The organism is Enterobacter cloacae (assembly GCF_013375935.1).
GTDB classification, from domain to species: Bacteria; Pseudomonadota; Gammaproteobacteria; order Enterobacterales; family Enterobacteriaceae; genus Enterobacter; species Enterobacter pasteurii.
In genome coordinates, this window is sequence record NZ_CP056117.1 from 4,758,935 (window position 1) to 4,816,078 (window position 57,144).

The 57,144-nt window shown below is 57.6% G+C and carries 54 protein-coding genes (1 of these 54 running past the window's edge); 15 read left to right on the top strand and 39 right to left on the bottom strand.

Annotated elements, in window-relative coordinates:
* Positions 1 to 374, top strand: partial view of a 1-deoxy-D-xylulose-5-phosphate synthase gene (gene dxs / locus HWQ14_RS22380; RefSeq protein WP_176611056.1) — the 3' portion only. 1,489 nt of this gene lie to the left of the window's left edge; 374 of the gene's 1,863 nt are visible here — the last part of the coding sequence; its start codon lies beyond the left edge, outside the window; its stop codon occupies positions 372 to 374.
* A 62-nt stretch (positions 375 to 436) separates the two neighbouring features.
* Entirely contained in the window at positions 437 to 1,411 is a 975-nt protein-coding gene (locus HWQ14_RS22385; protein ID WP_148420270.1) for an aldo/keto reductase, read from the top strand.
* Positions 1,412 to 1,454: 43 nt separating this feature from the next.
* Here the strand turns inward: HWQ14_RS22385 and thiL are convergent, their stop codons facing one another.
* The 5 genes from thiL to nrdR form a co-directional block, all read right to left on the bottom strand.
* On the bottom strand, positions 1,455 to 2,426 hold the full coding sequence (thiL, locus tag HWQ14_RS22390; protein WP_176611057.1) for a thiamine-phosphate kinase: 972 nt from the start codon (positions 2,424 to 2,426) through the stop codon (positions 1,455 to 1,457).
* A 77-nt stretch (positions 2,427 to 2,503) separates the two neighbouring features.
* Positions 2,504 to 2,923 (bottom strand): transcription antitermination factor NusB, encoded by a 420-nt coding sequence (gene nusB, locus HWQ14_RS22395; RefSeq protein WP_006809908.1) that lies wholly within the window; start codon positions 2,921 to 2,923, stop codon positions 2,504 to 2,506.
* Between the two features lie 20 nt (positions 2,924 to 2,943).
* Positions 2,944 to 3,414: a 6,7-dimethyl-8-ribityllumazine synthase gene (ribH, locus tag HWQ14_RS22400; protein ID WP_003859098.1), complete on the bottom strand. Its 471-nt coding sequence runs from the start codon at positions 3,412 to 3,414 to the stop codon at positions 2,944 to 2,946.
* Positions 3,415 to 3,501: 87 nt separating this feature from the next.
* Positions 3,502 to 4,605: a bifunctional diaminohydroxyphosphoribosylaminopyrimidine deaminase/5-amino-6-(5-phosphoribosylamino)uracil reductase RibD gene (ribD, locus tag HWQ14_RS22405; RefSeq protein ID WP_176611058.1), complete on the bottom strand. Its 1,104-nt coding sequence runs from the start codon at positions 4,603 to 4,605 to the stop codon at positions 3,502 to 3,504.
* A 4-nt stretch (positions 4,606 to 4,609) separates the two neighbouring features.
* On the bottom strand, positions 4,610 to 5,059 hold the full coding sequence (nrdR, locus tag HWQ14_RS22410; RefSeq protein WP_003859099.1) for a transcriptional regulator NrdR: 450 nt from the start codon (positions 5,057 to 5,059) through the stop codon (positions 4,610 to 4,612).
* Between the two features lie 152 nt (positions 5,060 to 5,211).
* On the opposite strand from nrdR, the gene HWQ14_RS22415 reads away from it, so the two are divergent.
* Both HWQ14_RS22415 and HWQ14_RS22420 read left to right on the top strand, forming a co-directional pair.
* Positions 5,212 to 5,751, top strand: coding sequence for a DUF3251 domain-containing protein (locus tag HWQ14_RS22415; RefSeq protein WP_176611059.1), 540 nt, complete (start codon positions 5,212 to 5,214; stop codon positions 5,749 to 5,751).
* A gap of 269 nt (positions 5,752 to 6,020) precedes the next feature.
* A complete protein-coding gene (locus HWQ14_RS22420) occupies positions 6,021 to 6,905 on the top strand; it encodes a nucleoside-specific channel-forming protein Tsx (RefSeq protein WP_148420266.1) in 885 nt (294 codons plus the stop codon).
* 101 nt (positions 6,906 to 7,006) lie between these two features.
* On the opposite strand, the gene HWQ14_RS22425 is transcribed toward HWQ14_RS22420, so the two are convergent.
* The 7 genes from HWQ14_RS22425 to queA form a co-directional block, all read right to left on the bottom strand.
* Positions 7,007 to 7,687 (bottom strand): helix-turn-helix transcriptional regulator, encoded by a 681-nt coding sequence (locus HWQ14_RS22425; RefSeq protein WP_148420265.1) that lies wholly within the window; start codon positions 7,685 to 7,687, stop codon positions 7,007 to 7,009.
* A 14-nt stretch (positions 7,688 to 7,701) separates the two neighbouring features.
* A complete protein-coding gene (locus HWQ14_RS22430; RefSeq protein ID WP_176611060.1) occupies positions 7,702 to 8,067 on the bottom strand; it encodes a VOC family protein in 366 nt (121 codons plus the stop codon).
* 142 nt (positions 8,068 to 8,209) lie between these two features.
* Positions 8,210 to 9,181 carry a protein translocase subunit SecF gene (gene secF / locus HWQ14_RS22435; protein WP_003859105.1) on the bottom strand — a complete coding sequence of 324 codons (972 nt, stop codon included), beginning with the start codon at positions 9,179 to 9,181 and terminating at the stop codon, positions 8,210 to 8,212.
* Positions 9,182 to 9,191: 10 nt separating this feature from the next.
* Positions 9,192 to 11,039, bottom strand: a complete 1,848-nt coding sequence (gene secD / locus HWQ14_RS22440; protein WP_148420262.1) for a protein translocase subunit SecD — start codon at positions 11,037 to 11,039, stop codon at positions 9,192 to 9,194.
* 27 nt (positions 11,040 to 11,066) lie between these two features.
* The gene (gene yajC / locus HWQ14_RS22445; RefSeq protein WP_003859109.1) at positions 11,067 to 11,399 is read right to left on the bottom strand and encodes a preprotein translocase subunit YajC; all 333 of its coding nucleotides are present in this window, start codon (positions 11,397 to 11,399) and stop codon (positions 11,067 to 11,069) included.
* A gap of 22 nt (positions 11,400 to 11,421) precedes the next feature.
* A complete protein-coding gene (gene tgt, locus HWQ14_RS22450) occupies positions 11,422 to 12,549 on the bottom strand; it encodes a tRNA guanosine(34) transglycosylase Tgt (RefSeq protein WP_003859110.1) in 1,128 nt (375 codons plus the stop codon).
* A gap of 54 nt (positions 12,550 to 12,603) precedes the next feature.
* Positions 12,604 to 13,674 carry a tRNA preQ1(34) S-adenosylmethionine ribosyltransferase-isomerase QueA gene (gene queA, locus HWQ14_RS22455; protein WP_148420260.1) on the bottom strand — a complete coding sequence of 357 codons (1,071 nt, stop codon included), beginning with the start codon at positions 13,672 to 13,674 and terminating at the stop codon, positions 12,604 to 12,606.
* A gap of 92 nt (positions 13,675 to 13,766) precedes the next feature.
* On the opposite strand from queA, the gene acpH reads away from it, so the two are divergent.
* Positions 13,767 to 14,348: an ACP phosphodiesterase gene (acpH, locus tag HWQ14_RS22460; protein ID WP_176611061.1), complete on the top strand. Its 582-nt coding sequence runs from the start codon at positions 13,767 to 13,769 to the stop codon at positions 14,346 to 14,348.
* Positions 14,349 to 14,475: 127 nt separating this feature from the next.
* A complete protein-coding gene (locus HWQ14_RS22465; RefSeq protein WP_148420258.1) occupies positions 14,476 to 15,078 on the top strand; it encodes a peroxiredoxin C in 603 nt (200 codons plus the stop codon).
* Positions 15,079 to 15,121: 43 nt separating this feature from the next.
* Here the strand turns inward: HWQ14_RS22465 and HWQ14_RS22470 are convergent, their stop codons facing one another.
* From HWQ14_RS22470 to phoB, 7 genes are all read right to left on the bottom strand, one after another.
* Positions 15,122 to 16,507 carry a DUF3999 family protein gene (locus tag HWQ14_RS22470; RefSeq protein WP_176611062.1) on the bottom strand — a complete coding sequence of 462 codons (1,386 nt, stop codon included), beginning with the start codon at positions 16,505 to 16,507 and terminating at the stop codon, positions 15,122 to 15,124.
* On the bottom strand, positions 16,504 to 19,113 hold the full coding sequence (locus tag HWQ14_RS22475) for a DUF2339 domain-containing protein (protein ID WP_176611063.1): 2,610 nt from the start codon (positions 19,111 to 19,113) through the stop codon (positions 16,504 to 16,506). The genes HWQ14_RS22470 and HWQ14_RS22475 overlap by 4 nt, the downstream gene beginning before the upstream one ends.
* Before the next feature lie 90 nt (positions 19,114 to 19,203).
* Positions 19,204 to 21,021: a maltodextrin glucosidase gene (gene malZ, locus HWQ14_RS22480; RefSeq protein ID WP_176611064.1), complete on the bottom strand. Its 1,818-nt coding sequence runs from the start codon at positions 21,019 to 21,021 to the stop codon at positions 19,204 to 19,206.
* Positions 21,022 to 21,184: 163 nt separating this feature from the next.
* Positions 21,185 to 22,558 (bottom strand): proline-specific permease ProY, encoded by a 1,374-nt coding sequence (proY, locus tag HWQ14_RS22485; RefSeq protein WP_176611065.1) that lies wholly within the window; start codon positions 22,556 to 22,558, stop codon positions 21,185 to 21,187.
* Between the two features lie 81 nt (positions 22,559 to 22,639).
* On the bottom strand, positions 22,640 to 23,959 hold the full coding sequence (brnQ, locus tag HWQ14_RS22490; RefSeq protein ID WP_148420253.1) for a branched-chain amino acid transporter carrier protein BrnQ: 1,320 nt from the start codon (positions 23,957 to 23,959) through the stop codon (positions 22,640 to 22,642).
* Positions 23,960 to 24,368: 409 nt separating this feature from the next.
* The gene (gene phoR / locus HWQ14_RS22495; RefSeq protein WP_176611066.1) at positions 24,369 to 25,664 is read right to left on the bottom strand and encodes a phosphate regulon sensor histidine kinase PhoR; all 1,296 of its coding nucleotides are present in this window, start codon (positions 25,662 to 25,664) and stop codon (positions 24,369 to 24,371) included.
* A gap of 21 nt (positions 25,665 to 25,685) precedes the next feature.
* Complete coding sequence (phoB, locus tag HWQ14_RS22500; RefSeq protein ID WP_176611067.1) at positions 25,686 to 26,375, bottom strand: phosphate response regulator transcription factor PhoB; 690 nt, start codon at positions 26,373 to 26,375, stop codon at positions 25,686 to 25,688.
* Positions 26,376 to 26,562: 187 nt separating this feature from the next.
* Here phoB and sbcD point away from each other — a divergent pair, with 187 nt between their 5' ends.
* Entirely contained in the window at positions 26,563 to 27,768 is a 1,206-nt protein-coding gene (gene sbcD, locus HWQ14_RS22505; protein ID WP_176611068.1) for an exonuclease subunit SbcD, read from the top strand.
* The gene (gene sbcC / locus HWQ14_RS22510) at positions 27,765 to 30,896 is read left to right on the top strand and encodes an exonuclease subunit SbcC (protein WP_176611069.1); all 3,132 of its coding nucleotides are present in this window, start codon (positions 27,765 to 27,767) and stop codon (positions 30,894 to 30,896) included. The genes sbcD and sbcC overlap by 4 nt, the downstream gene beginning before the upstream one ends.
* 169 nt (positions 30,897 to 31,065) lie before the next feature.
* Here the strand turns inward: sbcC and mak are convergent, their stop codons facing one another.
* Positions 31,066 to 31,971: a fructokinase gene (gene mak / locus HWQ14_RS22515; protein ID WP_176611070.1), complete on the bottom strand. Its 906-nt coding sequence runs from the start codon at positions 31,969 to 31,971 to the stop codon at positions 31,066 to 31,068.
* A gap of 123 nt (positions 31,972 to 32,094) precedes the next feature.
* Between mak and rdgC the strand changes: the two genes are divergently transcribed.
* Positions 32,095 to 33,009 carry a recombination-associated protein RdgC gene (gene rdgC / locus HWQ14_RS22520; protein WP_148420247.1) on the top strand — a complete coding sequence of 305 codons (915 nt, stop codon included), beginning with the start codon at positions 32,095 to 32,097 and terminating at the stop codon, positions 33,007 to 33,009.
* 45 nt (positions 33,010 to 33,054) lie between these two features.
* Here rdgC and ppnP read toward each other — a convergent pair whose 3' ends face one another.
* From ppnP to HWQ14_RS22545, 5 genes are all read right to left on the bottom strand, one after another.
* Complete coding sequence (gene ppnP / locus HWQ14_RS22525) at positions 33,055 to 33,342, bottom strand: pyrimidine/purine nucleoside phosphorylase (protein ID WP_003859131.1); 288 nt, start codon at positions 33,340 to 33,342, stop codon at positions 33,055 to 33,057.
* A 71-nt stretch (positions 33,343 to 33,413) separates the two neighbouring features.
* On the bottom strand, positions 33,414 to 34,091 hold the full coding sequence (locus tag HWQ14_RS22530; protein ID WP_148420246.1) for an AroM family protein: 678 nt from the start codon (positions 34,089 to 34,091) through the stop codon (positions 33,414 to 33,416).
* Positions 34,092 to 34,327: 236 nt separating this feature from the next.
* Positions 34,328 to 34,519, bottom strand: a complete 192-nt coding sequence (gene yaiA, locus HWQ14_RS22535; protein WP_148420245.1) for a protein YaiA — start codon at positions 34,517 to 34,519, stop codon at positions 34,328 to 34,330.
* A gap of 44 nt (positions 34,520 to 34,563) precedes the next feature.
* Complete coding sequence (aroL, locus tag HWQ14_RS22540; RefSeq protein WP_176611071.1) at positions 34,564 to 35,088, bottom strand: shikimate kinase AroL; 525 nt, start codon at positions 35,086 to 35,088, stop codon at positions 34,564 to 34,566.
* Positions 35,089 to 35,232: 144 nt separating this feature from the next.
* Complete coding sequence (locus HWQ14_RS22545; RefSeq protein WP_148420243.1) at positions 35,233 to 35,691, bottom strand: YaiI/YqxD family protein; 459 nt, start codon at positions 35,689 to 35,691, stop codon at positions 35,233 to 35,235.
* A gap of 97 nt (positions 35,692 to 35,788) precedes the next feature.
* On the opposite strand from HWQ14_RS22545, the gene proC reads away from it, so the two are divergent.
* Complete coding sequence (gene proC / locus HWQ14_RS22550) at positions 35,789 to 36,598, top strand: pyrroline-5-carboxylate reductase (protein ID WP_045334495.1); 810 nt, start codon at positions 35,789 to 35,791, stop codon at positions 36,596 to 36,598.
* Positions 36,599 to 36,614: 16 nt separating this feature from the next.
* On the opposite strand, the gene adrA is transcribed toward proC, so the two are convergent.
* From adrA to HWQ14_RS22575, 5 genes are all read right to left on the bottom strand, one after another.
* A complete protein-coding gene (gene adrA, locus HWQ14_RS22555) occupies positions 36,615 to 37,718 on the bottom strand; it encodes a diguanylate cyclase AdrA (RefSeq protein ID WP_176611072.1) in 1,104 nt (367 codons plus the stop codon).
* Positions 37,719 to 37,820: 102 nt separating this feature from the next.
* Complete coding sequence (psiF, locus tag HWQ14_RS22560) at positions 37,821 to 38,141, bottom strand: phosphate starvation-inducible protein PsiF (RefSeq protein ID WP_148420241.1); 321 nt, start codon at positions 38,139 to 38,141, stop codon at positions 37,821 to 37,823.
* A 282-nt stretch (positions 38,142 to 38,423) separates the two neighbouring features.
* A complete protein-coding gene (gene iraP, locus HWQ14_RS22565; RefSeq protein ID WP_148420240.1) occupies positions 38,424 to 38,684 on the bottom strand; it encodes an anti-adapter protein IraP in 261 nt (86 codons plus the stop codon).
* Positions 38,685 to 38,892: 208 nt separating this feature from the next.
* Positions 38,893 to 40,107: a multidrug efflux MFS transporter gene (locus tag HWQ14_RS22570; protein WP_176611073.1), complete on the bottom strand. Its 1,215-nt coding sequence runs from the start codon at positions 40,105 to 40,107 to the stop codon at positions 38,893 to 38,895.
* A 169-nt stretch (positions 40,108 to 40,276) separates the two neighbouring features.
* Complete coding sequence (locus HWQ14_RS22575; RefSeq protein ID WP_176611074.1) at positions 40,277 to 40,960, bottom strand: extensin-like domain-containing protein; 684 nt, start codon at positions 40,958 to 40,960, stop codon at positions 40,277 to 40,279.
* Positions 40,961 to 41,064: 104 nt separating this feature from the next.
* Between HWQ14_RS22575 and ddlA the strand changes: the two genes are divergently transcribed.
* Positions 41,065 to 42,165 (top strand): D-alanine--D-alanine ligase, encoded by a 1,101-nt coding sequence (ddlA, locus tag HWQ14_RS22580; RefSeq protein WP_176611075.1) that lies wholly within the window; start codon positions 41,065 to 41,067, stop codon positions 42,163 to 42,165.
* Here ddlA and HWQ14_RS22585 read toward each other — a convergent pair.
* Positions 42,162 to 42,398: a DUF2754 domain-containing protein gene (locus HWQ14_RS22585; RefSeq protein WP_148420236.1), complete on the bottom strand. Its 237-nt coding sequence runs from the start codon at positions 42,396 to 42,398 to the stop codon at positions 42,162 to 42,164. The genes ddlA and HWQ14_RS22585 overlap by 4 nt on opposite strands.
* Positions 42,399 to 42,645: 247 nt before the next feature.
* Between HWQ14_RS22585 and HWQ14_RS22590 the strand changes: the two genes are divergently transcribed.
* Entirely contained in the window at positions 42,646 to 42,948 is a 303-nt protein-coding gene (locus HWQ14_RS22590; protein ID WP_148420235.1) for a DUF2755 family protein, read from the top strand.
* Here HWQ14_RS22590 and HWQ14_RS22595 read toward each other — a convergent pair whose 3' ends face one another.
* Both HWQ14_RS22595 and sbmA read right to left on the bottom strand, forming a co-directional pair.
* The gene (locus HWQ14_RS22595; RefSeq protein ID WP_148420234.1) at positions 42,949 to 44,046 is read right to left on the bottom strand and encodes a DUF1615 domain-containing protein; all 1,098 of its coding nucleotides are present in this window, start codon (positions 44,044 to 44,046) and stop codon (positions 42,949 to 42,951) included.
* Between the two features lie 14 nt (positions 44,047 to 44,060).
* Positions 44,061 to 45,281: a peptide antibiotic transporter SbmA gene (gene sbmA, locus HWQ14_RS22600; protein WP_148420233.1), complete on the bottom strand. Its 1,221-nt coding sequence runs from the start codon at positions 45,279 to 45,281 to the stop codon at positions 44,061 to 44,063.
* A gap of 351 nt (positions 45,282 to 45,632) precedes the next feature.
* On the opposite strand from sbmA, the gene ampH reads away from it, so the two are divergent.
* Positions 45,633 to 46,793, top strand: a complete 1,161-nt coding sequence (gene ampH, locus HWQ14_RS22605) for a D-alanyl-D-alanine-carboxypeptidase/endopeptidase AmpH (RefSeq protein ID WP_148420232.1) — start codon at positions 45,633 to 45,635, stop codon at positions 46,791 to 46,793.
* A 2-nt stretch (positions 46,794 to 46,795) separates the two neighbouring features.
* On the opposite strand, the gene HWQ14_RS22610 is transcribed toward ampH, so the two are convergent.
* Both HWQ14_RS22610 and HWQ14_RS22615 read right to left on the bottom strand, forming a co-directional pair.
* A complete protein-coding gene (locus HWQ14_RS22610; protein WP_176611076.1) occupies positions 46,796 to 47,422 on the bottom strand; it encodes a helix-turn-helix domain-containing protein in 627 nt (208 codons plus the stop codon).
* Positions 47,423 to 47,508: 86 nt separating this feature from the next.
* Entirely contained in the window at positions 47,509 to 50,283 is a 2,775-nt protein-coding gene (locus HWQ14_RS22615; RefSeq protein WP_176611077.1) for an autotransporter outer membrane beta-barrel domain-containing protein, read from the bottom strand.
* A gap of 451 nt (positions 50,284 to 50,734) precedes the next feature.
* Here HWQ14_RS22615 and hemB point away from each other — a divergent pair, with 451 nt between their 5' ends.
* The gene (hemB, locus tag HWQ14_RS22620; protein ID WP_176611078.1) at positions 50,735 to 51,709 is read left to right on the top strand and encodes a porphobilinogen synthase; all 975 of its coding nucleotides are present in this window, start codon (positions 50,735 to 50,737) and stop codon (positions 51,707 to 51,709) included.
* Positions 51,710 to 51,781: 72 nt separating this feature from the next.
* A complete protein-coding gene (locus HWQ14_RS22625) occupies positions 51,782 to 53,494 on the top strand; it encodes a lysophospholipid acyltransferase family protein (protein WP_176611079.1) in 1,713 nt (570 codons plus the stop codon).
* 69 nt (positions 53,495 to 53,563) lie between these two features.
* On the opposite strand, the gene tauD is transcribed toward HWQ14_RS22625, so the two are convergent.
* The 4 genes from tauD to tauA are packed head-to-tail and all read right to left on the bottom strand — an operon-like array spanning position 53,564 to position 56,976.
* On the bottom strand, positions 53,564 to 54,415 hold the full coding sequence (gene tauD, locus HWQ14_RS22630; protein ID WP_148420228.1) for a taurine dioxygenase: 852 nt from the start codon (positions 54,413 to 54,415) through the stop codon (positions 53,564 to 53,566).
* Positions 54,412 to 55,239: a taurine ABC transporter permease TauC gene (tauC, locus tag HWQ14_RS22635; RefSeq protein WP_176611080.1), complete on the bottom strand. Its 828-nt coding sequence runs from the start codon at positions 55,237 to 55,239 to the stop codon at positions 54,412 to 54,414. Before tauC ends, tauD begins: the two co-directional genes overlap by 4 nt.
* A complete protein-coding gene (tauB, locus tag HWQ14_RS22640) occupies positions 55,236 to 56,003 on the bottom strand; it encodes a taurine ABC transporter ATP-binding subunit (protein WP_176611081.1) in 768 nt (255 codons plus the stop codon). The genes tauC and tauB overlap by 4 nt, the downstream gene beginning before the upstream one ends.
* Before the next feature lie 10 nt (positions 56,004 to 56,013).
* Entirely contained in the window at positions 56,014 to 56,976 is a 963-nt protein-coding gene (gene tauA, locus HWQ14_RS22645) for a taurine ABC transporter substrate-binding protein (RefSeq protein WP_176611082.1), read from the bottom strand.
* Positions 56,977 to 57,144 lie beyond the last annotated feature (168 nt).

A 57,144-nucleotide genomic window follows, 5' to 3' on the forward strand; every position in this document is an offset into this window, starting at 1 on the left:
GTCTGGTGAAGCGACGCGGCGAAAAAGTGGCGATTTTGAACTTTGGCACGCTGATGCCTGAAGCGGCAAAAGCCGCTGAAGCCCTGAATGCGACGCTGGTCGATATGCGCTTTGTGAAGCCGCTCGATGAATCGCTTATCCTGAGCATGGCGGAAAGCCACGACGTGCTGGTTACGCTGGAAGAGAACGCCATCATCGGTGGCGCTGGTAGCGGCGTTAACGAGGTGCTGATGGCAAACCGTAAGCTGGTTCCGGTGCTGAACCTCGGCCTGCCGGACCACTTCATCCCGCAAGGCACTCAGGACGAGGCGCGCGCGGACATTGGTCTGGACGCCGCCGGTATTGAAGCCAGAATCCGCAGCTGGCTGGCCTGATCCCTCCCCTTTTCTGCTCCTGCTATGCTTAAACGTATTGTTTAAACAGCAGGAGCGGAACCATGCAATACACGACATTAGGAAAAACGGACCTCAGGGTGTCCCGGCTTTGCCTGGGCTGCATGACGTTTGGCGAGCCTGACCGGGGAAACCACGCCTGGACGCTGCCGGAAGAGAGCAGCCGCCCCATCATCAAACGCGCCATTGACGGCGGCATTAACTTCTTTGATACCGCCAACAGCTACTCCGACGGCAGCAGCGAAGAGATCGTGGGCCGCGCCCTGCGGGATTTTGCCCGTCGGGATGAGGTAGTGGTCGCCACCAAGGTGTACTATCCGGTGGGCGACCTGGCCGAAGGACTTTCGCGCGCGCAGATCCTGCGCTCCATTGATGACAGCCTCAGACGCCTGAACATGGATTACGTTGACCTGCTGCAAATCCACCGCTGGGACTACAACACCCCGATTGAAGAGACGCTTGAGGCGCTGAACGACGTCGTGAAGGCCGGTAAAGCGCGCTACATTGGCGCGTCGTCTATGCACGCGTCGCAGTTCGCTCAGGCGCTCGATCTCCAGGCGCAGCACGGCTGGGCACGCTTTGTCACCATGCAGGATCACTACAACCTACTCTATCGCGAAGAAGAGCGCGAGATGCTGCCGCTCTGCTATCAGGAAGGCGTGGCGGTGATCCCGTGGAGCCCGCTGGCGCGCGGGCGTTTAACCCGCCCGTGGGGGGAGACCACGGCCCGCCTGGTGTCGGATGAAGTGGGGAAAAATCTGTACGACGCTACCGAAGCCAGCGATGCGCTAATTGCCGAACGCGTGGCCGGGATCGCCGACGATACCGGAGCAACCCGCGCCCAGGTGGCGCTGGCGTGGCTGCTGAGCAAGCGCGGCGTCGCCGCGCCGATCGTGGGTACATCGCGGGAAGAACAGCTGGATGAGCTGCTGAGCGCGGTGGATTTATCGCTGACGCCGGAGCAGATTGCCGAGCTGGAGACGCCGTACCAGCAGCATCCGGTGGTGGGGTTTAAGTAAGCAAACGCCGGGTAGCGCAGCGCTTACCCGGCGCTCAAAACATTCAGCCGAAGTGGTCGTACCCTTTCCAGTCGAGCGTAACCGGCGCGCCCTCACGGACAAACTGCAAACCTTCACTCTCCGGCATCACCTGCCCGATGCAGGTAAATTTCGCGCCCAGATGCGCTAACGCCACATCCAGCGTCCCGCGGTTCAGTTCGGGCACGGTGAAGCACAGCTCGTAATCTTCCCCGCCGGATAGCGCCCAGCGCAGCGCCTGTTCAGGCTCAGCATGGCGCAGCAGCTGCTCTGACAGCGGGAACAGGTCCAGATCGATACGCGCCCCCACGCCGCTGGCCTTGAGGATGTGGCCGAGATCGGAGATCAGCCCGTCGGACAGATCGATAGCCGAGCTGGCGCGCTCGCGCAGCGCCTGACCGTGCAGAATACGCGGCGTTGGCCGCAGGTGGCGCTTCACCAGGTATGCCGCATCGTCGGCGTCGTTAACCTTCAGGCGGTCCTGGAGGATCGCAAGCCCCGCCGCGCTGTCCCCCGGCGTACCGGTCACGTAGATCCAGTCGCCCGGTTTTGCACCCGAGCGCTTCAGCGCACGTCCCACCGGCACGAAGCCGTGGATCGCCAGGGTCATCGACAGCGGACCGGCCGTGGTATCACCGCCAATCAGCTGCATATCGTAATAGTTCAGCTGCTCAAACAGCGCATCGCTAAAGGCTTCAAGCCAGGCTTCATCCACCTCTGGCAGCGTCAGGGCCAGCGTCAGCCAGGCGGGATCGGCGCCCATTGCCGCCAGATCGCTGACGTTAACCGCCAGCGCTTTATACGCCAGATCGGCAGGAGCGATATCGGGTAAAAAATGACGTCCGCACACTAAGGTGTCGGTGCTGATTGCCAGCGTCTGTTTTTCGGGAACATTGAGAAGTGCACAGTCATCGCCAATGCCGGTTTCAACATCAAGACGAGAGGTTCTGACACGGTCGAAATAACGGGCAATCAGGGAGAATTCGCCGCATGCCATACGTTATGCCTCAGCAAATAAAAGAAAAAACCGGAGCCGCACTGCCCGTCAGGCAATGCAGGACTCCGGTTTGCGGATCACTTTTTGTGGGGACGGATCGCAGGTGCGGCTTTATCCAGCACGCCGTTAACAAATTTGTGGCTGTCTTCAGCGCCGAAGGTTTTCGCCAGCTCGATCGCTTCGTTGATGGCTACCTTGTACGGCACATCATCACGTTTTGACAGCTCAAACAGCGCGATACGCAACACTGCCTTTTCCACCTGACCCAGCTCTTCCAGCAGGCGGGACAGGTATGGCTTCATCAGACCATCGAGATACGCGCTATTAGTCGCCACCCCCGACAGCAGTTCACGGAAGTACAGAACGTCAACGTCTTTCACGTCCTGTTCTGACAGGAACTGGTATTCAACATCAGCGATGTCGTTCTGGGACAACTGCCAGGAGTAAAGTGCCTGGACGGCACATTCACGGGCGCGGCGACGAGCAGCAGGTTTCACGGAATTCCCCTTACAAAAAATCAGGCCTTAATGGCTTTCAATACATTGATCATTTCAAGCGCGGTCAGTGCAGCTTCTGCACCTTTGTTACCGGCTTTGGTACCAGCACGTTCGATGGCTTGTTCAATACTTTCGGTAGTCAGCACGCCGAACGCGACAGGAATTTCAGCATCCTGTGCAACGTGTGCCAGACCATTGCTTGCACCGCCCGCAACGTACTCGAAGTGCGCAGTGCCGCCACGAATAACGGTACCCAGCGCAATCACGGCGTCGTATTTACCGGTTTTCGCCAGCGCGCCTGCTGCCAGTGGCAGTTCGTATGCACCTGGAACCCAAACAACGGTAATGTTGTCATCTTTAACCTGGCCGATACGTTTCAGGGCGTCAACCGCACCTTCCAGCAGGCTGTCGTTGATGAAGTTGTTGAAACGCGCAATGGTGATGGCGACGCGAGCGTCCGGGGTAGCTACAGCAGCTTCAATAATGTTCATACTCTTCCTTTACGGGTTCATTTGGCCCCGCAGGGGGGCGGATTTTATCATAATACTTTGCGCGCTGCTTCCCTATTTCGGGAGCAATTACGCTGTCGTTAAATGGAGGCAGACATCCGGACCCACCGGACGTATCTCGCTGAAGGCGAGTTGCGGTGCGTCGGCCAGTTTTTCAAGGCCGGGCAGCACAAACAGGCCGCGCGCGTCGTTCCCTAACAGTTTAGGTGCAAGGTAGACGATCAGCTCATCCACCAGCCCCGCCTGGAGCAGCGCGCCGGCGAGCGTCGGGCCCGCTTCGACCCAGATGCTATTAACCTGCTGTTTGCCAAGCAGCATCATCAGCACCACCAAATCGAGATGCCCGTTGTGCTCCGGCACCATTATGCTGCGCACGCCTTCCGGCCACGCGCGCGTATCGTCTTTAGTGCGCGCAATCCAGGTTTCCCCCGGCTGCTGCACGATGCGGTGCTCCGGCGTCACGCGGTTCTGGCTATCGATGATAATGCGCAGCGGCTGGCGCAGGTTCTCCTGCGGATAAAGCACCTGAGTATCGGCGTTCAGCTCGTCCCAGCGCACGGTCATGGCCGGATCGTCAGCCAGCACCGTTTCACTGGTGGTGAGAATAGCATGGCTTTGCGCGCGCAGACGTTGCACATCGCGCCTTGCCTGTGGTGACGTGATCCACTGGCTTTCACCGTTCGCCATCGCCGTACGGCCGTCCAGCGACGCGCCAAGCTTCAGCTGGATAAACGGGAAGCCGGTGCGCATACGCTTCAGGAAGCCTTTGTTGATCGCTTCCGCATCCTGCATCATCAGGCCGTGACTGACGTCGATCCCTTCCTGCTGCAGGCGATACAGGCCGCGCCCCGCCACCTGCGGGTTAGGATCCTGCATGGCGGCAACCACGCGCGAGACGCCTGCCGCAATCAGCGCTTCGCAGCACGGCGGCGTGCGCCCGTGATGGCTGCACGGCTCAAGCGTAACGTAGGCCGTTGCGCCACGCGCTTTTTCTCCCGCCATGCGCAGGGCATGAACTTCGGCATGCGGCTCGCCCGCGCGGTAGTGAAAACCTTCCCCTACGATCTCGCCATTGTTCACAATAACGCACCCAACATTCGGGTTAGGGTGAGTGGTAAACCGACCGCGCTGCGCCAGCTTCATGGCTCGCGCCATGTACATCTCGTCCTGCATGGTCTTAATCCTGTAAGCGGGCGATCTCTTCGCCAAACTCTTTGATATCTTCAAAGCTACGGTAAACCGAGGCGAAGCGGATATAGGCGACTTTATCGAGCTTTTTCAGCTGCTCCATCACCAGATTACCGATCATTTTGCTCGGCACTTCGCGCTCGCCCAGACCCCGCAGATAAGATTTAATATGGTTTAGCGCCATTTCGACGTCATCGGAACTGACGGGCCGCTTCTCCAGCGCCTTGAGCATTCCGCTGCGCAATTTCTCTTCGTTGAACGGCTCGCGCACATCGTTACTTTTTACCACGCGCGGCATCACCAGCTCTGCCACCTCGAAGGTGGTAAAACGCTCGTTGCACACCAGACACTGCCGACGACGGCGCACGGAAGACCCTTCGCCTACAAGACGTGAGTCGATGACTTTGGTATCCACAGCGGAGCAAAATGGGCAATGCATACGATGTCCCTGTTATCTGGTTAACTGATTTCTATTTTACCCTGAACTGGCCCGACAACAAAGGAAGAGCTTTTTGAGACAAAGGATCTATGCCTGAGCGCACTATCCTGTCTACCATTGCAACAATCTGTGATTTCAAGGAATTAAACGCAATGACAAGACGTTACCTGAAAATAGTGCTGCTGGGGAGCCTCTTCACGCTTAGCGCCTGCGCACAGCAAAGTGAAGTCCGCGAGATGAAACAGAGCGTGAATACGCTGAACGTGGCCATGGACAAGCTCAACAAGGAAACGGTGAAGATAACCCAGCAGAACGCGCTCAACGCGAAATCCAGCAACGGCGTTTATTTATTGCCAGGCGCAAATACGCCGGCCCGACTCAACAGCCAGATTGGCATGCTTAAAATGTCTCTGGTGAACGTTGCAGCCAACGCGGATGGTACGCGCGCAACGCTGCGTATTCAGGGGGAGTCTAACGATCCGCTTCCGGCCTTTAGCGGCACCGTCGAGTGGGGGCAGATCCAGGGCACCACCGAAGATTACCAGGAAGTGAACGTGAAGAACCAGCTTTTCACCGCCCCGGCAAGCACCCTGGCGCCGAGCGACGTCGATATCCCCGTTCAGCTGAGCGGCCTCACTCCGGAACAGTTAGGCTTTATCCGCATTCACGATATTCAGCCCGCCGCGCAGTAACCTCAGATCCGTAGCGGAGTGCAATGTCACTCCGCTAACATTTACACTCCGCAAAGATTGGCAACATAAATGATTGCCGCTACAATCCCGCCCGTCTAAAGTACGCAAACGTGAACGCAATCGATTACGTATGTGAGAGATATGTGAAACAACACATATTTTTGTGAGCAGGGATTCCTATAATAGGCTCCGCAGAAACACGAAATATTTAGAAACGCAATTCGCGCATTTTTCACTCCCGGAAGGGAATTTCAATCAGTGGCATGATTATGAAAAAAACATTACTCGCAGCCGGTGCAGTTCTGGCACTCTCCTCCTCTTTCGCCGCTAACGCAGCGGAGAATAACAAGCCAGAATACGTATCCGACTGGTGGCATCAGAGCGTTAACGTTGTAGGTAGCTATCACACCCGTTTCGGACCGCAGATCCGTAACGATACCTACCTGGAGTACGAAGCCTTCGCCAAGAAAGACTGGTTTGATTTCTATGGCTACATGGATGCGCCGGTATTCTTCGGTGGTAACACCGACGCGAAAGGTATCTGGAACCACGGTTCTCCGCTGTTCATGGAGATCGAACCGCGCTTCTCCATCGACAAACTGACCGGTACCAGCCTGGCGTTTGGTCCGTTCAAAGAGTGGTATTTCGCGAACAACTATATCTACGATATGGGCCGCAATAAGTCCGGTCGCCAGAGCACCTGGTATATGGGTCTGGGCACCGACGTTGATACCGGCCTGCCAATGAGCCTGTCCCTGAACGTGTATGCAAAATACCAGTGGCAGAACTACGGCGCAGCGAACGAAAACGAGTGGGATGGCTACCGTTTCAAGGTGAAATATTTCGTGCCAATCACCCAGCTGTGGGGCGGCAACCTGAGCTACATTGGCTTCACCAACTTTGACTGGGGCTCAGACCTGGGCGACAACGATTTCCGTGACCTGAACGGTAAGAAAGCGCGTACCAACGACTCCATCGCCTCCAGCCACATCCTGGCGCTGAACTACGATCACTGGCACTACTCTGTTGTTGCGCGTTACTGGCACAACGGTGGTCAGTGGAACGACGATGCGAGCCTGAACTTCGGCAACGGCGACTTCAGCGTTCGTTCTACCGGCTGGGGTGGTTACCTGGTCGTGGGTTACAACTTCTAACCCGTGCAGTATTGCGCCCTCGCCTCTTCCACGGGAGAGGGCGCAAGCACAAAAAACGGCAACATCGTTGCCGTTTTGCTTTTACCTCGCCATCCGGCTTTTCACTGCTTAACCTTGCGCAAAAAATCCGCCAACGACCTGTCCGCGCTTTCGCTAAACCGTCTTTCCGTCTGTGCAATATTGAGGCATCTGTCGAGACGGAAGCAGCGATAGTCATTGCGCCGCTCGCACCACGCGGCCAGCAGCCAGTGCTCGCCCCAAAAGAACAGCCCAAGCGGCTGGACCTCACGCCGGCTTAACTGCCCGGCCTCATCACGATAGTGCAGCGCCAGCACGCGCTGAGCGGAGATGGCCTGGTGAATCAGGTCGAAGCCGCTGCGCGAGTGCTGCTGTAGCGCAATTTCCGGGGCATAAATCCGCGTCTGTTCGGCCCTGCGGCGACACTCCTCCGGCAGGATCGCCAGCACTTTTTCCTGCGCCGACTCAAGCTCTCGCGACAGTGACTCCCCGCCCCAGGTCTTGAGCAGGCGGATCGCCACCATTAGCGCCTCGGACTCTTTGTTGGTCAGCATTAGCGGCGGCAAATCAAAGCCCGACATCAGGCGATATCCGCTTCCCGCCTCGCCTTCTACCGGCACGCCAGACAGCGACAGGTCGCGGATATCGCGGTAAATCGTGCGTTCAGATACGCCCAGCCTTTCTGCCAGATGCGCCGCCGTTGTCAGACGCCTGCCCCGCAGGATTTGCACAATCTGAAATAAACGGTCAGCGCGTCGGGTCATCGTGTTTGTTGCTCTCAGGCCGGTTGATGAAGGCCGACGCGATTGCCTTCGCTGTCGGTAAACAGGGCGATAGTGCCAATACCGTCTGGCAATTCCAGCGGGCCAAACACGCACTCGCCGCCCGCGGAAGCGATACGATCGAGCGTGGCCGCCAGGCTGTCAGTGTGCAGATAAATAATAGCGCCCTGAGAGGACGGCGTAATACCGTCAAATTTTGCCAGCGCGCCGCCGGTGGCGGGATCCTCATGCGGGAAAATCGCCAGTTCCGCCACGTCCATCTTCTCGCGGCGCAGCGCAACCTGCATCACCGGCCCGTAGAATTTGATGGCGCGGTCCATGTCGACGACGGGAATTTCAAACCAGTTAATCACACTTTTCATACTTCCTCCTGCCTGCTGTTAGGGTTCAGAGGGAGTCTACGCCAGGGCTCCTGACAGCATACTGTCAGGAGTATTTATCCGGTTCAGGTAAAAAAAATCCCGGCCAACAGGCCGGGATTTCGATACCGCATAAGACGTTGCCTTACGGCAGAATTGACGGCTGATCCGCCCCTTCTTTCTCGACCTTCTGCTGGATCAGGTGCTCGCGCTTCATGCCCAGCTTCAGCGCCAGCGCGGACGCCACGTAGATAGATGAGGCCGTACCGATAGAAACACCGATCAGCATGGTCAGCGAGAAGCCTTCCAGCACCGGGCCACCGAACAGGAACAGCATCAGGATCACCATCAACGTGGTGCCGGAGGTGATCAACGTACGGTGCAGCGTCTGGGTCAACGACACGTTAAAGATTTCGTACGGCGTACCGCGACGGATCTTACGGAAGTTTTCACGAATACGGTCAGATACCACGATGCTGTCGTTCAGTGAGTAACCGATAACGGACATCAAGGATGCCACAATCGTCAGGTCAATCTCAATGTGGAACAGGGACAGTATGCCCATGGTAATGACCACGTCGTGCGCCAGAGCGATAACCACGCCTGCCGCCAGTCGCCACTCAAAGCGGAAACCGACGTAAATCAGGATCGAGATCAGCGCCACCAGCAGCGCCATAGCGCCGGTCTGCGCCAGGTCTGCACCGACGCTCGGGCCGACAAACTCGATACGCTTAACCGTCGCGTCCTGGCTGGTCGTTTCGTTAATAACCTGTACGACCTTGCTGCCCAGCTCCTGGCTGCCGTTAGCATCGTGTACCGGCGGCATACGCACCATGATGTCGCGGCTGCTGCCGAAGTTCTGCAACAGCGGCTCTTCAAAGCCCGCTTTTTGCAGCGACTCGCGCATCTGGTCCATATCGACCGGTTTTTCCAGGGTAATTTCAATCACCGTACCACCGGTGAAATCAAGCCCCCAGTTAAAGCCCTTCACGCCCATAATGACGATGGACAAAATCAGCAGAAAACCTGAAATGCCGAAGGCCCAGTAGTCCCAGCGCATAAAGTCCCAGACTTTACGGCCATGGTTCAATTGTTCAACAGTATATTCCTGTGCCACAACGCACTCCTCAGATAGACAGCTTTTTGACGCGCTTGCCGCCGTACAGCAGGTTCACGATGGCACGGGTGCCGACAATAGCGGTAAACATCGACGTTGCGACACCGATACCGGTTGTAATCGCAAAGCCTTTGATCGCGCCAGTACCCACTGCATACAGGATAAGAACCTTAATCAGTGTTGTTACGTTCGCATCAAAGATGGAGCTGAACGCCCCTTTGTAGCCTTCTTCAATCGCCTGCTGTACAGAGCGACCGTTGCTCAGCTCTTCTTTGATACGCTCGTTTATCAGTACGTTGGCGTCGACCGCCACCGCAAGGGTTAGCACGATACCCGCTATACCCGGCATGGTTAGCGTCGCCCCTGGCAGCAGGGACATGATACCGATGATCAGCACCAGGTTGGCAATCAGCGCAGACGTCGCGATCAGGCCGAACTTCTTGTAGAAGAAGATCATGAAGATGATGGACACCGCCAGACCAGCCAGACACGCTTCCAGACCCTGTTTGATGTTCTGCATACCCAGGGTTGGACCAATCGTACGTTCTTCAACAATCTGAATTGGCGCAATCAGCGCACCGGCACGCAGCAGCAGAGAAAGCTGACGCGCTTCGTTCGGGTTGCTGATACCGGTAATGCGGAAGCTGTTACCCAGACGAGACTGGATGTTGGCGATGTTAATCACCTCTTCCTCTTTCACCAGCACCGCGCGACCATTAGCGTCTTTTTTACCGCTGTCTTTGTACTCCACGAACAGGGTCGCCATCGGCTTGCCGATATTGTCCTTGGTGAAGTTAGACATGATGTTACCACCCGCGCTATCCAGCGAGATGTTAACCTGCGGCTGGTTGTACTCATCCTGGCTTGAAGTGGAGTCGGTGATATGGTCACCGGTCAGGATCACGCGCTTGTACAGCACAACAGGCTGGCCTTCACGGGTCTGTTTCACTTCGGAATCGCCCGGCACACGGCCTGAGGCCGCAGCAGCCTGATCGACGTTGGAGTTAACCAGGCGGAACTCCAGGGTCGCCGTCGCGCCCAGAATCTCTTTCGCCCGCGCGGTATCCTGGATACCCGGCAGTTCAACCACGATACGGTCAGCACCCTGACGCTGTACCAGCGGTTCAGCCACGCCCAGCTGGTTTACACGGTTACGCAGAATGTTGATGTTCTGCTGAACGGCGTATTCACGCGCTTCGCTCAGACGCGCATCCGTCATTACCGCACGCAGCTGGTTGCTGCCCTGAGAGGTGATGACCAGATCGCGGTGACGCTGGGTCAGATAAGTTACAGCCTGATCGCGCGCCGCGCTGTCGCGGAACGTGATGCTCATGCCGTAGTTATCTTCTTTACGGACGGTGGTGTACGGAATGCCTTTATCGCGCAGGTCGCTGCGCAGGCTGTCGATATTTTGTTCCTGCAGCTTGCCGAGGGCGGTATCCATATCCACTTCCATCAGGAAGTGAACGCCACCACGCAGGTCAAGACCGAGTTTCATTGGCTCTGCGTTAAGCGCAGCCAGCCAACGTGGGGTTGCAGGAGCAAGGTTAAGCGCCACGACGTATTTATCACCCAGCACGCCCATCAGCGCTTCACGTGCGCGGAGCTGCGTGTCGGTGGTGTCGAAGCGAGCAAGAATTGCGCCCTCTTCCAGTGCCACAGACTTAGCGGTAATTTTTTCTTCTTGTAACGTTTTCTGGACCTGGATCAGCGTTTGCTCACTGGCGGCGACACCGCGCGCGCCAGTGATTTGAACGGCCGGATCCTCACCATACAGGTTGGGAAGCGCGTACAGCAGGCCGACGATAATCACGACGACCAGCATGATGTACTTCCACAAAGGATAACGGTTTAACACGGCAGTTCCCTTTGGGAAAAGTTGGGATTACAGCGCCTTCATGGTGCCTTTCGGCAGAACGGCAGCTACGAAGTCACGTTTGATAACCACTTCAGTGGTGTCGTTGAGGGCGATAGCAATGTAGCCGTTTTCCGCTACTTTGGTTACGCGACCTACCAGGCCACCATTGGTCAGGACTTCATCGCCTTTCGCGATGGAGTTCATCAGGTTTTTGTGCTCTTTAGTACGCTTCTGCTGTGGACGCAGGATCATGAAGTAGAAGATCAGACCGAACACAACCAGCATCAGAATCAGTGACATTGGGCTGCCCTGCGCTGGTGCTCCCGTTGCTGCTACCGCATCAGAAATAAAAAAGCTCATTCAAATTCCCTCATTATTAAAATTAATCAACGTTCAACGGTGGAACATCCCGCCCCTGACGTTGGTAGAAATCGGTCACGAAGCTCTCTAATTTACCCTCTTCGATAGCCTTACGTAAACCAGCCATTAAGCGCTGATAATAACGAAGATTATGAATGGTATTGAGTCGCGCGCCCAAAATCTCGTTGCAACGATCGAGATGATGCAGATACGCGCGAGAATAATTGCGACAGGTATAGCAATCGCACTCGGAATCGAGCGGGCTGGTGTCACTCTTATGCTTCGCGTTACGGATTTTCACCACGCCATCGGTAACGAACAGATGACCGTTACGTGCATTTCGTGTTGGCATGACGCAGTCGAACATATCAATGCCGCGACGTACGCCTTCAACCAGATCTTCCGGTTTGCCCACACCCATCAGGTATCGTGGTTTATCCGCCGGGATTTGCGGGCAGACATGCTCCAGAATGCGGTGCATATCTTCCTTCGGCTCACCCACAGCCAAACCGCCGACAGCGTAGCCATCAAAGCCTATCTCTACCAGACCTTTAACGGAGATATCGCGTAAATCTTCGTAAACGCTGCCCTGAATAATGCCGAACAGCGCATTTTTGTTCTGTAGGGAGTCAAAACGGTCGCGGCTACGCTTCGCCCAGCGCAGGGACATCTCCATTGAGCGTTTCGCGTAGTCCCAGTCCGCCGGGTATGGCGTGCATTCGTCGAAGATCATCACGATATCGGAGCCGAGATCGTACTGAATCTCCATTGATTTTTCCGGATCGAGGAAGATCGGATCGCCGTTGATCGGGTTACGGAAGTGTACGCCCTGCTCGGTGATCTTGCGGATATCGCCCAGGCTGAAGACCTGGAAACCGCCGGAATCGGTCAGGATCGGGCCTTTCCACTGCATGAAGTCGTGCAGGTCGCCGTGGAGCTTCATGATCTCCTGGCCCGGACGCAGCCACAGGTGGAACGTGTTGCCGAGAATGATCTGTGCGCCAGTGGCTTCCACCTCTTCCGGCGTCATCCCTTTTACGGTGCCGTAAGTGCCCACAGGCATAAACGCGGGGGTTTCAACCACGCCGCGATCAAACACCAGGCGACCGCGACGCGCGCGGCCATCGGTGGTATCGAGTTCAAATTTCATTTTTTCTCCGACGTCAGAAAAAACAGTCCAACGTTGTAACACGGTGCCGCGGACTTATTCCCCGACACGCTCATTCAAAGCCTGCGGATTGTACGTGATAAACATCGCGTCACCGTAGCTAAAAAAGCGATATTTTTGTTCTACCGCAGACTTGTAGGCATTCATCGTATGCTGATAACCCGCAAATGCGGAGACCAGCATAATCAGCGTAGATTCAGGCAGATGGAAGTTGGTCACCAGCGCATCAATCACTTTGTACTGATAGCCCGGGTAGATAAAGATCTGCGTATCGCCAAAGAACGGCTCGATCAAACCGCTTTTCGCGGCCTGCGCGGCGCTCTCAAGGGAACGTACCGACGTCGTACCGACGGCCACGACGCGGCTGCCGCGCGCTTTCGCCGCCAGCACCGCATCCACCACCTCCTGCGGCACTTCGGCGTATTCAGAGTGCATGATGTGGTCTTCAATGCTATCCACGCGTACCGGCTGGAACGTCCCCGCGCCGACGTGCAGCGTCACGAAGGCCATCTCGATGCCTTTGGCGCGCAGTTTTTCCAGCAGCGGCTCATCAAAGTGCAGGCCTGCCGTCGGCGCCGCGACCGCGCCAGGCTTCTGGCTGTAGACGGTCTGGTACAGCTCGCGGTCGGCCTCTTCGTCCGGGCGCTCAATGTACGGCGGCAGCGGCATGTGGCCGATGGTGTTGAGGATATCAAGCACCGTGCGCTCGTCGTTGAATTCCACCTCGAACAGCGCATCGTGACGCGCGGTCATGGTCGCTTTGATGCTCTCGTCATCGCCCAGCAGCAGCTCAGCGCCCGGCTTCGGCGCTTTGGAGGCGCGAATATGTGCCAGAATACGTTTATCATCGAGCATACGTTCGACCAGCACCTCAATCTTACCGCCGCTGGCTTTACGGCCAAACAGACGCGCCGGGATCACGCGGGTATTGTTAAAGACCAGCAGATCGCCAGGGTTGAGCTTGTCGAGCAGATCGGTGAAAGTACCGTGCGTCAGCGCGCCCGTTGGCCCGTCAAGTGACAGCAAGCGACAGCTGCTACGCTCAGGCATGGGGTAGTGAGCAATCAGGGATTCAGGTAGTTCAAAGGAGAAATCGGCGACGCGCATGACGTATACTCGTGACTTAAAAACAGGCGGCATAGTCTAGTGCTCACACCCATTTGCTGCAACAACTAGCCGCCACCGGACAAATAAAACGCATGAATTTTCTCGCTCACCTGCATCTCGCTCACCTCGCGGACAGCTCCCTTTCCGGCAATTTGCTGGCCGACTTCGTGCGCGGCAACCCCGCTGACGCGTATTCCCCAGAGGTTGTCGACGGGATTTTTATGCATCGCCGCATCGACGTGCTGACCGACAACCTGCCGGAAGTGACCGAAGCCAAAGCCTGGTTCCGTCCCGAAACGCGCCGCGTTGCGCCGATTACCCTTGACGTGATGTGGGATCATTTCCTCTCGCGCCACTGGGAACGGCTTTCGCCGGAGATGCCGTTAACCGAATTTGTGCGCTATGCCCGTCAGCAGGTGGCGATCATTCTGCCTGACTCGCCGCCGCGCTTCGTTAATCTCAATAATTACCTGTGGTCGGAACGCTGGCTGGAGCGTTACCGCGAGATGGATTTCATTCAGAACGTGCTTAACGGCATGGCCAGCCGCCGCCCGCGTCTTGACGCGCTGCGCGACTCCTGGCACGACCTGGACGAACATTATGACGCGCTGGAAACGCGCTTCTGGCAGTTCTACCCGCGCATGATGGCGCAGGCAAAAAACAAGCAGCTCTGAGCGCGTTTTCATTGATAGGTAAAAGCTGGCGGAACGATTGTCAGCACCTCTTTGTCTTATGAGCGAACACTCTCTATACTGGGCCGCGTTGCGTTCCAAATAACCTTAGTATCTACAGGAGAATCATATGGTTCTGGTAACTCGTCCGGCTCCGGATTTTACGGCTGCAGCAGTTCTGGGCAACGGTGAAATCGTTGAAAACTTCAACTTCAAACAGCACACCAACGGTAAAGCGACCGTTCTGTTCTTCTGGCCAATGGACTTTACCTTCGTTTGCCCGTCTGAGCTGATCGCGTTCGACAAACGTTACGAAGAATTCCAGAAGCGTGGCGTGGAAGTGGTTGGCGTCTCCTTCGACTCTGAATTTGTACACAACGCATGGCGTAACACCCCTGTCGACAAAGGCGGCATCGGTGCGGTGAAATACGCGATGGTTGCGGACATCAAGCGTGAAATTCAGCAGGCTTACGGTATCGAACATCCGGACGCTGGCGTTGCGCTGCGTGGTTCTTTCCTGATCGACGCCAACGGCATCGTTCGTCACCAGGTTGTGAACGACCTGCCGCTGGGTCGTAACGTTGACGAAATGCTGCGCATGGTTGACGCGCTCCAGTTCCACGAAGAGCACGGTGAAGTGTGCCCGGCTCAGTGGGAAAAAGGTAAAGAAGGTATGGCTGCTTCCCCGGACGGCGTGGCTAAATACCTGTCTGAGAACGTATCCAGCCTGTAATCGGCACGGTTTACGGAAGAGGCCCGCTTATGCGGGCCTTTTTTTATGCTTTACGCTGCGTCTCTCGCCAGATGCGCCAGGCCATGCCCGCCAGCAGGATCACGCCCGCAATCAGCACGCCCCACACCAGCAGCGTGTTCATCCTGCTCGCCCGTTCGGCCGCAGAGGTGGCGCTCAGACGAGCCTCGCCGCCTAAGGCGACATTATCCTTAAGATCGGCCTGCGGCAGGTTCGCCATATCATACGTTTTACGCAGCGCGGCAGGGATCAGCATGTCAGGCTCCACGCCGGCAGGTTTTGCAGCCCCGTTTCCCCATGCGAGGAGGTACGGCGCTTTTCCCTGCGCGTTAAACACCAGGTCATAGCGGTCACGATGCCCGATGACGCCCGGCAGGTATTCCGGCAGCCGCGCATTCAGCGTCGTGATTTTCACCGCCTGCACCAGGCCTCCGCTAAGCGAAACGGGTGGAGAGGTTTTGCCCTCCAGACGGTAAAGCACCTCTTTTTTCAGAGGGTGCCATTTGTCCTTCTCCGTACTCCGCCACGCTATCTCTACGGGAAGGACGCCGTCGCCATTCAGTAAGATACTGACCGCACGCAGCGGCTGCGGCCGCGCCCAATGCCACTGCGCTTCGCTTGTCGATAGCTGCTCCCCTTTCCCCTCCAGATCGATCGTTTCCGGCGCCGCCTGCGCGGGAGCGCCGATCGCATTTACGCCGGTCAGGGTTATTCCGGGGCTCTGCGCGTTCAGCACCACCATGAGATAGCGATTCGCGTCAGGAGATAAAACCGTATCAATATCGATCCGATCGAGCTTAAGACGATCCTCGCCGCTAGCGACGTCCAGCAGGGGCATATCTTCGCGCAGGGTATACCATCGCTTAAGATCCTCACTGTAATAGACCGACGCCGTTCCCTGCCACGGCGTCTGAGGGGTATTCCAGAGCAGCTGAAGCTGGGACAGGGCAACCTCCCCCGTAGCCTGCTCCGGCAGGGTCAGCAGATAGTGCTGCCCGGCTGCGGCGGCTTTTTGCCCTTCCAGCACAATCTCCACGCCGTTTCGGGAACGGAGCAGGATTTTATCGCGGTCCTCGTCCCCTCGCGCAGGCGCCAGCGGCGAGGCATCCAGAGGAAAGAGGCGCAGCGCCGTGGTTTGCACCGACGGCTGCGGACGCGTCGCGGCGACCAGGCTGAGGGGAACCGGCTCGCCCGACTGATTAAAGACGCGAACGTCATGCAGTTCCGGCGACGTGCTCTGCGCATACACGGCGAGCGGCAGCATCACCCGATACCACTGGGAAGGGACAGACGTATCCAGCGAAAGACCGAAGGCATAATCCCGCGGCGATTCCGTCTGTACCTCGTCGCAGAACGCCGGGCCTGCAAGCGCCAGCAGCGCGGTACACGCTACCGCTTTCATCCATTTCATTTTTCTTCTCCTGCTTTAGGCGGTAGCGGCGAGAAATAGCCCACAATCAGCACCAGGATCGCCACGCCGATAAACGCGACGGCGCGCGACAGGCCGCCGCCCCCCGCGCTGTCTACGAGCATCAGCTTGAGCATGACCATGCCCAGCAGCGCCGCACCGCAGAGCCACTCCTGCCGGGCGGCCCGGCGGGTAGCGCGGATCATGACCACCAGCGCGCACAACATCCAGAACAGGGCAAACGTGGTCTGGATAAGCCGCGAATCCCACAGCGACGCCATATTCCATGCCACCTCGCCGTACCACGCCAGCGCGCGCAGCAGCGCGCCGTTAAGCCACCAGAAGCCAAACGCCATCAGCATGACGGCGGGCCACGGGCGGGACTGCGCGAGCAATGCCGGGCAATAGCGATCCACGGCCCGATAAAACACCACCAGCCCCAGCAGAGCAAACGCGGCCCCTTCCTCAAGCGGGTTTACCAGCGGCAGCCAGGCTTGACCATAAACCACACCGTCCTGGAAATTGGTCACCACCAGCAGTACCAGCAGCGCTACGACCACGGGGATCGGTGCCACGCACGCATAAAGTGCAGGCCACTCCCGGAACGGCCACCCGCGACGCCGCACCGCCGCAGAGAGCGCCATAATCACCGCGCCGCCAGCGGACATGGCCAGCCCCCAGCCCCAGGCCAGCATGCCCCACGGCAACGCTCGGGAAAACCAGTAAAGCTCAGCGGCCAGCGCCAGTAAAATCATCCACAGCAGCGAAAGATGCAGCCCCATTGAGAGACGCGGCAGGAGACCTTCCACGTCACGCCGCAACAGCAGCAGCGCGGAAGGCAGCGCAACACACCAGGCCAGATTTGCCCAGCCGGCGGCAAAGACCTGCTGGTGCGAGAGCTGATAGCCCAACATCAGCAGCATTACCGGCCACAGCAGCCATTTGCTTCCATCCAGCTCCCGCCACGCCAGACAAGCGGCCACCTGCCGCCAGCCCCAGACCGACGCCGCCGTCAGCGCCAGCACGCCCGCCAGAATCGATAGCTCCTGCTTCATCAACAGCTGCGATGCGCCCAGCAGCGCGACTAACCAGATCAGCAGCCCGCCGGCCAGCAGCGCCCAGCTGACCGGCAGCACATAACGCCGCCACAGCCAGGCCGCAGCCAGCCAGCTAAGGCTGAGAATGGCGAAGATCAGCAGCAGGCTCAGCGACGTAACGCCGTTCATCTGCGCCCACAGCGCGCTGCCGAGCGCCAGCACCAGCAGCGCCGTCCCGCTATAGCTCATGCGCCTTTGCTGCTGCTGGATCCCCAGCCAGAGGATGCCCAGCCCTTCCAGCGCCCAGGCCATTGCCGTCCAGCGCGCCGACAGCGCCAGCGGGATGGCGAGCGTCGCGAAACCTCCGCCGATGGCCAGCGCCGCCATCACCAGCGGCCGCCCGACTGACGGATAGCGTCGCAGCGCAAGGAACGCCAGCGAGAGGTAAAACGCCCCATACCCCAGCGCGCCGAGCGCCGGGCCGTATGTCCAGTGCGACGTCATGCCGTACTGCATTCCAAATCCAACAAGCGGCGGCGCAAACAGCAGTACGCCGTCAATAATCTGTTTACCTTTTTCCTGCGCCCGCAGCGACAGCGCTACGCTAAACACGCCGAAAATTAGCGTATTGGCAATCAGGAACAGCTGGCAGATAACGTAGTCATCAGGCTGATAGTCGCTCAGCCCCCACCATCCCCCCACGCCAAACGTAAAGAGCAGCCCGAGCAGGTTGAGCTCGCGCCAGTGCTGCCAGATGCTGATGGCGAGAATGCCGATAGAGAGCAGGAGATAGAAGGAGAACAGCGCCACAAAGCTCCCTCCTCCCGTCGACAGCAGCAGCGGTGCAAGGTACCCGCCGAGGCTCGCCAGCATGGCAAGGCTCAGCGCCCTTTGCAGCACGGCCAGCCCGACGCTCGCCGCGCAAATCACCACCAGCAGCGCAAACGCCAGGGTCATCGGCAACATTTGCCAGAGCCGGAACGCGCCAAAGACGGTCAGGTAGAGCACGCCGGTTGCGCCGCCCTGAAGAATAAGGGCATAGATCCGCTGCCTGTGCCGCAGCCGCCATCCGACGGCCAGCAGGACCATGGCAAACAGCGCCGTGACTGCAAGGCGCAGCTCAAGCGGAAACAGTGAATGTTCGACGGTATAGCGCAGCAGGAAAGAGAGGCCGAGGAAGAGCAGCACAATCCCCAGCTTCGCCAGCGGATTGCCCTGCATAAACCAGCGCGTCAGTGAAGACAGGATACCGCCAAAGGCGGGGGGCCGTTTCGGGGCCGGTGACGGCGCAGGTTTTGCCTCAGTAACAGGCGGCCCGGGGCGCCAGGGATCGACGGGCGAAGACTCGACCGCTGCCGCCGGAGCAGGCTCCGCCACCGGCGCGGCGGGCTGCACCGGTTCCGGCGCGTTATCAGCCGCGCCGCGCTGCTCAAGCGCCTCAATGCGCTGGCGTAGCCGGACGATCTCCTGCTGCGCCGCCGTGCTTCGGTTAAAGCCTATAACCGCAAGCACGGGCGCCACCAGCAGCGCAAAAACCAGGAACAAACAGCCAAGGATGTAAAGCTCGTCCATGTTTCCACCTTCACCGTAAACGATCCGTTAAGATTGACACAAATAGTTGCATTTGCGCCATCTAAAAGGTGAAAACCGCTCCGCCCGCAGTTAGCTGCCGAACCAGACCGCCGCTGAAATGGCCGGAAGCGTAAGCACGCTTTCCTGGAACGTCGCTTTACCCGCTTTGCTCTTCCACGTTTTACCGGCCAGCAGCGGTGAATCTTCCAGCACCACCTCGCACGCCTCGCCCCGGTTGAGAGCCACCAGCACGCGCTGCTGGTTATAGACGCGGACAAACACCACCACGTTATCGTGAGCGTACATCACCTGACAGCCCCCATAGCGCAGGGCCTGGCTCTGCTTGCGCAGCGTCGCCATGCGCTGGTACAGGCTGAACAGCTCCCGATCCTGATTCTCAGGCTCCCACGGGAACGTTTTACGGCAGAACGGATCGTTGTTGCCGTCCAGCCCCACTTCATCGCCATAGTAGATGCAGGGTACGCCGGGCCAGGTAAAGAGCCAGGTTACCGCCAGCGGCAGTCGCGCTACATCCTTACCAAGCAGCGATTTGAAGCGGGCGGTATCGTGGCTGTCGAGCTGGTTGAACATCCGCAGCTGCTGCTGATGCGACAGGCTGGCGCGGTAGTTCTCCATCCACGCCATGCAGGTTTCGGCATCAATATGGTTCGGGTCGTAAGAAATGTCGGTATTGGCGAGGAATCCCCACAGCGGGAAGGTGAAGCCGCGATAGTTCATCGCCGCGTCTTCGGCATCTGCCTGCAACCACTGGCGCGCGTCGCCAAAGTGTTCGCCAAAGACAAACGCCTCCGGACGCGCGATTTTCGCCGAGCGAGAGATCTCCCGGACGTGGTGAAGGTTGTTTCGCGCTCCGCCCGCCTCACCGAGCATATGCACGACGTCCAGCCGCCAGCCGTCCATATTCCACGGCGCCTTCAGCCAGTGGCGCACGATGCTGTCTTCGCCGCCGTAGATCTCATTCACCAGAGAGGGCGACTGAAAATCCAGCTTCGGCAGGCTCGGGTAGCCAAGCCAGTCCAGGGCGCGGCCGTTTTCGTCAAAACTGTACCAGTCACGCTGCGGTGAGTCCGGGTTATGGCATGCGCCGCCCATCGACTGATTATGACGGTCGAACCACGCGTGAGAATCACCGCTGTGGTTGAACACGCCATCGAGTATCAGGCGCATACCTTCCTTTTGCGTGTTGTGGCGCAGCCGCAGCAGCGCCTCGTCACCGCCAAACTGCTCGTCAACGTGCCGGTAATCCTGAGTATCGTACTTATGTACGCTTGGCGCCTTAAACACCGGGTTCAGGTACAGCGCGGTCACGCCGAGCTTTTTCAGGTACGGCAGCTTTTCGCTGATACCGTCGAGATCGCCGCCGTAAAAGGTCGAGCCGCCCGCCTGCGCGGTCAGCGGCTCGCCCCATTTTTTGATAATGATGTCGTGACCGGCCGCATGGTGGTAGTAGACCTTGTCCTGCCCGGCGGTGCGTTTTTCACTGCGCGCAAAGCGGTCCGGGAATATTTGGTAAAAGACCCGATCGTTAACCCACTGCGGGCCGTTATCCGGATAATCAACCGCAAACTGCTCAAGCCTGGCCGGAGGGAAACGGCTAAACCCCTGCGGGGTAAACCACAGCTGACGGTTATTCCACAGCAGCTTAAAGCTGTAGCGGCGACGCGGCTGCCCGCTGCGAAGGTCGATATTCGCCCGCCACGCCGTGATACCCGGCTGAGGCTGGCTGCGCGCCTTGTGCATTTTCAGCGACGTCTCTTCGTTATCCACTTCGGCGCGTAAGGTCACACGTTCAGGCTGATTTTCCCCCGCCAGCCAGAGCGTAATCACAAGGTTGTCTTTGTTTTGCTTAACAAATGGGGCAACCGGAAGGTGCCAGGCGTTTAACATCACGAATCCCCTTTGATGAAATTGACGTCACCATGCCACAGGGTGGTTAAGGTTAGCTCATCGTGAGGACGTTTATTGGGGGAGGAGGACGGGGGATGAGGCATCAGTGCGGCCTGATGCCCTCATCCTGAGCCTCTCCCGGCGGGAGAGGGGGATTAAAATATTACTGCGCTTGCGCCAGCTGACGGTCACGGCGGCATTTAAACATCCAGCCCACCAGCAGCAGGACGATCCACGCAAAGCCCACGTAAAGCGAGATACGGGTGTCCGGATGGTAACCAATCAGGCCGATGATAAACACCAGGAAGATCAGCCCGACGACGGTCGTTGCGACGCCGCCCGGTACCTTAAACTTCAGCGCCTTCACCTCTTCCGGCGGCAGACGGCGGCGGAACGCAATCTGCGACAGCAGGATCATGATCCACACCCACACGGTCGCAAAGGTCGCCAGCGACGCAATCACCAGGAAAACGTTCTCCGGCATGATGTAGTTCAGGTAAACCGAGAACAGCAGCGCAACGGTCATCACCAGCACCGTTACCCACGGCGTGCCGCGGCGCGACGTTTTGGCAAAGACCTTCGGCGCACTGCCCTGCTCCGCCATGCCGTGCAGCATACGGCCAACGCCGAAGACGTCGCTGTTGATGGCCGACAGCGATGCGGTCAGCACCACAAAGTTGAGAATGCTGGCAGCAAACGCAATGCCCATGTGCTGGAAGGTCAGGACAAACGGGCTGCCGTTGGTGCCCACCTGGTTCCACGGATAGATGGACATAATCACGAACAGCGTCCCCACATAGAACACCAGAATACGCATCGGCACCGAGTTGATGGCGCGCGGAATGGATTTCTCCGGATCTTTCGCTTCTCCGGCGGTGATCCCGATAATCTCAATACCGCCGTAGGCGAACATAACCATCTGAAGCGACATCACCATTCCGAGCCAGCCGTTGCTGAAGAAGCCGCCGTTGCTCCATAAATTATGAATGCCCGTCGGCTGTCCGCCGTTGCCAATACCCCAGATGATGATGCCAAAACCGGCGAGGATCATGATGATGATGGTCGCGACCTTGAAGAAGGAGAACCAGAACTCAAGCTCGCCAAATACCTTCACGCTCATCAGGTTAACGGCGCAGATGATCAGCACCACGCTCAGCACCCAGATCCAGTGCGGCACGGCGGGGAACCAGACGCCCATATAGATGCCAAACGCCGTGACGTCGGCTATGGCCACAATCAGGATTTCGAAGCAGTAGGTCCAGCCGGTAATAAACCCGGCCAGCGGACCTAAGTTTTCCTGCGCGTAGCGTGAGAACGAGCTGGCTGACGGGTTGTGAACCGACATCTCCCCCAGCGCACGCATGATGATATAGGCCGCGGCGCCGCCAATGATGTAGGCCAGCAGTACGCTTGGACCGGCCATTTTGATGGCATCTGCCGAGCCATAAAAAAGACCGGTGCCGATAGCCGAGCCCAGCGCCATAAAGCGGATGTGGCGGGTGCTCAATCCACGTTTAAGTTTGTTAGTGCTTTCCATTAAAATCTTGCCATTCAACACGAAAAAAACAAAAAACCACGGGGCCTTAAGCCCCGTGGTTAAACAATTTGTTGCCGTTGATTAATGGGCGTTTGATGTAACCTGACGCCCCGCCGCACGGTCCCAGACGATAGCCAGCACCAGCGCAACAACGGATGGCATCAGCCAGGCCAGTCCCTGCTCGGACAGCGGCAGACGCTGTGTCCATGCTGGCAGGATGTCGGCGAACGCTGATGCTTTGATCCCGTCAAGGATACCAAAAATCAGGCTGATAAACATGGTTGGCGCAATAATTCGCGTGGAGTTATGCCACCACGGACGGGTGAAGCTCAGCACCACCAGCACGATGCACGGCGGATAGATTGCCGTCAGCACCGGAATCGACACCTGAATCAGATGGCTCAGACCGAGGTTTGACACCGCCATGGAGAAGATGCCGAGGATAAACACCAGCGAGCGGTACGAGAGCGGCAGATACTGGGCAAAGAACTCCGCACAGGCGCAGGTCAGCCCTACCGCCGTGACCAGGCACGCCAGGAAAATCAGCGCCGCCAGCAGCATGCTGCCCGCACCGCCAAAGGTGTGCTGCACGTAGGCATGCAGGATCGCCGCGCCGTTTGCACTCTGATCGACCAGCGTTGCGCTGTCTGAACCCAGGCGGAACAGCGCCAGATACAGCAGCGTAAGGCCAACACCGGCCATCAGGCCAGCCCAGATGGTGTAGCGGGTCAGCAGACGCGCTTCGGTTACGCCGCGGGAACGCGCGGCGTTAACGATAACAATGCCAAACACCATTGCGCCCAGCGTATCCATCGTCAGGTAGCCGTTAACAAAACCGTTCGAGAACGCCGCGTTCTCGTACGCGTCCATCGCAGAGCTGATAGGACCCGCAGGCCAGACGATGGCCGCAACGGCCAGCACGATCAGCGCAACAATCTTCAGCGGCGCCAGGAAGTTACCTACGGTATCCAGCAGTTTGCCCGGATAGAGCGACACCAGAATAACGATCGCGAAGTAGATCAGGCTGTAGATAAACAGCGGCATCGCACCGTCACCGGTCAGCGGGGCAATACCCACCTCAAAGGAAACCGTCGCCGTGCGCGGGGTCGCAAACAGCGGGCCAACGGCCAGATAGCATACGGTCGCCAGCAGAACGCCAGCTACCTTGCCAATCGGCGTGCTGAGGCTGTCCACGCCGCCGCCGACTTTCGCCAGCGCGATGACGGTCAATACCGGCAGACCCACCGCAGTAAGCAGAAAACCAAACGCGGCCGTCCAGACGTGTTCACCCGCCTGTAAGCCAACCATTGGAGGGAAAATGATGTTGCCTGCGCCAACGAACAGCGCAAATGTCATAAAGCCCAGCGCGATAATGTCACGCGATTTCAAGTGATGGGTCATAAAACCTTACTGCCTGTGGATGTGGTGTTGAAAACGTTGAGTTTTTCGCCATCCCTGACGGGACAATACAGCGGAAAATTTGCTCAATTTCAGCGGGAAATGCTCCCGTCCTGGCGTGGAGAAGAATAGTTTTTCGATTTACCACGCAAATACAGTCTGTCTGACAGTATATGGGGGGCAATTTAAACGCTTATAACGTTTAAAGGCAAGAAGGGATCGTAAAACCAGAACAATATGCCAGCATGAAAATACAGGCCAACATAATATGCCATGTATAAGAAAAACCCATGGCTAATCATGCGAACAAAAAAGCATCAACCGTATAATATTCACCCGCGCTTCGCTTGACTGCAAAGCAAACGGGCCAGCAGTGGCTGGCCCGTGGAAAGCATGACTGACACGCCCGCGGTCAGGCGCTCTTTTTGGCAATTAATCGTTCCGGGATAACAAAGCTAAAGCGCGTGCCCTTGCCCAGCGTGCTTTCGATATCAAGACGGCTCTCGTGGTGGCCCACCGCATGCTTCACGATTGCCAGCCCCAGACCGCTGCCTCCGGTCTGCCGCGAGCGCGCCTTGTCCACCCGGTAGAACCGTTCGGTGAGGCGCGGGAGGTGTTCAGACCCTATTCCCGGCCCGTTGTCTTCGACGCTAAACTCAGCGCCCGCCGGGGTATGCTGCCAGCGCACCACGATGTGCGTCCCTTCCGGGGTATGGTTTACGGCGTTGTACACGAGGTTCGAGATGGCGCTGCGCAGTTCATCTTCACTGCCGAGCACCTTCAGGTCGTTATCAACCTCAAACGCCAGCGTGTGTTTCTTATGGCTCAGGGTTTGCGCCTCGCGCTCCACTACGCGCAGCATCATCGGCACGTCGATGACCTCGTTGAGCGCCAGCGACGGCGCGGCCTCAATCTTCGAGAGCGTCAGCAGCTGTTTGACCAGCCCTTCCATGCGGTACGTCTGCTCGCGCATGGTGTGCAGCGCTTTCTCACGCGGCGCACCTTCAAGCGTTTGCTCCTGCATCATCTCCAGATAGCCCTGCAACACCGTCAGCGGCGTGCGCAGCTCGTGGCTGACGTTTGCAAAGAAGTTGCGACGCGCCCCTTCCAGCTGGTGCATCTGGGTGACATCTCGCGCCACCATCAGCCACTGCCGATCGCTGTAGGGCATCACGCGAATTTCAAGATGGCGACCGTTATTGAGCTTCAGATTGTGCGGACGACTAAAATCACGCGCTTTCAGATACAGCGTGAACTCGGGATAGCGCAGAAGGTTGAGGATGTTCTGGCCGTTATCATCCGGCCAGCGCAGGCCAAGCAGCTGCTGTGCGAGGCCATTACACCAGAAGAACGTCCCTTCTTCCGTCGTCAGGATCACCGCGTCCGGCAGCGACTCCGCGCCGCTGCGAAAGCGTTTGATCAGGCTTCCCAGCTCCCGTCGGCGCTTTTTATTACGCATCTGCATCTGGTGCAGGCCGTAGAGCAGCGGCTCCCAGCTTCCGCTTCCCGGCGGCGGCGTCATACTTCTGTCGACCCACAGCCACCAGGAGAGGCGCAGTAAATTCCAGAAATGCCAGACGAGCAGTCCCGTCACGGCCACCAGTAAAAACCACGGCAGATAGCCAAAAATAGCCCCCAGAATGAAGGCCGGAATACAGCATAAGATCAGTTCAAAGACGAGCCTTTTCCATGACAGACGTTCCAGCACGCGTCACACTCCTGTCATTGTTCAGAAACGGGTCGAGAAACGATAACCCGTGCCGCGGACCGTCTGTACCATGCGATCGTGGCCGCTCAGCTCCAGTGCTTTGCGCAGGCGGCGAATATGGACGTCAACCGTTCGGTCTTCGACATAGACGTTAGCTCCCCAGACGTTATTCAGCAACTGTTCGCGGCTGTAAACGCGTTCCGGGTGTGTCATAAAGAAGTGCAGGAGTTTAAATTCGGTTGGCCCCATATCGAGGGGATTTTCGCCGGTCATCACGCGGTGCGAGGTAGGATCCAGGCTTAGCCCCTGCATCTCAATCACCTCTTCCACCGCCATCGGTGAAATACGGCGCATCACGGCCTTAATGCGAGCGACCAGCTCCTTCGGGGAAAACGGTTTGGTAATGTAATCGTCCGCACCGGTTTCCAGACCGCGCACGCGATCCTCTTCTTCACCGCGCGCCGTCAGCATAACCACCGGGATATCGCGGGTCAGCGCTTCGCGTTTGATATGCTTGATAAACTGCAACCCGGAACCGCCAGGCAACATCCAGTCCAGCAGGATGAGATCGGGCCAGGGTTCATTGAGCTGGTTCACCGCGCTGTCATAATCTTCCGCTTCAACCGGCTGGAAGCCATTTTGTTCAAGCACGAAGCACACCATTTCACGGATCGGAGCTTCATCTTCTACGACCAGAATACGTCTCGCCATACTTTGCCCTGTCTTATCGTATTTAAGTTACAAGTCTGTAATGCGGCGTCATTATGCGTCAGATTTATGACAGATTTATGAAAAACATTACCACGGTAAATAGCAAACTGTTGTTTTATTACAGCGGTTATTTTCCGTTCCCTGAAAGTTTATAATCCTGCTTTCTTATTTTTGCCACGGATCACTTATGCGCATACTTCACACCTCAGACTGGCACCTGGGTCAAAATTTTTACAGCAAAAGCCGCGCCGCTGAACATGAAGCGTTCCTGAACTGGCTGCTGGAGACGGCCCGGAGCCGTGAGGTGGACGCGATTATTGTGGCGGGCGACATCTTTGATACCGGGTCGCCGCCGAGCTATGCGCGCGAGCTGTACAATCGTTTCGTGGTTAACCTCCAGCAAACCGGCTGCCACCTTGTGATCGTCGCCGGTAACCATGACTCCGTGGCGACGCTGAATGAATCCCGCGATATTCTGGCGTTTCTCAATACCACCGTGGTGGCCAGCGCCGGGCATGCGCCGCAGATCCTGAAAAAACGCGACGGCACGCCGGGCGCGGTGCTGTGTCCAATCCCCTTTTTACGCCCGCGCGATATCGTGCAAAGCCAGGCTGGTCTTTCCGGCAGCGAAAAGCAGCAGCACCTATTGCAGGCCATCACCGACTATTACCATCGCCAGCACGCGGAGGCCTGCGCCCTGCGCGGTGAACAGGCCATTCCGGTCATCGCCACCGGACACCTCACGACCGTCGGTGCCAGCAAAAGTGACGCGGTGCGCGAGATCCACATCGGTACGCTGGACGCGTTCCCGGCCCAGAACTTCCCGCCCGCCGACTATATAGCCCTCGGGCATATTCACCGGGCGCAGGTCATCGGCGGCTGCGAGCACATTCGCTACTGCGGATCGCCCATTTCGCTCAGCTTCGACGAAACGGGCAAAGCAAAATGCGTGCATCTGGTGAGCTTCACCGAGGGCAAACTCAGCGCCGTGGAGAGCCTTGAGGTTCCCGTCACCCAGCCGCTGGCGGTGCTGAAGGGCGATCTGGCCGCCATTACCGCTCAGCTTGAGCAGTATCGCGGCGCCGAACATAACCCGCCCGTCTGGCTCGATATCGAGATTACCACCGACGAGTATCTGCACGATATGCAGCGCAAAATCCAGGCGCTGACGGAAGCGCTGCCCGTAGAAGTGCTGCTGGTGCGCCGCAGCCGCGAGCAGCGCGAGAAAACGCTGCTAAGCGCCCGGCGCGAAACGCTTAGCGAACTTCGGGTTGAGGAGGTCTTCGAGCGGCGGCTGGCGCATGAAGAGATGGACGACGCCAGGCGCACCAGGCTTAACGAGCTGTTTGCGCAGACTCTGCACACCCTTCATGACGAGGAAGAAAACGCATGAAAATTCTGAGCCTGCGTCTGAAAAACCTGAACTCGCTGAAGGGCGAGTGGAAAATTGACTTTACCGCTGAGCCGTTCGCCAGCAACGGGCTGTTTGCCATTACCGGTGCCACGGGCGCGGGGAAAACCACGCTGCTGGACGCCATCTGCCTGGCGCTCTACCACGAAACGCCGCGTCTGAATAAGGTCTCCCAGGCGCAAAACGACCTGATGACGCGCGATACCGCCGAATGCCTGGCGGAGGTGGAGTTTGAGGTTAAAGGCGTCGCCTATCGCGCTTTCTGGAGCCAGAACCGCGCGCGCAACCAGCCGGACGGGAACCTGCAGGCACCGCGCGTTGAGCTGGCCCGCTGCGAAGACGGCAAAATCCTGGCGGATAAAGTCACGGATAAGCTGGAACAAACCGCCGCACTGACCGGGCTGGACTATGGCCGCTTTACCCGCTCAATGCTGCTCTCCCAAGGACAGTTTGCCGCCTTCCTGAACGCTAAGCCGGGGGATCGCGCCGAGCTGCTGGAAGAGCTGACCGGCACGGAAATTTACGGCCTGATTTCCGCCACGGTCTTTGAAAAACACAAGGCGGCACGCGGCGCGCTGGAGAGGTGCGAAGCCCAGGCCGCTGGCGTTGTGCTTCTGAGCGAAGAACGGCAGCAGCAGTTGCAGCAAAGTTTGCAGGCGCTTACTGACGAAGAGAAAACCCTGCTGGCTCAACAGCAGAGCCAACAGAAAGATTTTCAGTGGCTGACCCGCAACGACGAGCTGGTTGGTGAACAGCAGCGCGCGGCCGCTTCGCAGCAGCAGGCGCAACGGGCGTTGGCCGATGCCGCGCCTGAACTGGCGAAGCTCCGGCTGGCTCAGCCCGCCGCCCAGCTGCGGCCGCTGTGGGAGCGCCAGCAGGAGCAGACCACCCGTCTGGCGCAAACGACGCAGCGGATTGTCGAAGTAAATACTCGCTTACTCGACAGAGCGGCGCTGCGCTCGCGTATCCGCAACGGCGCGCTGGGTATACGCGAATGCCTGCAGGCAGAGCACGCGTCGCTGGCGCAGTGGCTGACCGAACACGATCGCTTTCGTCTGTGGGGCCAGGAGATGGCCGGCTGGCGGGCGAATTTTACGCAGCTGAGCCGCGATAAAAATCAGCTCGCGTCCCAGTCGGCGCGCATTGCGGAACTCCGCCAGAAGCTGGCTGCCATGCCGGAAAGCGCGCTTACGCTGACGGCTGAGGCGCTCGCGACGGCCATGGAGCAACAGGCGCAATCCCGGGCGCTCCGTCAGCGCCTGACCGCGCTTCACGCTCGCTACCAGCCGCTGCAAAAGCGGCTGCGCCAGAATGGGGAAAGCGTGCAAAAGGCGCTGGCTGAGCAGGGTAAACTCAACGAAACGCTGACCCTGCGCCGCCAGCAGTATAAAGAGAAAAACCAGCACTTCGCCGACCTTAAAACGCTCTGCGAGCGTGAAGCGACAATCAAAGATCTTGAGCACTATCGGGAACGGCTGGAAGCGGGTAAGCCTTGTCCACTCTGCGGCTCAAGCGAACATCCGGCCGTGGTGGAGTATCAGGCGCTTGAGCTGACCGACAATCAGCGCCGCCGTGACGCGCTGGAAAAAGAGGTTGCCGCGCTTAAGGACGAAGGATTGCTGGTGCTTGGGCAGGTAAATGCGCTGGCCCAACAGATCCAGCGAGAAACAGAGGAAGCCACGACGCTCTCTCAGGAAGAGCAAGCGCTCACTAAAGAGTGGCTTGAGGTTTGTACTTCCCTGAACATAGCGCTGAATATACAGGATGATATCGCCCCCTGGATGAGCGAGCAGGAGCAGTACGAGCGCCAGCTTTATCAGCTCAGCCAGCGCCTGACGCTGCAAAATCAGCTCAATGAACAGGACGGTCAGGCGCGCCAGTACCAGCAGCAGCTGGCGGCGACGCGTGAGGCGCTGGCGTCCTCGCTACGGCCGCTGTCGCTCAGCATGCCCGATGAAGGTGAGGAAAGCGCCTGGCTCAGCGCGCGCGAAGCCGAATATACCCGGTGGCAGGAAAAGCAGACCCAGCACGGCGTGATTCAGGAACGTATTAACGCCCTGACGCCGCTGCTGGATACGCTGCCGGTCTCCGACGGCGCGGAAGCCGAGGCGGCCATTCCTGAGAACTGGCGCGGGATCCACGACGAATGCCTGTCGCTGCAAAGCCAGCTCGCCACCCTTCAGCAGCAGGAGACGCTCGAGCGCGAGCGGCTACAGCATTCGCAGGAACAGTTCAGCGCCGCGCTGGCCGCGAGCTGCTTCGCCGATCGGGAGGCGTTTCTCTCCGCCCTGCTGGATGAGGCGACGATCCGCCGGCTTGAGCAGCAAAAGCAGACGCTGGAAAATCAGCTCCAGCAGGCTACGGCGCTTTCCGGGCAGGCAGGTCAGCAGCTTCAGGCGCATCAGGCGCTGCGCCCGGAAGGGCTGGACACGGATGCCGCAAGCCTTCAGGCGCAGCTACAGCAGCTGGGGCAGCAGCTTCGGGACAATACCACCCATCAGGGTGAGATCCGCCAGCAGCTCAAGCAGGACGCAGATAACCGTCTGCACCAGCAGGCGCTCATGCAGCAGATTGAAGAGGCGGCGCGTCTGGCCGACGACTGGGGCTACCTTAACTCGCTGATAGGCTCCAGCACCGGCGACAAATTCCGTAAGTTCGCCCAGGGGCTGACGCTGGATAACCTGGTGTGGCTTGCCAACCAGCAGCTCAACCGCCTGCATGGCCGCTATCTGCTGCAGCGTAAAGCGAGCGACGCGCTGGAGCTGGAGGTGGTCGATACCTGGCAGGCGGACGCGGTACGCGATACCCGTACCCTGTCCGGCGGCGAAAGTTTCCTCGTCAGCCTGGCGCTGGCCCTGGCGCTTTCCGATCTGGTCAGCCACAAAACGCGGATTGATTCGCTGTTCCTGGACGAAGGGTTCGGCACGCTTGATAGCGAAACGCTGGACACCGCGCTGGACGCGCTCGACGCGCTGAACGCCACCGGGAAAACCATCGGCGTGATCAGCCACGTAGAGGCGATGAAAGAGCGCATTCCGGTACAGATTAAGGTGAAGAAGATCAACGGGCTGGGGTATAGCAGGCTGGATCGGGAGTTTGCGGTGCGGTAAATGGTGGGTCGGTGCGGTCTGGTGCCCTCACCCTGACCCTCTCCCACGGGGAGAGGGAACAAACACTAAAAACCGCAACGTGCGTTGCCGTTTTGCCTTCGCCTTACCTCACCCTGGCCCTCTCCCACGGGGAGAGGGAACAAACGCTAAAGACCGCAACGTGCGTTTTTTATTCCGGCCATAGCCATGCCGCGCCGCGCACGCCGCTGGAATCCCCGTGGACGGCTTTGCGGATCGGGGTTTCACACTCGCCGCCAAATACCCACTGTTTCACCAGCGTCGGCACCGTCGCGTACAGCCGGTCGACGTTGCTCATGCCGCCACCCAGCACAATTACGTCGGGATCGAGGATATTGATCACGTGCGCCAGCGATTTTGCCAGCCGCATTTCGTAGCGGCTGAGCGCCAGTTCGGCCACCGGATCCTGCTCCTCAACCAGGCGCATAATCTCGTTCCCCTTCAGCAGTTGCCCGCTCAGGCGGTGGTAGTCCGTCGCAAAACCGGTGCCGGAGATAAACGTCTCGATACAGCCCTGCTTGCCGCAGTAGCACGGCACGTCGACGCGGTACTTAAGCTCATCTTCATCCATCCACGGCAGCGGGTTATGCCCCCACTCGCCCGCGGTGCCGTTGCCGCCAATATGCGAACGTCCACCGAAGGCCAACCCGGCACCGCAGCCGGTACCGATAATCACCGCAAACACGGTCTGCGCGCCTGCCGCTGCGCCATCGACGGCCTCAGACACCGCCAGGCAGTTAGCGTCATTCGCCAGACGCACCTCCCGGTTCAGGCGCTGGCTTAAGTCTTTATCGAACGGCTGGCCGTTAAGCCAGGTGGAGTTGGCATTTTTCACCACGCCGGTATACGGCGAAATAGAGCCGGGGATACCTATTCCCACCGTCCCCGTCTCGCCCGTGGCCTCCTCGGCCATATCGATCAGCCTGGCAATCGTCTCGATGGTCTGGTGATAGTCATCACGCGGCGTAGGCAGACGGTGGCGAAACAGCTGCTGCCCCTGCTCGCTCAGCGCAATAACTTCCGTTTTGGTGCCGCCCAAATCAATCCCAATACGCACAAGACACTCCTCATTATTTTGATTATCAACAGAGTAGAAGCCTGCTTCCCGATTAGCAATGCAAGCGATGCGACAATTCGCTATCATGCCCGCTGATTTAACGACAAGGCCGTGGAAATTATCATGCTGTGGTTCAAAAATTTGATGGTTTACCGTCTCAGCCGCGACATTTCGCTGCGTGCAGAAGAGATGGAAAAACAGTTAGCCGCTTACTCCTTTACCCCTTGCGGTAGCCAGGACATGGCGAAAACCGGCTGGGTTCCGCCAATGGGTTCTCAAAGCGATGCGCTGACCCACGCCAGCAGCACGGGGCAAATCATCGTTTGCGCCCGTAAAGAAGAGAAGATCCTGCCAACGCCGGTGGTTAAACAGGCGCTCGAAGCGAAGATCTTCAAGCTGGAAGCAGAACAGGGCCGTAAGCTTAAAAAAACCGAAAAAGATTCGCTGAAGGATGAAGTGCTGCACTCGCTGCTGCCTCGCGCCTTTAGCCGCTTTAGCCAGACCATGATGTGGATCGACACCGTTAACGGGCTGATCATGGTGGACTGCGCCAGCGCCAAAAAAGCGGAAGATACGCTGGCGCTGCTGCGTAAGAGCCTCGGCTCGTTGCCGGTCGTTCCCCTGGCGCTGGAAACGCCGATTGAGCTGACCCTGACGGAGTGGGTGCGCAGCGGTACCGCCGCTCAGGGCTTCCAGATCCTCGATGAGGCAGAGCTGAAAGCGCTGCTGGAAGATGGCGGCGTGATCCGCGCGAAGAAACAGGATCTGGTGAGCGACGAAATAGCCGTGCACATTGAAGCGGGCAAAGTCGTAACCAAGCTGGCGCTCGACTGGCAGCAGCGTATTCAGTTTGTCATGTGTGATGACGGCTCCGTGAAGCGTCTTAAATTCTGCGATGAACTGCGCGATCAGAACGAAGATATCGACCGCGAAGATTACGCGCAGCGCTTTGATGCGGACTTTATCCTGATGACCGGAGAGCTGGCGGCGTTGATCCAGAATCTGGTGGAAGGTCTCGGCGGCGAAGCGCAGAGGTAATGTCCTTCCCCCTCGCCAGTCAGGGCTGAGGGGGAAGAAAGAAGATTATTTCAGATAGCGGCACAGGTAAGAGGTTGGCTCTGCCACCTGTAAATGGAACTCGCTGTGGCCCGGCACGTTGAATACCTGCCCGGCGCTATATACTTTCCACTCTGTTTCACCCGGCAGCAGGACGTTCAGCGCGCCGCTGACCACCGTCATCTCTTCCGCTTCTGCGGTGCCAAAGGTGTATTCTCCTTCCGCCATCACCCCCACACTGGCGCGGCCAGTGCTGCTGCTGGTAAAACCAATGGATTTCACTTTACCGGAAAAGTATTCGTTACTCTGAAGCATGAACTGGCCCTTATATTTATAGAGAAAAATCCACTATAGGGGCCATGCTCATGACCTGTCACGCAAAATCATTACACCAGTAATTCTGACGCCAGACGCGCCATCAGCACGTTAGAGAGCAGCACCGGAACGTCCAGCGCTTTTTGCAGTAAATCACGATGCCGCTGGTGGAAGCCCAGGCAGTCCAGCATCAGCACGTCCGCCCCTCTGTCGATCAGCTCTTGCCCCGCGGCAATCAGCTTCGCTTCGCTGTCCCAGAACGGATTTGCCAGCGCATACAGCGGCGGGTGCTCCAGCGCGGACCACTTCACCGCCTGGTTATCCAGCAGCTCCTCAACGGGAACAATAACCCCAACCTGATGGCCGTCGACAATGGAGGCCACCAGCGGTGGAATGATCCGCATCGGCTCCAGCAAAATCGCATTACGCGCGCTGAGTCCCTTAACCGGGGCCGTACTCATCAGCAAAATAACGTCATAATCCTGATTATCGAGCACTTCAATCACGCCCTGAAGCGCGCGCTCAATTTTCTGGCGCGACACGTGCGCCAGTTTACCGTCGCTTAATAACGTCGCCAGGGGATCGTCCCCCGCCTCGACAGCGTAGTCTTCCATGACCTCTTCCCGACTCAACTTCCCTAACAGGCTAAGATGCGTAATCTGTTGTTCAGAGACATGCTCCGTTAAGAGCGGTAATACTTCGCTTACAGGGACCACACCAATCGTGAGGATCGCCAACGTCGCCTTCATTTTGATCGCCTTTCGTTACTGCCATAACTACAACACAGGTACAGGCTCACTACGCTGCACGGTTCGTTTTTTGAACAAAACAGCACCAAGCGTAGCAGCGGATCTCTACACCGTAATGTAAAGATCGGCTGGCCTTAACGAATCTACCTGTAATAACTAAATATTAACTGCTACTTAACATTAGCGATAAGTTAAAAATGTGATTCAGGCACGGTTGTAGCGAATCAGGAACCCTGTCAGGTCTTATCCGGATCCTCATACCGCCGTTTCGCATCCAGCGCTTCCTGTTCGGTATCATGTTCGCTGATGAGCGAATCGGGTTTTGGGTGATCGGCACGCAGCTGATACCAGGTTACAGTCCGATCGCCATTACCTTTTTCAACGGTAACAATGCGGGCTTCACGTGGATAGGGAGGTCTGGTTGGCATAGCTCATCCTTTTTTTATGTCTGAGCTATGAGTATAGACGGCTGTTAGCTGGCGCAAGCCAAACGCAGGGCGGTAATAATCTGAATCGCAACTTTCTCGGGTGACGCAGACGCATCCACCACGTGGTGCGCGGCCTCGCGGTATAGCGCATCGCGTTCGGCAAGCACCTCGCTGACTTCTTCGCTCAGCGGTTTCGCGGTTAGTGCCGGACGCTGCCCCTCTTCCGGAAACGCTTCCAGCCGCCCCACCAGCGTAGAGACCGGCGCGCAGAGATAGATGACTTCCCCATTTTCACGCATGAACTGGCGGTTGTACGGCGCCAGAATAATGCCTCCGCCGGTCGCAATCACGGTAGATGGCGCGGTGACGGCCTCAAGCGTTGCCGTTTCACGCGCACGAAAGCTCTCCCAGCCCTCTTTTTCCACAATATCGGCGATGGTGCGACCAGCCTTCTCCTGCAGCCAGTGGTCAGTATCGACAAACTGACTCTGGCACAGACGCGCCAGTTCCAGACCAACGGTGGTTTTCCCACAGCCGCGAGGGCCAACTAAAAAGATGGGTGGGTTCATAACCAGGTGTTCCCCTTGATGCCGGATAACTGAAGGCTGTAAAGAAATGATTGCAGAAGATGTTGCGCTAACTTTACTGCAAAGCGGTACGGAATGACAAGCCTGTGGAGGCCACACTGTACCACAAAACAGCCCGGCTGAGGATTACGCCGGGCGGCGCTTCACTTCCAGCAGCCATTTATCCAGCTCGGCGGCAAACTGCTGGCGGTCGCGCTGAGACAGGCTGTCCGGCCCGCCGGTCTGGACGCCGCTGGAACGCAGGGTATCCATAAAATCTCGCATGGTAAGCTTTTCCCGGATCGTTGCCGGAGAGTAGCGCTCGCCGCGCGGGTTAAGCGCCGCGGCCCCCTTCGCCAGCACGTCGGCAGCCAGCGGGATATCCGCCGTGATCACCAAATCTCCGGCGCTGCACAGGCGCACAATCTCGTTATCCGCCACGTCGAACCCGGCCGGCACGCGCAGAGAACGAATGAACCTGGAGGGCGGCACGCGGATATTCTGGTTCGCCACCAGCGTCATCGGCATCTGCACCCGCTCGGCGGCGCGGAATAAAATCTCTTTAATCACATTCGGACACGCGTCCGCATCAACCCAGATAGCCATAGTCTCTCCCCATTATGTTGCTGGCGACTATTGTCGCCTGCATTTCGTTGTTAAGCTATCAGTCAGAGATAACAACGCATAATAACGGAGAGACGTGATGGATAAGAAAATCGGGTTTATCGGCTGCGGGAACATGGGCAAAGCAATCCTCGGCGGGCTGATCGCCAGCGGTCAGGTTCTGCCGGGGCAGATTTGGGTTTATACCCCATCACCGGATAAGGTCGCGGCGCTGCGCGATGAGTACGGCGTTAACGCTGCTGAAAGCGCGCAGGAAGTGGCCCAGGTTGCGGATATTGTCTTTGGCGCCGTTAAGCCAAACATCATGATAAAAGTCCTGAGCGAAATTACCTCCAGCCTGAATAAAGAGACCCTGGTGGTGTCGATTGCCGCAGGCGTCACCCTCGACCAGCTCGCCCGCGCGCTGGGCCACGATCGGAAGATCGTCCGCGCCATGCCGAACACGCCGTCGCTGGTAAATGCCGGCATGACCTCCGTCACCCCGAACGCGCTGGTCACTTCTGAAGACGTGGCGGATGTACTGAACATTTTCCGCTGCTTCGGCGAAGCGGAAGTGATTGCCGAACCGATGATCCACCCGGTTGTCGGCGTAAGCGGCTCTGCGCCAGCCTACGTGTTTATGTTTATCGAAGCCATGGCCGATGCTGCCGTGCTCGGCGGTATGCCACGCGCGCAGGCCTATAAATTTGCCGCGCAGGCGGTGATGGGCTCGGCCAAAATGGTGCTGGAGACGGGCAAACATCCGGGCGAACTGAAGGATATGGTGTGCTCACCGGGCGGCACAACTATTGAAGCCGTGCGCGTGCTGGAAGATCGCGGGTTCCGCTCCGCCGTGATCGAGGCGATGCAAAAATGCATGGAAAAATCAGAGAAGCTGAGCAAGTCCTGACGAGCAGCGCCGGGCGTCAGGCGGCCACTTCGGTGCGGCCACGTCCGGCATTCTTGGCTTTATAGAGGGCCACGTCCGCCGCCTTCAGCCATTCGCGATAGTGCGTGAACTGCGCGCCCCACGGGGCAACCCCAACGCTGATGCACAGCCTCGCCGCTGGCGCACCGTGCAGCGGCATATTAACCAGCCGCTCGTGCACGCGCGACATAGCAGCAATCGCGCTGTCGGCAGGCGTGCCGGACATGATCACCGCAAATTCATCTCCCCCGAAGCGGCCAATAAAATCCCCGGCGCGCAGCGCCAGCTGAAGCTGGCGCGTGATCGCCACTATCGCTTCATCCCCCACGTCATGACCCCAGGTGTCGTTGATATTTTTAAAGTGATCGATATCGATGAGCAGTATCGTCGCCTGTCGATGGCCGCGACGGCAGGCCTCAAACTCGTTACGCAACAGCGTTTCCCAGTGGCGGCGGTTAAACACGCCGGTCATACCGTCGCGGGTACTCATCAGCTCAAGCCGGCGCTTATGCTCTGCAAGCCGGATCGCCGTGCGGTGGCTGAGCCAGGCAAACAGCACGGGGTAGACCACCAGAACGGGCAGCGTCAGCCACAGCACCAGCGGCTCAGCGCTTAATCTCACCGGAATGGCCGCTACGTGCACGGCAAGCAGGGCAGACAGGGCAAGCAGCACGAGTCCCGTCAAAAATAACCGGCAGCCGCCCGATCCCATCATATTCATCCCGATCGTCACGATCAGCGCCGCCGCCGGCAGCGCGTTGAGCCCCGTCAGCCCAACCCACACGCCGGCAATAATGGCGTCAATTTTCAGATTAACGATCTCGCTGCTGAAAGGATCGGCCGCACGAAAGGCAAGCTGCCAGGCGAGGTGTGGCCAGACGAAGGCCCAGCCAAGCAGAAATAACCACCAGCCGCCGGAGAAAAACTGGCTGACCAGAACGCTGGCAAGCGGGAAAAACAGGGCTCCCAGGCCAGCGATGCGGGCCAGCCGTATACGCCGGGCAAACTGCAGGCCGGAACGGCAGGCGTCATCCTGAGAAAGCTGCTGGTGCCAGGCTTCCCGAATGCTCTGGTCATGGTTATAAATTTCATCATTCATCATTTTTGGGAATATTCTGAAACATTTTCCCAAATTATAGAGAGGGGCATGTCGGGGAAAGTATGAAATTTCGGGTGAGCCAGCGCCGCGGCTCACCCGTTAGCACTACGCCTGTTTCTTAAGACACGCGCTCATAAACTTGCTGCGATCGTCCCCTTTCAGCATCTGCTGCGTTGCCTGGGCGTTACATTCGCGCATTTTTTGCTGCTGCGGAGTCAGGCTTTTTTCGCCCGGTTTAGTCGCGCCGTTTTTAAGACAGTCGCTCATATAGGTTTTGCGGGCGTCCCCTTTCAGGCTTTGCGACGTTGCCTGTTGATTACAGGTTGTCATGCGCTGCTGCTGCGGGGTCAGGGTTTTCTCTTCCGCGTGCGCTGAGGCGATCAGACACAGGCCGGATAACAGGGTAACCAGTAATGTTGTTTTCATTGCACCATCCTTTATGTGAAGTTCCACGTTAAGTCTGATTCGTTGCGGGAAAAAAACCACCCTGCAACCATGTTTTTCGTCGGGTTTCTCGGTTATTTCAGCCCGCACGCGGCGTGGTTATCATTACCGGGACTCGCCAAAAGAGAGATATTTAACAGAGGACATAACGCGGTGTAAAAGCGCGCTCTGCTTCAGTTAATATTACTACCTGAAATAAAAACAGAGCGACTACAGGCATCCTGCATGACAATTCTATGACATGCCCTATTCGCATTCAGCAGGCTAGGTGCGAGGATGCCTTAATAGCTTTTTTACGTATTGCTGAAGCAGCTCCGCATCTTCAGCGGGCACCTGTGAATCGGGGCGAGCCTTGTCCAGCGCGCCTTCAACGTTATCGATCAGCGCCTGTTGTTCCGGCTGCGCCATCTGTCGCAGCAGCGCCGTGACGACAATTTCAAGCGCCTCAACCTGGGCGACCAGCTCTTTCGACTCTTCTTCCTTTTGGGCAAGCTTAACCAACAACTCAGCAATGAGATTTTTCATGGCGCTATTTCCTTATGTGATTTTCCCTGAAATTAGCACTCTCCCTGAATAATGAAAAGCATGGATTAGTTTTATCTTATGCAAAAGTGACGTCGCTGCCAAAAATGATATTCAGCCCTGACAGCGAAACGTTTTTCTTTAAAAAAAGGGCCGCATTTCGTTATATAAAAATGCGGCCTTCATAAGAATTAATAATATTTTATCGCGCTTACCGGGCTGATTTTGCCGCGGCGATTTGCCTGCGACGGCGCAAGGCGAAGGCCAGCTGTATAATATTCAGAAGCACCACGACCGCCGTCGCGGCAAATACCCAGCGGAACCCCGCCATTGCCGAAACCGATGCGCCAATGAGCGGGCCGGCTACGTTGCCTAAATACATAAAAGACTGGTTATAGCCAAAAATGCGGCCGGTCACCTGGTCACTGGAATATTTCACCAGCAGCGTCTGAACCGCAGGCAGCATGGCGCCATCCGCAAAGCCAAGCAGGAAACGGAGCACCCCGAGCTGAAGCGGCGTCGTGACAAACGACATGGCAAAGAAGAGGATCACCGCAATGACAAGCGTCGCCATCAGGATACGCGCCGTCCCGATCCTGTCGCCCAGCTCCCCCAGACGCGGCGCAGACATCAGCGCCGACACGCCCGGCACGGCGGCAATCATCCCGCTCAGAAACGCGATGTTGCTGCTGTCCGGCTCCATTGACTTAATAAACAGCGCCAGGATAGGCCCCACCGAGCCGTTGCAAAGCTGGATCACCATCGTCGTAACGAAGAGGCTAATCATCAGGCCAGGATAAGGCAGCGAGGCGAATACCGCCTTGCCGCTCAGGCGTTCGGATTTGCTGACCATTGGCCGCCCGCCCTCTTTGATCAGAAAAAGGGTAACCAGGAAGCTTATCGTCAGCAGAATGGCGGTGATGATAAAGACCGCGCGCAGGCCAACGTGGTCGGCCAGGAAACCGCCGAGCAGCGGGCCGCCAATGACCCCGCTAATCTGCGCGGTGGAAAGCGTGCTAAGCGCCCAGCCGCTTCGCTCACGCGGTACCTGAGAGGCCACCAGCGCCATCGCATTCGGGATATACCCGGAAGTCAGCCCCATGATTGCCCGCAGAATAAACAGCTGCCAGACGTTGGTCGCGAAGGCCTGAAGCAGGATGGCAATCGCCATCCCCAGCGAGGCGCGCAGCAGCATCAGCTTGCGCCCCTTGCGATCCGCCAGGCTGCCCCACATCGGCGACACGATGGCGGATACCAGAAACGTCACGCTGAACGTCAGGCCGGACCACATGGAGAGCGCTTCATGGGAAGTCACCCCGAGCTGCGACACGTACAGCGGCAGGAAGGGTAATATCTGGCTGATAGCCAGTCCGGTGAAGAAACAGCCGAACCAGACTGAGATGAGGTTAACTTTCCAGGATTCCATAACAGAAATAGTCTTCATTTTTAGGCGAATTCGCCGACAGATTAGCAAGTTACGCGTAATGAGATAGCGCCAGAGATGCGACCCTGCAGACTTCAGTGTTTTATCTGCCCAGTCATCATATTTGTGAAATAAGTCACAAAACATCCAATTTCTGGCGGAAGATTATGCTTTAGCGGCATAACCCATACCCGCGCATCCCGAGATGGAAATGGTTGGCATGGGCGGCATTATAGTCCGGCCCCAGGCCGTTACCGTAATAGCCGCAGCTTGCCGACAGCAGCGCCTGTAGCCAGGGCCTGGTCTTGTCCGCCTTCCAGCCGTTGAGTATGGTAACGCGCTCTCCGTTTGCCAGCCGGAAGGCGCTGATATCCAGCGCGTCCGCCGTGGCGTGTTCGCTGCGCCGCGCGTCCGGACGGCTGTAGATGTTGCGGCAGGCAAAGCTGCCGAGGTGTTCGATGCGCGTGAGCTTGCTTCCCGTCCAGGACTGGGTGAGCGGCCGCGCCTGCTGGCTGACAAACAGAGCAGAACTTAACGCCAGCGGACAGCTGGCAAGAAAGCTGCTGTTCAGGCTGACCGGACCAAAATCGCGCACCCGCACCACGTTACTCAGCGGGCATTCACCGGCGCTGTCAGCGACGGCCTGAGTGCGGATGAGCTGGCGCTGATTGGCCTGCGCCAGCAGGCTTTCGCACGCCTGAGGCGTTAAGCGCCGAAGCTTAAGCTGGGTTATTTTTCCGGGCGGATCGTCAAGCGTAAGCGGCACGAAAGGGTTGTAATGCGGCGGCAGCCAGCGGTAGCCCACCGCGGCAATCCCGGCAATAACGATAAGAATAAGCAGACCTTTACCCCTCACGCGCCCTCCTTCAGCATCCCTCAAAACATTATGGCAGAAGGCCGCGAAACCCGCCGGGCATCGTGGTATGTTATTGGCTTTTCGTCAGACTGGAAGAGAGTGAGATGGCTAAGCAGCGCGTAGGTATTGTCTTTGGGGGAAAATCGGCAGAGCACGAGGTGTCATTGCAATCGGCCAAAAATATCGTTGATGCGATTGATAAAAGCCGTTTTGACGTCGTGCTGCTGGGCATTGATAAACAGGGCCAGTGGCATGTTAACGACGCCAGCCAGTATCTGCTGAATGCTGACAATCCGGCGCATATCGCCCTTAATCCTTCAGATATCAGCGTCGCGACTGTGCCAGGCGTGGTGCAGGGGCAGCTTATTGATGCCGGTAACGCCCAGGCGCTGGCACAGATTGACGTGGTATTCCCTATCGTGCACGGCACGCTGGGTGAAGATGGCTCCCTGCAGGGCATGCTGCGTATGGCCAACCTGCCGTTTGTCGGCTCCGACGTGCTGGGCTCTGCCGCCTGCATGGATAAGGACGTCACTAAACGCCTGCTGCGCGACGCCGGTCTGAATATTGCGCCTTTCGTGACGTTGACCCGCGCCAACCGCGATCGATACAACTTCGCGAAGATTGAGGCGCAGCTCGGCCTGCCGCTGTTCGTTAAACCCGCGAATCAGGGCTCTTCCGTTGGCGTCAGCAAGGTGACCAGCGAAGCGCAGTTTACCGACGCCGTTCGCCTGGCCTTTGAGTTTGACCATAAGGTGGTGGTTGAGCAGGGAATTAAAGGCCGCGAAATTGAGTGCGCCGTGCTGGGCAACGATTTCCCACAGGCGAGCACCTGCGGTGAGGTGGTATTGAACAGCGACTTCTACTCCTACGACACCAAATACATTGACGACAAAGGTGCCCAGGTTGTGGTGCCGGCCGCGCTCGATCCTGACGTTAACGATAAGATCCGGGCGATCGCCATTCAAGCCTATCAGGCCCTTGGATGCTACGGGATGGCGCGCGTCGACGTGTTCCTGACGCCGGATAACGAGGTGGTGATTAACGAAATTAACACCCTGCCGGGCTTTACCAACATCAGCATGTACCCGAAACTGTGGCAGGCCAGCGGGATAAGCTATCCGGAGCTGATCGCACGCCTGATTGAACTGGCGCTGGAGCGTCACGCTGCCGACAGCGCCCTGAAGAGTTCCGTAAGCGGTTAATCGACTTTTTGCGTCGTTTCCGTACGATCCGCCGTCGCCTCATCGGGACGGCGGCGGATAATGAGTCCCGCCAGCCAGAAACTGATAATCCAGGTCACCAGCCCAACCGCGTAGGTTTGCCAGCCCTTAGCTTCAAATCCCAGCAGCCCGACAACACCGTTAAGAATAAAGATCAGCCCGATAGCAAAGGCGTAGTAATGCCAGTCACGGCGTAGTTTGGAAGTGAGCTTCATGACAACTCCGGCAGAAAAAAAGCTATCCTCTCACATTTTAATGCTGGCAACTGTGGCGAATACGTAAATTCTGAAATGTGGCAAAGTTTCACTTATGTTATCAATTTGTGACGTGATGCAGAAATCGACAATCCAGGAGGAATCCTGAGCCGTATTTCCCACGATTCTGATATTGACAAATGCTATGACCTGTCACACTCACCCTGTACGACGCGTATTAAAACAGAGTGATATTTCGGGAGGTCTTATGGCAGACTTTACATTGTCGAAACCGATTTTTGGCGGAAAACAACCAAAAACCTCCACGGCGGGGAATATTGCCTATGCCCTGTTTGTTCTGTTTTGCTTCTGGGCGGGAACCCAGCTGCTGAACATGCTGGTGCATGCCCCTGGCGTGTATGAGCAGCTGATGCAGGTTCAGGATACAGGCCGCCCGCGCGTTGAAATCGGTTTAGGCGTTAGCACCGTCTTCGGGCTCATCCCCTTCCTCGCGGGCAGCATGGTTCTGGGCGTAATTGCACTCGTCCTGCGCTGGCGCCACCGCCGCTGATTACAGTCCCATACAGCGCGCCCGACGATCGTCCACGCGTTTCGCGAACCAGGCGGTCGTCAGGTTACGCGTGATCTTCGGGCTTTCCAGCTGAATACCCGGCAGAACGGCTCTCGGTAACGGTTTACCACTCTTCTTCTCTGCCAGCGTAAACACCTGCTTATACAAATCCGTTTTCTCGAACGCCAGGCTGTCGCCCTTCTCCAGCTGACGGCGGATATCGCTGTCGCTCATCCCAAGCTTCGTCGAAAGTTTACGCACCGCTCGTTCGGTGGTACCCGCCTCGCTGCTGCCGTAAGCAATCAGATCGCCGTCCAGGGCCAGCTTCACGCCGCTGGCGCGGCTTACCGCATTCTGGAAGGCCGCGTTTCGGCTGGCGTACCAGCCCGCGTTAAAGTCAGCAAAGCGATACAGCGGTTTGTCGTAATTAGCCGGATAGTTCAGCAGGTGATAAGTCCCAAACCACAGCCCACCGCGCAGGGAGAAGACCTCCTGACGCACCGTACCGTCGATCTCCCACGGATAGCCGTCGGTATGTTTTTCCGCAAAGGCGATGCTGACCTGCATCGGGCCGCCGGTATGTACCGGGTTCAGCGAGCCAAACAGCCTCTGCCCCATCGGCACCATATTGATAAGATCGTCGAAAATGGCGCTGAGCTGTTTCTCGGTCTTCACCGCATCCAGCCGTTCGCTGTAGCTTTTACCGTCTGGCGAGGAGATTTTAAGGGCGGTATGCACCAGGAAGACCGGGATGTGCAACGATTCGGCCCGGCGGTCGATCTCTTTCCAGGCGATTTTGTTCAGGCCGGGCACGACAGGATCTGACTGATACATCGACTCCTGCTGCGCCACCGCCAGCACCGAGCAGATATTCTCCTCGGTAGGCGCTATCTTCTGGCTTTTGAAGGTCGTTGCCAGGGCCTGCGCCCACGCATTGCGATCCTTCACGCTGGCGGGCATTTTTTGCCGCACGACGCTCGCCACATCCACAGGCTTTTCACCTTCCTTGAGCGGTGCGGCCCCTTTTTCAGCACAGCCCGCCAGCACGAAGGCGGCGAGCAACGTCAGCGGTAACGCACGTGGTACGGCAAATGGCATAGCAGTTCCCTGTCTTATCCTAATGTATGAGTAACTTCCTGCAGATCCTTATCGTCCAGCTCACGTTCGAAGCTGCGTAAGCGCTTATAGATGGACATCAGCTCCACCAGCGTGGTCCAGGAGCTAATCAGGTACTGGAACGAACCGCGAACCTGACCAAAGACGTTGGTGATCTGGGTCATCAGACCGAGCGTAATGGTACCCGCAACGATAGACGGGAACAGCAGGAACAACCCGAAAACGTTATCAACCTGCAAATAAAGAATGCGCGCGATATTAAAATACATGTAATGGAAGTAGAGACGGAAGTAGTTACGACGTACGGCGCCAAACAGCTCACGCACGGTAGGCGGTGACGCACGGTCAGGATCGTCTTCGCCGTACACCAGCTCTTTACGGTAGGCCGCCTCCACGCGCTGATTTTTGAACTCCAGCCCGGGCAGCTTGATCCCTACCACGGCCAGCAGCCCGGTTCCCATCAGCGACCAGACAATCGCGGCAATCACCAGGCCGTACGGCAGATGGCCGACTATCGGCAGCTCCGGAACATGTGACGAGAGCGTCACGAGCACCGGCAGGAAGGCGATCAGCGTCATGATGGCATTGATAAAGCTCACGCCCATATTCTCAAGGGTAGAGGCAAAGCGCATGGTGTCTTCCTGCACACGCTGTGCCGCACCTTCGATATGACGCAGGTGCTGCCAGTGCGCCATATAGTGTTCGTTCATCGCGGTACGCCAGCGGAACACGTAGTGGCTGACGAAGAAGTTATTCATCACGCCGATCACCACGGCGATGAGGGCGATGCCAAGGAAAATGCCCACCTCATGGTAAAACTGGTTTATGGTCACCTTGTGCGGCGAGCTCAGTGCCGTCTGGATCAGATCGTAAAACGGCGCATACCAGGCGTTGACCGCCACGCCCACTTCCACCAGGAACCAGGTAACAAAGATAATTAACGACGTGCCGAGAATCGACCAGTACTGCCACCGGTGAGGTGAATAGAGGAACCAGAAGATGGCGAACAGCCCCACGCAGAGCATGTAATAGGCGTAGAAAAGCAGATAACTCATGGACCAGAAGCGCGCCGCGCTTATGGGAATATCGCCCGTCGCGCCCGTAAGACGGGTCAACCACGCGCCGCCACCGGCCTGCCAGAAAATGACAGCCAGCAGTGCCCAAATAAATGCCGACAGAAAAAATGGCCCCGGCTTTGGGAAAAAAGACTTAAACATTGTGCTTCCTTCTTGTTGTTATGGCTGTTGCTGTGCTCAACATATCACCACGCGAAACCTTGCCTGTGCCAGCAGCCCGGCTCAGGCAAAAAAGTCAGACCTGCGGCTTAATTATTAGTTCGCTTTCCGGTTTCCCGGAATTGTTTCGGTCCGTTTCATCTGCAGCAGCCATCATAGCGACTATCATACGGTCGATGTCACAAAATGGGAGCCGGGTCGCAAGTAATTTATTGTTATTTACCCATGGTTACGTTTTTCTCGCTATCGTTATGCAAATCGGGCCATTGCTCCGTACCGATTAGTAGTATAAATACCCGTAACTTTCCTTATTCACTTGATGGATGTTTTTCGTTGAAACGTTGTCTGCTCTCTTTCGCCGCGCTGTGTGCGGTGAGCCTGTCTACCGCCCAGGCAGCTCAGCCTCTGACGGCCCCGGTGCTGGCCTCTGACATTGCCGATCGCTATGCAAACCTTATCTATTACGGCAGTGGTGCGACAGGTATGGCGCTGGTGGTGATCGACGGTAACCAGCGGGTGTTTCGCAGCTTTGGTGAAACGCGCCCGGGAAATAACGTTCGCCCCCAGCTGGATTCCGTTGTCCGTGTGGCTTCCATAACCAAGCTGATGACCAGTGAAATGCTGGTGAAGCTGCTCGATCAGGGCGTGGTGAAACTCGACGATCCGCTCAGCAAATACGCGCCGCCCGGCGCCCGCGTTCCGACATATCAGGGAACGCCGATCCGGCTGGTTAACCTGGCGACCCATACCAGCGCCCTGCCGCGAGAACAGCCCGGCGGCGCCGCGCATCGCCCTGTATTTGTCTGGCCAACCCGCGAGCAGCGCTGGAACTACCTGAGCACCGCGACCCTGAAGTCTGCCCCGGGCTCGCAGGCTGGCTATTCAAATCTGGCGTTCGATCTGCTGGCCGATGCGCTGGCGACGGCTTCGGGTAAACCCTACCCGCAGCTGTTTGAAGAACAAATCACGCGTCCGCTCGGGATGAAGGACACCACCTTTACCCCATCCCCGGACCAGTGCAAACGCCTGATGGTGGCAGAGAAAGGGGCAAGCCCGTGTAACAACACGCTGGCGGCCGTTGGCAGCGGAGGCGTTTACTCCACGCCCGGCGATATGATGCGCTGGATGCAGCAGTTCCTTTCTTCAGATTTTTACGCGCGCAGCAATCAGGCCGACCGTATGCAGACGCTTATCTACCAGCGTGCGCAGTTACGTCGCGTCACCGGCATGGACGTTCCCGGGAAGGCGGATGCCCTCGGTCTGGGCTGGGTGTATATGGCGCCGAAAGAGGGCCGTCCGGGTATTATTCAGAAAACCGGTGGGGGCGGCGGATTCATCACCTACATGGCGATGATTCCGCAATCAAACGTGGGAGCGTTTGTGGTGGTCACCCGCTCCCCGAACACGCGCTTCGTGAATATGAGTGATGGCGTGAATAACCTGGTCGCCGAACTGAGCGCCAACAAAGCGCAGGTTCTTACCGCGTCGAACTAGCCTCAATAGTCCGTGGGCAAGCGGTTAATACTGACCAGCTTGCCCCGGCTCATATTGATGTAATTCCCCTGCCGCAGCGCCGCCAGTACTTCTGCAACCACCGAGCGTGAAATACGCGTGCTACGCTGAATATGATTCATAACACCAATTTTTGAGCGTAGCGTGTCATCCCACTCGGCCATATTGATCAGCATCGCCCGTATCTGGCTGTAGGAACTATTTCCCACCAGCTGCATATCGCGCTTACCCATAATATGGTTAATCCAGGAGAGCCAGCAGAAAGCATCCTGCCAGAGATCCTCCTGCTGAATAAGCTGGCACGTCGTTGAGGCGGGTAAATAAAAGCCAGAACAGGGGGTTTGTGCCATCAGGGAATATTCCAGATAGCTGTCATTTACCCATGCGCTCAACCCATAGATAAAAGGTGCCCGCGCAATACCTACAAGAAGCTCATCTGATTTACGGTGAACGGCGATTAGCCCGGACTGTATTACAAAGGTGGATGGCTCATCATCATTATTGCCGGTTGTTATTAATTGCTGTGGTTCGTGCTTAAAGGGGGTACCGGCGACTTCCAGACACTTTACGAGCCGGCTTAATTCAGAAAGTGGTTTCGCATTAACGTTCATGCATACCTCAAGTCATCTGTATCTGTCGGTTCTTTATTATTTTTAAACCATATAAAAAAGCGGGGGCAAAATCCCCCGCGCTTTCTTTACCAGGTATATTTCACACCCAGGTTTGCTCCCCAGTTCTGGTCAACGTCGCCGCCGCCCAGATAAGTCGCGTCAGTGTAAGCACTGAAGTTTTTCGTGAAGCTGAACTGGGTGCCCAGCCCCACGCGAACTGCCGAGCCTTCAACGCCGTTATCAATACTGTCAGTGTTGATATCCGCATTGTTGTCAGCATCGTCATACACGTAAGCCAGTTTGAAGTAAGGCGTCAGCGCCTGTTCACCGCCGTAGTTGAAGGTATAACCTGCATCCACGCCGAGTTCATAGCGCATGCTGTCGTAAGACTGACCATCAATACGCATGTCGTTGCTTAACTGGTAGTCATCACCAGACTGGAACAGGCCGGAGATCGCCGCATAAGGGGTGATGTAGCCGGACAGGTTTGGTTTCCAGTCATAGCCCAGCTTCATCCCAAAGCCAACGGCGTCAGTGGTGGTATCACCATCAACGTACTGGCCGTTGCTCATTGTGGCAGAGAGCTCGTTGTTGAAGCGGGTGTAGCTCAGGGAACTGTCGAGGAAGATGTCGTTCATGAACTTCGCCGACGCGTAGATCATCGCCGTCTGGCTGTCCTGGTCGACCTGACCCGTACGATCGCTGATATCGCCCTTCGCAAAGCCTGCCGCACCGCCGACAATCCACTTCGCATTGTTACCGTCGATCTGGGTATCCAGGCCAACCATAATGCCGCTTACGTCCTGATCGTAGCTGACGGTGCCATTATCCGCGTCAAAATTGCCGCCGAAGTAGCTCACCCATGCTCCGCCGCTGTCGGCCAGGCCATGACGGCTGTTGGTCAGACGCGTGCCTACGGTATCCTGCTGCAGATTCCAGATGTTGGTATTGGCTGAAGGAATGCTCAGCGCCATGTTGGCGTAGTCGGTCAGCGCTTTCTGCTCCAGAACAACCGTGTCGCCCTTCTGCTGCGCCTGATAAGTGTATGCACCTAAATCGGCTTTGTTTGCGGCAGTAAAGCTGGCTGCGGTATCCGCGTTATTGTCGTAGACGCGAACGATCTCTTTGTTTTTGTAGTCGGCAACGGAACCTGCGCCGGTTGCATCGTCGATGCGCACCTTATAGTTACCCGCAACATCACCGTTCACCGCCAGATGGCCGTCAGAGTTCAGCGCGACAACACCATAGTCGTAATCCGCTTTGTACCGATCGTTGGTGATATAGCGTGCGTTGTTCAGGTCGCTGTTCAGCACATAATCGCGGCTGGCAACGTTGAGCACACCGCCGTCGGTCAGCACCATATTGTGCGTATCGGCCTGGCCCAGTCCAAGCGCCAGCTCTGCACCGTTATCCACGGTAATGGTGTTGGCATACAGACCGGCGGTCTCTTCAGTCAGTGCCGCGCGGCTGCCGCTGTCCAGATACAGGCTATCGGTTGCCACGGCTCCGCTGTCGCCGATATTCAGGGTAGACGCATTGGTCAGGGTGATGGAATCCGCCAGCAGGCCAGAGTTTTCGACGTTGACCTGAGAGCGGTTGTTCACCGTCAGCGCGTCAATGTTAGAGACCTTACGGGTATCCCACTCGGAACCATTATCCAGCGCCACGTTGAACAGACCGCTCTGATAAACCTCTTCACCGGCAACGTGGCCGTTGCTGTCGAAGGTAGAGTCAGGCCAGATGCTGTTCGGAGACAGCGCGTGCCAGTCAACGTTGCTGTAGCCCTGGCCATACATCTGCGACGTGCCGATAGCTTCCACGCTGGACTGCGCTGCACCGACCCACTTACTGCCGTTTGTCAGCGTAACATCCAGCTTATCGGTGCCATCCCAGCCGTTGGTGGTTGGGTTGTAGACGCCATCGTCTGTGGTGTCCGTTGCCGCATCGCCATTCTCGTAGAAGTTGTTATCGAAGGTGCTGGAGAAAAGAATGTCACCCGTCACGGTGGAGCGATCGAAGGTGGCCGTGGTTTGCATGGCGTTATCCGACGCGCCGGCGGCGACGATCAGTGCCGCGTCATCCGCACCGGTGGCGTTGGTTTCACCGTAGTCGCTCGGCTTCGCCGTTTGACCATAGAACCCGCTGGTGCCCAGATCGCTGTACGCGCCGGAGGTCAGCACAGAATCTTTCACCACCAGCGTGTCGGTAAAGACGTTGCTGCTGTTAGCCACGCCTTCTACGCCGTCGTAGGGGGTGTTATCCAGTTCCTGATAACCCTGGGTCAGGGTGATACCCGCGACGTGGGAATTGTTCTGAATGACGATATCAGACTCAACGTCCAGGGTAATGGCGTTACCCAGACCATAGGTGTCCTGATAATGCGTTTCAGTGGTATCACCGTTGACGACATCATACGCGTAATGCTCGTACGTATCGTTGATGGTGGAGTGATCCACCGTCAGGCTGAAACGATCGTACTGGGTATGATGGGTACCGTCGGTATCCAGGCCATCAGCACACGTCGTGGTCATGCATTTTGACGTGATCATGCCGTTAACGGTACTGTTAGAAATGCTCAGCGCATGCGCGCGGCCATTGGCACCATCATCCAGATAGTACGCCGAAATAACCCCGTTCACGGTTGATTTATTCACGACCGGATAAATATCACCGTCATGGGTGGCGTCTGAATAATTCCAGTCAGCGTAACCATAAAACCACGGTGCGGACGCCGTATTGTCATATCCAAAAGTATTATATGTCGTTCCTGATATATCTTTCGCATTGGCCTGAGAAGCGATAGCCAGGGTGCAGGCTAATGCAAGTTGAGATACAACCAGTTTCTTTTTCCATGTTTGCATTGGGTCATCCCTCCTCAGGGACGTAAGCAAGTTTGTCCATCAAATCATTTAGCAATTTTTAATTGCGGAAGGAATTATGCAGTTTCATTTCGAAAAGGTTCAATGAATGATTCCATTAAGTCCGTATCCAGACAAATAAGATTTACCACCAGGATTTATATCAGCCATTATAAATAAAAATCATAAAATCAGCACATTGCACGATTATTGTATTGGCTAAGAAAATATAATAAAAAATAATAGATCATTTATAATGATACTTTCCCTGCGATACAGAAATAACGCCAATATTTCAAAACGAGTAAAAAAACCTGATTACGTATGGAATAAATAAATGCATTGCCGCGCGTTTCGGCGCATTTTGCAAAATCAAAAAGCCCACTTTAGTAAAACACCGCCTCCGGCTTTCAGGTACACTATCCCTCTTTGTTCCACAAACATCAGGCATACCATGACCGATTTAATTGCACGTCCCCGTCGCCTGCGCAAGTCACCCGCACTGCGCGCCATGTTTGAAGAGACAACACTGACCCTAAACGATCTGGTGTTGCCGATTTTTGTTGAAGAAGAGATCGATGACTACAAAGCCATCGACGCGATGCCAGGCGTGATGCGCATTCCAGAAAAGCATCTGGCCCGCGAGATCGAACGCATTGCGAATGCGGGGATCCGCTCGGTGATGACGTTCGGGATCTCCCACCACACCGACGCTACCGGCAGCGATGCCTGGAAAGAGGACGGCCTCGTCGCCCGTATGTCTCGCATCTGTAAAGAGACCGTACCGGAGATGATCGTCATGTCCGATACCTGCTTCTGCGAATACACCTCACACGGCCACTGCGGTGTGCTGTGCGATCACGGCGTGGACAATGACGCAACCCTGCTGAATCTTGGCAAGCAGGCGGTTGTCGCCGCCGCTGCGGGTGCAGATTTCATTGCGCCTTCCGCGGCGATGGACGGCCAGGTGCAGGCGATCCGCCATGCGCTGGATGCCGCTGGCTTCACCGACACCGCCATCATGTCCTACTCCACCAAATTCGCCTCCTCCTTCTACGGCCCGTTCCGCGAAGCAGCGGGCACGGCGCTGAAAGGCGATCGTAAAACCTACCAGATGAACCCGCTGAACCGCCGCGAAGCCATTCGTGAATCGCTGCTGGATGAAGCTCAGGGCGCAGACTGCCTGATGGTGAAACCGGCAGGTGCGTATCTGGATATCCTGCGCGACATCCGCGAACGCACCGAGCTGCCGCTGGGCGCATACCAGGTGAGCGGCGAGTACGCGATGATCAAATTCGCCGCGCAGGCCGGCGCCATCGACGAAGAGAAAGTGATCCTCGAAAGCCTCGGGGCGATCAAACGCGCGGGCGCGGATCTGATCTTCAGCTACTTCGCGCTGGATCTGGCCGAGAAAAAAATCCTCCGCTAATCTTCACCAAACTGCAATACAACCGACATCTCCTCCTTCTACTGTCTGGGCAAGACGGCAGGAGGAGTGATCATGTTTAGTCTCGACAGCGTTCTCGATGACCTTTGGCCTCAGGTGAGGCCCGCACCCTGGCAAAAAAGTCTGTTAAAAAGACTGTTCCACGAAGACGAATTCCAGCAGTTTGCCGCGAGCCACCGTCACCTGAAAGGGCTGGACATGGTGGAGCAGGTTCTGGAACACCTTGATATTCTCTGCACCGTATCCGCACGCGATCTCGAACAAATCCCCGAACACGGCCCGCTAATTGTGATGGCTAACCACCCGACGGGCACCCTCGACGGGCTCGCGCTGCTGTATGCCGTCTCCCGCGTGCGCCGCGACGTCAAGGTGGTCACCAACCGGATGCTGTCCCATCTGGAACCGCTCAGTTCGCTGTTTATTCCCGTGGACAATATGGGTGGCAGGACCGCAAAAGCGTCGCTGGTGCAGATGGAGCAACATCTGCAAAACGCCGGCGTGCTGATCTTCTTCCCGGCGGGAGAAGTTTCCCGTCCCACGCGCAAAGGCATCCGCGATAAAAAATGGCATCCGGGCTTTATCAAGCTGGCCGGCAAGCTGCGGGTGCCGCTGCTGCCGGTGCATATTCAGGCGCACAACAGCCTGCTTTTTTATGCCAGCACGCTGGTCTCGCCGACGCTGTCCATGCTGCTGCTGATGCAACAGATGTTTCGCCGCCGTCACAGCCAGCTGCCGATTAAAATCGGCCAGCAGATTGCCTGGAATGCCGGCTTTAGCGCCACCCTTTCATCGCGTGAAATGGCCGAGCAGTGCCGTCAGCACGTGATACGTCTTGGCAAGGGACTGCCTGGCGTCTTTAAAACCCGGTGCGCCATTGCCCGTCCTGAAGACAGGGCCACGCTGAAGCGCGAGCTGGCACAGGCCGAGTGTCTGGGCAAAACCAGCGACGGTAAAACCATCTATCTCTGGCAGCGCAACGGCCAGGAAGACGCGCCGCTGCTGCGCGAGCTGGGACGCCTGCGCGAGATTGCCTTTCGCGCCGTGGAGGAAGGCAGCGGGAAGCGTCGGGATACCGACAGCTACGATGATGATTATCTGCACCTCATTCTTTGGGATGACGACGATCTGGAGATTGTCGGCGCGTACCGCTTTATGCCAACGGCCATGCAGGTGGAAAAACGCGGCGTCGAGGGGTTGTACAGCTACAGCCTGTTCCACTACGACGAAAAAATGCAGGACATTCTGGAGCACGGTATTGAGCTGGGGCGAAGCTTTATACAGCCGCGCTACTGGGGGCGTCGCGGCCTGGACTATCTGTGGTCGGGCATTGGTGCCTATCTGGCGCGCTATCCGCACTACCGCTACCTGTTTGGTCCGGTCTCGATCTCCGGCGGTTTACCGCCAGCCGCGCGGGATCTGCTGGTGGCGTTTTATCGCCTCTGGTTTCCGGCCAGCCATCCGTTAGCCGCCTCGCGTCAGCCCTACCCGGCCTCACTTCCGGACGTGCTGGCCCAGTTTGGCGGCGTGGATTACGTGGACGATCTGACGAAGCTGAAATCCCTGCTCGGCAATCTGGGCTGCGGCATCCCCCCGCTCTATAAACAGTATTCCGAGCTATGCGAGCCGGGCGGCGTGCAGTTTATTGATTTTGGCAGCGACCCGGCGTTTAACAACTGCGTCGACGGGCTGGTGCTGGTAGACCTGTGTTACCTTAAGGCGAACCGCTATCAGCGGTATATTGAGGCGCATTTAATACCCTCACCCTAAAAGGGAGAGGGTGAAAACCGCACCGGTCAGTCCCCTCGCCCCTTTGGGGAGAGGGTTAGGGTGAGGAGCTCAAACCGCACGGTAGAACGGCTTATCCCCCAGAATGGTTGCCCGCTGCATAATCCTTCGCTGCGGCAGATAATCCGCATTGGCATAATGCTGCGTCACGCGGTTATCCCAGATCGCCAGATCGTTCTCCTGCCAGCGCCAGCGCACCTGAAACTCCGGTTTGGTGATATGGGCAAACAGGAAGCCGAGCAGCGCCTCGCTCTCTTTTTCCGTCAGATCCACAATGCGTGTGGTAAACCCTTCGTTCACAAACAGCGCCTGCCTGCCCGTCACCGGATGGGTACGCACCACCGGGTGCAGCAGCGGCGGATGCTTCGCGACCGCCTCCAGCCAGCGCTGGTGCTCCTCTTGCGTTTTACGGTACTTATATTCCTGGAACGATTTTTTAAAATCATGCTCCGCCCGCAAACCACTCAGCAGGGTCTGAAACGGCGCGGAGAGTGCCTCAAAGGCCGCAATACCGCTGGCCCACAGCGTATCTCCCCCGGTCTCCGGCAGCCGTTTTGCCGCCAGAATCGCTCCGGCCGGGGGCGTCTCGATAAAGGTCACATCCGTATGCCAGTTGTCGTTATCCGGCGGATTATCGTTGTGGGTATCCAGCACGATAATTTCCTCCACGCCCTCCGCATGCGGATAAACCGGGTGGATATGCAGGTCGCCAAAGCGCAGCGCCAGCGCGCGCTGCTGCTGCGGGGTGATGGCCTGCTCGCGCAGGAACACCACCTGATGGCGCAGCACCGCGTGGTACAGCTGCTCAAACTGGTTATCGCTCAGCGGACGGGTCACGTCCAGGCCCGACACCTGCGCGCCAATGTACGGCCCCAGCGGGGTAATGGTCAGACGTTCACTCATTGTATTTCTCCATGCCAGGGCGTCAGGCGACGCTGTAGCGCGCGCAGTCCCAGTTCTAAACCAAAGGCGATTGCGGCGATTACCGCGATCCCTGCCAGCACCACGTCAGTCGCCAGGAACTCCCCCGCCGACTGCACCATAAATCCCAGGCCGCGCGTGGCGGCAATCAGCTCTGCGGCGACCAGCGTTGACCAGCCCACGCCAAGGCCGATGCGCAGCCCGGTTAAAATCTCCGGCAGCGCGCCCGGTAAAATAACGAACAGCAGCACCTGAGCGCGGCTGGCGCCGAGCGACTGCGCCGCACGAATGCGCACCTGCTGAGCGCTTTTCACGCCGGCCAGAGCCGACATGGCTACCGGCGCGAAAATCGCCAGATATATCAGCAGGATTTTTGAGGTCTCGCCGATGCCAAACCAGATCACCATCAGAGGCAGATAAGCCAGCGGCGGCACGGGACGGTAAAGCTCAATCAGCGGGTCGAGAATGCCGCGCAGCGTCGAACTCAGCCCCATCGCGATCCCCACCGGAACGCCAATAAAGACCGCCGCGAGCAGCGCCACCAGAATACGCGACAGGCTGGCGCCCGCGTGCTGCCAGAGCGTGGCATCCATGAAGCCCTGCGGCCCGGCGATGGCGATCAGCTTTTCCAGAACCTGACCCGGCGGTGGTAGAAACAGCGGGCTGATCCACTGCTGCGCGGCCACCGCCCACCACAACGCCAGCAATACCACCACCGTGCCAACGCTCAGCGTGAGTTGACGCGGCACAGGCCAGCGCCAGCGCAACCCGGTACGGCGGGATTTTTCACTGAAGATAATGCTCATGAGAACGCCTCCCGCTGCTCGAACACGCGGCTTAAGATGTACTCCCGCTTCTCGATAAACAGCGGATCGGATTTGATGCTGCGCACCGGCTCTCCCGCCACATAGCGCCGGGCAAACGCTAGCGGCAGGCGCTCCAGCACCCGCCCTGGCCCCGGCGAGAGCAGCACCAGTTCCGTCGCCATAAATACCGCTTCTTCGATATCGTGGGTAATCAACAGCACCTGCTTACCGGTCTCGTGCCACAGGCGCAGCAGCAGAGTTTGCATCTGCTCGCGGGTGAAGGCGTCCAGCGCGCCGAAAGGTTCGTCCAGCAGCAGAAGCTGCGGGTTGGCCGCCAGCGCGCGGGCGATGCCGACGCGCTGGCGCTGCCCGCCCGAAAGCTGCCAGATAAAGCGTTTTTCGGCACCTTCCAGCCCAACCTTTTTCAGCATGTCGCGCGCGGTATTCAGGCGCCGCTCACGCTCGACTCCGGCCAGCTGCAGACCAAACGCGACGTTCTCCTGCACGTTACGCCACGGGAGCAGCCCTTCATTTTGAAAGACCACGCCGCGCTCCGCGCCCGGGCCTTCCACCTTTTTTCCTTCCAGCTGAATTGTGCCGTGCTGATACGGTATAAACCCGGCGATCAGGTTCAGCAGCGTCGTTTTCCCGCAGCCGGACGGCCCCAGCACGACCAGCAGTTCGCCGCTGTCCAGCGTCAGGTTGATCTCCTTCAGGGCCGGCTTGCCGTCGTAATCGGCGGACAGGTTGGTAATATTCAGCATTGCAGCCCCCTTATTTCACGAAGCGATCGGTCACGTAGGCGCTATAGTCTGCCGCCACCGCAGGCACTTTGCCCTGCTCTTTCAGGAAAGCCGCGGTATCTGCAATCGCTTTGCTCACCGGCCCGTTCAGCTGCTGGACCTGCTGCGCAGGCGTCAGATAGGTATTGCCTTTCACCAGCCCCGGCACGTCCGCTTCCGGTACGCCGCTCAGACGTGAGAGCTTTTCCAGGTTCGCAGGCTGCTTAAGCCACTCATCCGGGTTGCGGATGTAGGGCTGCTGGGCGTCAATGGCGCTTCTGGCAAAGGCTTTCACCACCTCAGGGTGTTTTTCGGCAAAGTCCTTACGAACCACCCAGACGTCGAGGGTTGGCGCGCCCCACTGCCCCACTTTTTCGGAGTCGGTCAGCACGGTGCCGTCTTTTTCCAGCGCGTTGACGGCGGGGGCCCAGACGTAGGCACCATCAATGTCGCCACGCTGCCAGGCCGCGATTATCGCCGGAGGCTGAAGATTCAGAATTTGCACCTGGCCCGGCTTAATGCCCCAGTGTCTGAGGGCTGCCAGCAGGCTGTAATGGGTGGTGGAGATAAACGGCACCGCGATGCGTTTGCCGATCAGATCCTCAGGTTTAGCGATGGTTTTCTTCACCACCAGCGCTTCGGAATTCCCGAGCTGCGACGCCAGCAGGAAAACCTCAATCGGCACCTGCTGGCTGGCGGCCACCGCCAGCGGGCTGGAGCCGAGATTGCCAATCTGCACGTCGCCGGAGGCTAACGCCCGCACAATCGCCGCGCCGCTGTCGAACTTGCGCCAGTCGACTTTCGCACCGCTCTCTTTGGCGAAGGTATTATCCGCCTGCGCGACTTTCGCCGGTTCCGCAGAGGTTTGATACGCGACGGTCACGTCCACCGCCTGCGCCTGAAAAGCCCACAGCGCCAGTGCGCCGAGTAATGTGATTCGCGATGAAATTGCCATAGTGTCTGCTCCCCTGTTGTTATGAGGGCAGTATTTCCGGCGCGGGAATTTTGATAAAGGAATTAAAAAGCATCGCTAATGACGATTCGTTTTTAGAAAAAAAACGGGAAAGGATAGTGAATTTTGTGCGGTTGGTTTTTTCCCTCTCCCGATGGGAGAGGGTCTGGG

Bases quoted from the DNA above. Each gene is read 5' to 3' on its own strand.
- tauD (WP_148420228.1), bottom strand. From the start codon at position 54,415: ATGAGTGAACGTCTGACCATTACCCCGCTGGGGCCGTACATTGGCGCG.
- iraP (WP_148420240.1), bottom strand. From the start codon at position 38,684: ATGAAAAATCTCATTGCTGAGTTGTTGGTTAAGCTTGCCCAAAAGGAA.
- HWQ14_RS22585 (WP_148420236.1), bottom strand. From the start codon at position 42,398: ATGAAGCTCACTTCCAAACTACGCCGTGACTGGCATTACTACGCCTTT.
- sbmA (WP_148420233.1), bottom strand. From the start codon at position 45,281: ATGTTTAAGTCTTTTTTCCCAAAGCCGGGGCCATTTTTTCTGTCGGCA.
- HWQ14_RS22420 (WP_148420266.1), top strand. From the start codon at position 6,021: ATGAAAAAAACATTACTCGCAGCCGGTGCAGTTCTGGCACTCTCCTCC.
- queA (WP_148420260.1), bottom strand. From the start codon at position 13,674: ATGCGCGTCGCCGATTTCTCCTTTGAACTACCTGAATCCCTGATTGCT.
- tgt (WP_003859110.1), bottom strand. From the start codon at position 12,549: ATGAAATTTGAACTCGATACCACCGATGGCCGCGCGCGTCGCGGTCGC.
- HWQ14_RS22610 (WP_176611076.1), bottom strand. From the start codon at position 47,422: ATGAACGTTAATGCGAAACCACTTTCTGAATTAAGCCGGCTCGTAAAG.
- HWQ14_RS22590 (WP_148420235.1), top strand. From the start codon at position 42,646: ATGGCAGACTTTACATTGTCGAAACCGATTTTTGGCGGAAAACAACCA.
- HWQ14_RS22385 (WP_148420270.1), top strand. From the start codon at position 437: ATGCAATACACGACATTAGGAAAAACGGACCTCAGGGTGTCCCGGCTT.
- tauC (WP_176611080.1), bottom strand. From the start codon at position 55,239: ATGAGCATTATCTTCAGTGAAAAATCCCGCCGTACCGGGTTGCGCTGG.
- malZ (WP_176611064.1), bottom strand. From the start codon at position 21,021: ATGTTAAACGCCTGGCACCTTCCGGTTGCCCCATTTGTTAAGCAAAAC.
- HWQ14_RS22470 (WP_176611062.1), bottom strand. From the start codon at position 16,507: ATGAAATGGATGAAAGCGGTAGCGTGTACCGCGCTGCTGGCGCTTGCA.
- ribD (WP_176611058.1), bottom strand. From the start codon at position 4,605: ATGCAGGACGAGATGTACATGGCGCGAGCCATGAAGCTGGCGCAGCGC.
- ppnP (WP_003859131.1), bottom strand. From the start codon at position 33,342: ATGCTTCAGAGTAACGAATACTTTTCCGGTAAAGTGAAATCCATTGGT.
- psiF (WP_148420241.1), bottom strand. From the start codon at position 38,141: ATGAAAACAACATTACTGGTTACCCTGTTATCCGGCCTGTGTCTGATC.
- HWQ14_RS22530 (WP_148420246.1), bottom strand. From the start codon at position 34,091: ATGAAGGCGACGTTGGCGATCCTCACGATTGGTGTGGTCCCTGTAAGC.
- rdgC (WP_148420247.1), top strand. From the start codon at position 32,095: ATGCTGTGGTTCAAAAATTTGATGGTTTACCGTCTCAGCCGCGACATT.
- HWQ14_RS22595 (WP_148420234.1), bottom strand. From the start codon at position 44,046: ATGCCATTTGCCGTACCACGTGCGTTACCGCTGACGTTGCTCGCCGCC.
- proC (WP_045334495.1), top strand. From the start codon at position 35,789: ATGGATAAGAAAATCGGGTTTATCGGCTGCGGGAACATGGGCAAAGCA.
- yajC (WP_003859109.1), bottom strand. From the start codon at position 11,399: ATGAGCTTTTTTATTTCTGATGCGGTAGCAGCAACGGGAGCACCAGCG.
- ddlA (WP_176611075.1), top strand. From the start codon at position 41,065: ATGGCTAAGCAGCGCGTAGGTATTGTCTTTGGGGGAAAATCGGCAGAG.
- HWQ14_RS22415 (WP_176611059.1), top strand. From the start codon at position 5,212: ATGACAAGACGTTACCTGAAAATAGTGCTGCTGGGGAGCCTCTTCACG.
- nrdR (WP_003859099.1), bottom strand. From the start codon at position 5,059: ATGCATTGCCCATTTTGCTCCGCTGTGGATACCAAAGTCATCGACTCA.
- aroL (WP_176611071.1), bottom strand. From the start codon at position 35,088: ATGAACCCACCCATCTTTTTAGTTGGCCCTCGCGGCTGTGGGAAAACC.
- ribH (WP_003859098.1), bottom strand. From the start codon at position 3,414: ATGAACATTATTGAAGCTGCTGTAGCTACCCCGGACGCTCGCGTCGCC.
- HWQ14_RS22425 (WP_148420265.1), bottom strand. From the start codon at position 7,687: ATGACCCGACGCGCTGACCGTTTATTTCAGATTGTGCAAATCCTGCGG.
- phoB (WP_176611067.1), bottom strand. From the start codon at position 26,375: ATGGCGAGACGTATTCTGGTCGTAGAAGATGAAGCTCCGATCCGTGAA.
- tauA (WP_176611082.1), bottom strand. From the start codon at position 56,976: ATGGCAATTTCATCGCGAATCACATTACTCGGCGCACTGGCGCTGTGG.
- yaiA (WP_148420245.1), bottom strand. From the start codon at position 34,519: ATGCCAACCAGACCTCCCTATCCACGTGAAGCCCGCATTGTTACCGTT.
- HWQ14_RS22475 (WP_176611063.1), bottom strand. From the start codon at position 19,113: ATGGACGAGCTTTACATCCTTGGCTGTTTGTTCCTGGTTTTTGCGCTG.
- brnQ (WP_148420253.1), bottom strand. From the start codon at position 23,959: ATGACCCATCACTTGAAATCGCGTGACATTATCGCGCTGGGCTTTATG.
- proY (WP_176611065.1), bottom strand. From the start codon at position 22,558: ATGGAAAGCACTAACAAACTTAAACGTGGATTGAGCACCCGCCACATC.
- hemB (WP_176611078.1), top strand. From the start codon at position 50,735: ATGACCGATTTAATTGCACGTCCCCGTCGCCTGCGCAAGTCACCCGCA.
- HWQ14_RS22625 (WP_176611079.1), top strand. From the start codon at position 51,782: ATGTTTAGTCTCGACAGCGTTCTCGATGACCTTTGGCCTCAGGTGAGG.
- tauB (WP_176611081.1), bottom strand. From the start codon at position 56,003: ATGCTGAATATTACCAACCTGTCCGCCGATTACGACGGCAAGCCGGCC.
- adrA (WP_176611072.1), bottom strand. From the start codon at position 37,718: ATGATGAATGATGAAATTTATAACCATGACCAGAGCATTCGGGAAGCC.
- HWQ14_RS22430 (WP_176611060.1), bottom strand. From the start codon at position 8,067: ATGAAAAGTGTGATTAACTGGTTTGAAATTCCCGTCGTCGACATGGAC.
- HWQ14_RS22615 (WP_176611077.1), bottom strand. From the start codon at position 50,283: ATGCAAACATGGAAAAAGAAACTGGTTGTATCTCAACTTGCATTAGCC.
- sbcD (WP_176611068.1), top strand. From the start codon at position 26,563: ATGCGCATACTTCACACCTCAGACTGGCACCTGGGTCAAAATTTTTAC.
- HWQ14_RS22545 (WP_148420243.1), bottom strand. From the start codon at position 35,691: ATGGCTATCTGGGTTGATGCGGACGCGTGTCCGAATGTGATTAAAGAG.
- acpH (WP_176611061.1), top strand. From the start codon at position 13,767: ATGAATTTTCTCGCTCACCTGCATCTCGCTCACCTCGCGGACAGCTCC.
- HWQ14_RS22465 (WP_148420258.1), top strand. From the start codon at position 14,476: ATGGTTCTGGTAACTCGTCCGGCTCCGGATTTTACGGCTGCAGCAGTT.
- thiL (WP_176611057.1), bottom strand. From the start codon at position 2,426: ATGGCATGCGGCGAATTCTCCCTGATTGCCCGTTATTTCGACCGTGTC.
- HWQ14_RS22570 (WP_176611073.1), bottom strand. From the start codon at position 40,107: ATGGAATCCTGGAAAGTTAACCTCATCTCAGTCTGGTTCGGCTGTTTC.
- sbcC (WP_176611069.1), top strand. From the start codon at position 27,765: ATGAAAATTCTGAGCCTGCGTCTGAAAAACCTGAACTCGCTGAAGGGC.